General features: G+C 38.6%; 45 protein-coding genes and 1 pseudogene (1 of these 46 running past the window's edge). 24 read left to right on the plus strand and 22 right to left on the minus strand.

Annotation, left to right across the window (positions count from 1 at the left end; all coding sequences use genetic code 11):
- Positions 1-189: 189 nt before the first annotated feature.
- Positions 190-660 carry a GNAT family N-acetyltransferase gene (locus tag HMJ38_RS19995; protein WP_194976217.1) on the plus strand — a complete coding sequence of 157 codons (471 nt, stop codon included), beginning with the start codon at positions 190-192 and terminating at the stop codon, positions 658-660.
- A 155-nt stretch (positions 661-815) separates the two neighbouring features.
- Here HMJ38_RS19995 and HMJ38_RS20000 read toward each other — a convergent pair whose 3' ends face one another.
- Both HMJ38_RS20000 and HMJ38_RS20005 read right to left on the minus strand, forming a co-directional pair.
- Positions 816-2,480: a potassium channel family protein gene (locus HMJ38_RS20000; RefSeq protein WP_228780167.1), complete on the minus strand. Its 1,665-nt coding sequence runs from the start codon at positions 2,478-2,480 to the stop codon at positions 816-818.
- A 230-nt stretch (positions 2,481-2,710) separates the two neighbouring features.
- Positions 2,711-3,823, minus strand: coding sequence for a Gfo/Idh/MocA family protein (locus tag HMJ38_RS20005; RefSeq protein WP_194976219.1), 1,113 nt, complete (start codon positions 3,821-3,823; stop codon positions 2,711-2,713).
- Positions 3,824-4,102: 279 nt separating this feature from the next.
- Between HMJ38_RS20005 and HMJ38_RS20010 the strand changes: the two genes are divergently transcribed.
- The 6 genes from HMJ38_RS20010 (at position 4,103) to HMJ38_RS20035 (ending at position 15,343) form a co-directional block, all read left to right on the plus strand.
- Positions 4,103-4,294, plus strand: coding sequence for a hypothetical protein (locus HMJ38_RS20010; RefSeq protein WP_194976220.1), 192 nt, complete (start codon positions 4,103-4,105; stop codon positions 4,292-4,294).
- A 93-nt stretch (positions 4,295-4,387) separates the two neighbouring features.
- Positions 4,388-5,713 (plus strand): DEAD/DEAH box helicase, encoded by a 1,326-nt coding sequence (locus HMJ38_RS20015; RefSeq protein WP_194976221.1) that lies wholly within the window; start codon positions 4,388-4,390, stop codon positions 5,711-5,713.
- Between the two features lie 461 nt (positions 5,714-6,174).
- Entirely contained in the window at positions 6,175-9,393 is a 3,219-nt protein-coding gene (locus tag HMJ38_RS20020; protein WP_194976222.1) for a SusC/RagA family TonB-linked outer membrane protein, read from the plus strand.
- Between the two features lie 28 nt (positions 9,394-9,421).
- Complete coding sequence (locus HMJ38_RS20025; RefSeq protein WP_194976223.1) at positions 9,422-10,978, plus strand: SusD/RagB family nutrient-binding outer membrane lipoprotein; 1,557 nt, start codon at positions 9,422-9,424, stop codon at positions 10,976-10,978.
- 73 nt (positions 10,979-11,051) lie between these two features.
- Positions 11,052-13,601 (plus strand): phosphocholine-specific phospholipase C, encoded by a 2,550-nt coding sequence (locus HMJ38_RS20030; RefSeq protein WP_194976224.1) that lies wholly within the window; start codon positions 11,052-11,054, stop codon positions 13,599-13,601.
- Between the two features lie 89 nt (positions 13,602-13,690).
- Positions 13,691-15,343 (plus strand): metallophosphoesterase family protein, encoded by a 1,653-nt coding sequence (locus HMJ38_RS20035; RefSeq protein WP_194976225.1) that lies wholly within the window; start codon positions 13,691-13,693, stop codon positions 15,341-15,343.
- A 124-nt stretch (positions 15,344-15,467) separates the two neighbouring features.
- On the opposite strand, the gene HMJ38_RS20040 is transcribed toward HMJ38_RS20035, so the two are convergent.
- Positions 15,468-16,040, minus strand: coding sequence for a phosphonate degradation HD-domain oxygenase (locus tag HMJ38_RS20040; RefSeq protein ID WP_194976226.1), 573 nt, complete (start codon positions 16,038-16,040; stop codon positions 15,468-15,470).
- 315 nt (positions 16,041-16,355) lie between these two features.
- Here HMJ38_RS20040 and HMJ38_RS20045 point away from each other — a divergent pair, with 315 nt between their 5' ends.
- The 6 genes from HMJ38_RS20045 (at position 16,356) to HMJ38_RS20070 (ending at position 21,247) form a co-directional block, all read left to right on the plus strand.
- Positions 16,356-17,054, plus strand: coding sequence for an HAD-IA family hydrolase (locus tag HMJ38_RS20045; RefSeq protein ID WP_194976227.1), 699 nt, complete (start codon positions 16,356-16,358; stop codon positions 17,052-17,054).
- Between the two features lie 353 nt (positions 17,055-17,407).
- Entirely contained in the window at positions 17,408-18,730 is a 1,323-nt protein-coding gene (locus HMJ38_RS20050; protein WP_194976228.1) for a DUF5690 family protein, read from the plus strand.
- A 14-nt stretch (positions 18,731-18,744) separates the two neighbouring features.
- The gene (locus HMJ38_RS20055; protein WP_194976229.1) at positions 18,745-19,869 is read left to right on the plus strand and encodes a TIGR03364 family FAD-dependent oxidoreductase; all 1,125 of its coding nucleotides are present in this window, start codon (positions 18,745-18,747) and stop codon (positions 19,867-19,869) included.
- Positions 19,870-19,907: 38 nt separating this feature from the next.
- Positions 19,908-20,486 carry a helix-turn-helix domain-containing protein gene (locus HMJ38_RS20060; RefSeq protein WP_194976230.1) on the plus strand — a complete coding sequence of 193 codons (579 nt, stop codon included), beginning with the start codon at positions 19,908-19,910 and terminating at the stop codon, positions 20,484-20,486.
- A 130-nt stretch (positions 20,487-20,616) separates the two neighbouring features.
- On the plus strand, positions 20,617-20,922 hold the full coding sequence (locus tag HMJ38_RS20065; RefSeq protein WP_194976231.1) for a nucleotidyltransferase family protein: 306 nt from the start codon (positions 20,617-20,619) through the stop codon (positions 20,920-20,922).
- Entirely contained in the window at positions 20,912-21,247 is a 336-nt protein-coding gene (locus tag HMJ38_RS20070; RefSeq protein ID WP_194976232.1) for a HepT-like ribonuclease domain-containing protein, read from the plus strand. The genes HMJ38_RS20065 and HMJ38_RS20070 overlap by 11 nt, the downstream gene beginning before the upstream one ends.
- Positions 21,248-21,272: 25 nt before the next feature.
- On the opposite strand, the gene HMJ38_RS20075 is transcribed toward HMJ38_RS20070, so the two are convergent.
- From HMJ38_RS20075 to HMJ38_RS20140, 14 genes are all read right to left on the minus strand, one after another.
- Positions 21,273-23,096 carry a purple acid phosphatase family protein gene (locus tag HMJ38_RS20075; RefSeq protein WP_194976233.1) on the minus strand — a complete coding sequence of 608 codons (1,824 nt, stop codon included), beginning with the start codon at positions 23,094-23,096 and terminating at the stop codon, positions 21,273-21,275.
- Positions 23,097-23,334: 238 nt separating this feature from the next.
- The gene (locus tag HMJ38_RS20080) at positions 23,335-24,489 is read right to left on the minus strand and encodes a baeRF3 domain-containing protein (protein WP_194976234.1); all 1,155 of its coding nucleotides are present in this window, start codon (positions 24,487-24,489) and stop codon (positions 23,335-23,337) included.
- A gap of 383 nt (positions 24,490-24,872) precedes the next feature.
- On the minus strand, positions 24,873-25,583 hold the full coding sequence (locus tag HMJ38_RS20085; RefSeq protein ID WP_194976235.1) for an SIMPL domain-containing protein: 711 nt from the start codon (positions 25,581-25,583) through the stop codon (positions 24,873-24,875).
- A gap of 51 nt (positions 25,584-25,634) precedes the next feature.
- Positions 25,635-25,934 (minus strand): type II toxin-antitoxin system RelE/ParE family toxin, encoded by a 300-nt coding sequence (locus tag HMJ38_RS20090; protein ID WP_084123185.1) that lies wholly within the window; start codon positions 25,932-25,934, stop codon positions 25,635-25,637.
- On the minus strand, positions 25,919-26,146 hold the full coding sequence (locus HMJ38_RS20095; protein WP_084123186.1) for a hypothetical protein: 228 nt from the start codon (positions 26,144-26,146) through the stop codon (positions 25,919-25,921). The genes HMJ38_RS20090 and HMJ38_RS20095 overlap by 16 nt, the downstream gene beginning before the upstream one ends.
- A 290-nt stretch (positions 26,147-26,436) precedes the next feature.
- Entirely contained in the window at positions 26,437-27,285 is an 849-nt protein-coding gene (locus HMJ38_RS20100) for a prephenate dehydrogenase (RefSeq protein ID WP_194976236.1), read from the minus strand.
- A gap of 30 nt (positions 27,286-27,315) precedes the next feature.
- Positions 27,316-28,458 carry a pyridoxal phosphate-dependent aminotransferase gene (locus HMJ38_RS20105; protein ID WP_194976237.1) on the minus strand — a complete coding sequence of 381 codons (1,143 nt, stop codon included), beginning with the start codon at positions 28,456-28,458 and terminating at the stop codon, positions 27,316-27,318.
- Positions 28,458-29,273: a prephenate dehydratase gene (locus HMJ38_RS20110; protein WP_194976238.1), complete on the minus strand. Its 816-nt coding sequence runs from the start codon at positions 29,271-29,273 to the stop codon at positions 28,458-28,460. Before HMJ38_RS20110 ends, HMJ38_RS20105 begins: the two co-directional genes overlap by 1 nt.
- Before the next feature lie 99 nt (positions 29,274-29,372).
- A complete protein-coding gene (locus HMJ38_RS20115) occupies positions 29,373-29,612 on the minus strand; it encodes a hypothetical protein (protein WP_194976239.1) in 240 nt (79 codons plus the stop codon).
- A gap of 465 nt (positions 29,613-30,077) precedes the next feature.
- Positions 30,078-31,313: a 3-phosphoshikimate 1-carboxyvinyltransferase gene (locus HMJ38_RS20120; RefSeq protein ID WP_194976240.1), complete on the minus strand. Its 1,236-nt coding sequence runs from the start codon at positions 31,311-31,313 to the stop codon at positions 30,078-30,080.
- A 61-nt stretch (positions 31,314-31,374) separates the two neighbouring features.
- Positions 31,375-32,409 carry a 3-dehydroquinate synthase gene (gene aroB / locus HMJ38_RS20125; RefSeq protein WP_194976241.1) on the minus strand — a complete coding sequence of 345 codons (1,035 nt, stop codon included), beginning with the start codon at positions 32,407-32,409 and terminating at the stop codon, positions 31,375-31,377.
- A gap of 333 nt (positions 32,410-32,742) precedes the next feature.
- Positions 32,743-33,840, minus strand: coding sequence for a chorismate mutase (locus HMJ38_RS20130; protein ID WP_194976242.1), 1,098 nt, complete (start codon positions 33,838-33,840; stop codon positions 32,743-32,745).
- Between the two features lie 416 nt (positions 33,841-34,256).
- Complete coding sequence (locus tag HMJ38_RS20135; RefSeq protein ID WP_228780168.1) at positions 34,257-35,354, minus strand: bifunctional 3-deoxy-7-phosphoheptulonate synthase/chorismate mutase type II; 1,098 nt, start codon at positions 35,352-35,354, stop codon at positions 34,257-34,259.
- 49 nt (positions 35,355-35,403) lie between these two features.
- Positions 35,404-36,534, minus strand: a complete 1,131-nt coding sequence (locus HMJ38_RS20140; protein WP_194976243.1) for a TonB-dependent receptor — start codon at positions 36,532-36,534, stop codon at positions 35,404-35,406.
- Positions 36,535-36,736: 202 nt separating this feature from the next.
- Between HMJ38_RS20140 and HMJ38_RS20145 the strand changes: the two genes are divergently transcribed.
- The 3 genes from HMJ38_RS20145 (at position 36,737) to HMJ38_RS20155 (ending at position 41,572) form a co-directional block, all read left to right on the plus strand.
- Positions 36,737-37,915: a proline dehydrogenase family protein gene (locus tag HMJ38_RS20145; RefSeq protein ID WP_194976244.1), complete on the plus strand. Its 1,179-nt coding sequence runs from the start codon at positions 36,737-36,739 to the stop codon at positions 37,913-37,915.
- A 299-nt stretch (positions 37,916-38,214) separates the two neighbouring features.
- A complete protein-coding gene (gene lysS, locus HMJ38_RS20150) occupies positions 38,215-39,933 on the plus strand; it encodes a lysine--tRNA ligase (protein WP_194976245.1) in 1,719 nt (572 codons plus the stop codon).
- Between the two features lie 424 nt (positions 39,934-40,357).
- Positions 40,358-41,572: an arginine deiminase gene (locus tag HMJ38_RS20155; RefSeq protein ID WP_194976246.1), complete on the plus strand. Its 1,215-nt coding sequence runs from the start codon at positions 40,358-40,360 to the stop codon at positions 41,570-41,572.
- A gap of 58 nt (positions 41,573-41,630) precedes the next feature.
- Here the strand turns inward: HMJ38_RS20155 and HMJ38_RS20160 are convergent, their stop codons facing one another.
- Positions 41,631-43,274, minus strand: coding sequence for an Ig-like domain-containing protein (locus HMJ38_RS20160; RefSeq protein WP_194976247.1), 1,644 nt, complete (start codon positions 43,272-43,274; stop codon positions 41,631-41,633).
- A gap of 343 nt (positions 43,275-43,617) precedes the next feature.
- Here HMJ38_RS20160 and HMJ38_RS20165 point away from each other — a divergent pair, with 343 nt between their 5' ends.
- Positions 43,618-44,391: a LytR/AlgR family response regulator transcription factor gene (locus HMJ38_RS20165; RefSeq protein ID WP_194976248.1), complete on the plus strand. Its 774-nt coding sequence runs from the start codon at positions 43,618-43,620 to the stop codon at positions 44,389-44,391.
- Positions 44,392-44,400: 9 nt separating this feature from the next.
- Here the strand turns inward: HMJ38_RS20165 and HMJ38_RS20170 are convergent, their stop codons facing one another.
- Positions 44,401-45,714 carry a carotene biosynthesis protein gene (locus tag HMJ38_RS20170; RefSeq protein ID WP_228780169.1) on the minus strand — a complete coding sequence of 438 codons (1,314 nt, stop codon included), beginning with the start codon at positions 45,712-45,714 and terminating at the stop codon, positions 44,401-44,403.
- Positions 45,715-46,202: 488 nt separating this feature from the next.
- Between HMJ38_RS20170 and HMJ38_RS20175 the strand changes: the two genes are divergently transcribed.
- Positions 46,203-47,597: an undecaprenyl-phosphate glucose phosphotransferase gene (locus HMJ38_RS20175; RefSeq protein WP_194976249.1), complete on the plus strand. Its 1,395-nt coding sequence runs from the start codon at positions 46,203-46,205 to the stop codon at positions 47,595-47,597.
- A gap of 168 nt (positions 47,598-47,765) precedes the next feature.
- Here the strand turns inward: HMJ38_RS20175 and HMJ38_RS20180 are convergent, their stop codons facing one another.
- From HMJ38_RS20180 to HMJ38_RS25385, 3 genes and pseudogenes are all read right to left on the minus strand, one after another.
- Positions 47,766-47,957 carry a hypothetical protein gene (locus tag HMJ38_RS20180; RefSeq protein WP_194976250.1) on the minus strand — a complete coding sequence of 64 codons (192 nt, stop codon included), beginning with the start codon at positions 47,955-47,957 and terminating at the stop codon, positions 47,766-47,768.
- 52 nt (positions 47,958-48,009) lie between these two features.
- Positions 48,010-48,279, minus strand: a complete 270-nt coding sequence (locus tag HMJ38_RS20185) for a DUF4372 domain-containing protein (protein ID WP_194976251.1) — start codon at positions 48,277-48,279, stop codon at positions 48,010-48,012.
- A gap of 41 nt (positions 48,280-48,320) precedes the next feature.
- A pseudogene (locus HMJ38_RS25385) lies at positions 48,321-48,928 on the minus strand (IS1595 family transposase); the annotation flags it as partial.
- Between the two features lie 616 nt (positions 48,929-49,544).
- Here HMJ38_RS25385 and HMJ38_RS20200 point away from each other — a divergent pair.
- The 6 genes from HMJ38_RS20200 to HMJ38_RS20225 form a co-directional block, all read left to right on the plus strand.
- A complete protein-coding gene (locus tag HMJ38_RS20200) occupies positions 49,545-50,570 on the plus strand; it encodes a DUF354 domain-containing protein (RefSeq protein ID WP_194976254.1) in 1,026 nt (341 codons plus the stop codon).
- A gap of 71 nt (positions 50,571-50,641) precedes the next feature.
- Positions 50,642-51,691: a Gfo/Idh/MocA family protein gene (locus tag HMJ38_RS20205; RefSeq protein ID WP_194976255.1), complete on the plus strand. Its 1,050-nt coding sequence runs from the start codon at positions 50,642-50,644 to the stop codon at positions 51,689-51,691.
- A 98-nt stretch (positions 51,692-51,789) separates the two neighbouring features.
- Positions 51,790-52,668 (plus strand): hypothetical protein, encoded by an 879-nt coding sequence (locus HMJ38_RS20210; protein WP_194976256.1) that lies wholly within the window; start codon positions 51,790-51,792, stop codon positions 52,666-52,668.
- 1,375 nt (positions 52,669-54,043) lie between these two features.
- Positions 54,044-55,153, plus strand: coding sequence for a glycosyltransferase (locus tag HMJ38_RS20215; protein ID WP_194976257.1), 1,110 nt, complete (start codon positions 54,044-54,046; stop codon positions 55,151-55,153).
- Positions 55,154-55,205: 52 nt separating this feature from the next.
- A complete protein-coding gene (locus HMJ38_RS20220) occupies positions 55,206-56,387 on the plus strand; it encodes an NAD(P)-dependent oxidoreductase (protein ID WP_194976258.1) in 1,182 nt (393 codons plus the stop codon).
- Between the two features lie 583 nt (positions 56,388-56,970).
- Positions 56,971-57,671 carry the 5' portion of a GNAT family N-acetyltransferase gene (locus HMJ38_RS20225; RefSeq protein ID WP_194976259.1) on the plus strand. The gene runs 355 nt beyond the window's last position, so 701 of the gene's 1,056 nt are visible here — the first part of the coding sequence; it begins with the start codon at positions 56,971-56,973; its stop codon lies beyond the right edge, outside the window.

Raw genomic sequence — 57,671 nt, forward strand, 5'->3', positions numbered from 1 at the left:
ATGACATCAAGGCGGGCTGCAGACCTCTCCTGACGTCGAGGTGACAAGGCAAAGTTTTATTATAGATTTAATGCTATCTGTAGTTCTAAACACTCGATTTCAAAATCTGTCATTGGTAGGCACGAGGAATCTCCAGAGGTCCAATTTGTTTTCAATTTTATCATTTCCTGAACCTAATGAACTTAAATAATGGTTGGAATAACTATCAGACAGCTAAATAAGGGGGAAACACCACCTTATGCCTTATTGGAATTGGCAGATCCTTCGCGCAAGATGATTGACGCTTACCTTCCGCATTCGGAAACTTACCTTGCTGAATTCGGTGAAAAAATAATCGGGGTTTTTGTATTGTCCCCCCTTGATCAAAAAGAAACCATTGAGATCAAGAATATAGCTGTACTTGCCGAATTTCAAGGAAAAGGATTGGGGAAAATGATGTTGAGGTATGCAGAAGAAATCTCCAAAAAATTGGGCTTTGCAAAACTTCGCATTGCCACTGCCAACACAAGCATCGCTCAATTACAGCTGTATCTTAGTCAGGGATTTTTGCTTGTTGACATAATCTCTGATTTTTTCATTAAAAATTACGATGATCCGATTTTTGAGAATGGCGTTCAATGTAGGGATTTGATGGTTTTGGAAAAGGAGATTCAAAGTTAAAATTTCAGTTATTTGCCCTCTGGCGAGTTGACTGTTTTTTGTGGGATGATCATTGAGCAATGCCGCCTTATCGGATGGCAGTTTCGCAATTTTAACAGCAATCCATTTAATTGAGTTGAAAAAAATGGAGTTTTTAAAAAATATCCGGGGAATAATCAAAGATCTTTGGTACCATAAAGTTGAAAAAATTGGTTTTCAGCATCAACGGTACCTATTAATATAATTTCTGCACCTTCCGGCAGGATCATATTGGGTTCAGGGTTGATATGCATTTCTTCATCATCCTCTATTCCAATGATGGTACAGCCGGTTTCTTTCCTGATCGAAGATTCTTTAATGGTTTTTCCACTTAACTGATGTGGAACTTTGACTTTGATCAGATCAAGGCCTTCTGCCACCATCAGAATGTCACTTCTTTGGAGTAAATTCAAAATAGTATTGGCACCCATAGAGGCGTATGACATTACAAAATCAGCACCGGCCCTGTGCATGGTACCTAAATTCCTTTCCAAAGTAGACCTGCTGATGATTTGGATATCAGGTCGTAGTTTTCTGCAGTATATGGTAAGGTATACATTGACATCATCGTCATGGGTCGTGATAATCACCGAAGGAGATTCCATAATCCCCGCCTGATTAAGTATTTCCAAATCAGCAGCATCCCCAACAATGGCATTTTTGACTCCTTTAACCCTAAGTGGCTCTTTTTCCACTATTTTATATTGAAGGTTTCTGGCAGCCAATGCCCTTCCTGTTGACCTTCCCACCCTTCCTCCTCCCAAAATCAATACGGGTGAAGTAAATTCACACTTTACCCCATAATTTTTGTTGTACATTTCTATTTGTTTCCCAGTACCTGCCAAAACCAATACAGTGCTTGAGGATATTTTAGTCTCGGGTCTCGCATCTTCAAATTTCCCCCTCTCCCAGATTCCAACTACACTTACCCCTACTTTTTGCCTTAGCGATGTTTCTTTGAGTGTCATTCCGACCATGGACGACCCTGTCACCAAGGCTTCAGCAATCTGCAAATCCCCAAAACGGCCAATCACATGTGCACATGCATCACCGGCATTGGCCCTTCTTGATAGAATGAGTCCCATGATTTCTCCTAATTGAAGTACATTATTGCTGCCTGCAAGTTTCAAAATATCAACTGCCGCTTCAGTATTTGCTGTAGAAATGATGGTGACATCTTTACTGATGCCTCTCACCGTAAAAGCAACATTGGTATTTAGTACATCTGATTCGGTGGTGGCAACCAGGGCTGCGTTTTCAACCCTTGCGTTTATATAGGTTTGCGGATCCACCAAATCCCCCAACATGACCTTCACTCCCTGTTCCCTTAGCCTCAATCCTTCAGTGAGATCCGCTACCAAGACTACGTAATCATATTTGAACCGATCTAATTTTTTGATCAATGCTTCTGTGACTGGACCATATTTGGTCAAAATAACGTGTCCCTTTAATCCAACGGGCATTTCCCTTGGCACTCTTGCTTGTTCTTGGGCTTTCATCCAAGGAGAGTAAAAGAAATTGATGAAAGTAAATGGAAACAAAACCAACAAAAACAACATCCCTGAAAGCAATACAACGATGGAAAAAAATCTGCCCAAATCACTGGAGAAAGTAATATCCCCAAATCCAAGTGTTGACATTACTGTTAAAGTCCAGTAAAAGCCTGTCAACCATGAAAATTCCTGACCTTCCCTTAACATCAAAATATGAAAAATCACTGTAAAGACGGTAATCATTGCCAGCAGGATCAACAAAAAATTAGACAATAGCCTGAGATTTCTACGATCAGGTTTATTTTGCAAAAAAAATGTCATTTGGGAAGTAAGAAATTTCATACTGTGGTATTTTCTTTATTTTTGAGTAATTGTTAATTCAAATAAATTTACCAAAAATCACGATGATAATGGGATTTTGTCCATGTTAATCAAGTTTGATTTGCAACAATCTTTCAGAACCACCTAAAAAGAATTTGTAGCATTTTTTTACAGATACCTTTTATTTTTTGATGAAAAAAGAAAAGAAAGGGTTATCGTTATTTTAAATAAACTGATTGTCCCTTACTTGCAGATTGTCTTGCAGCATCTAGAATTTCGGCGACAATCATGTTATTGCTTAATGAATAAAGACTATATTCATTTACAGTGATTTTCCCACGTATCACATCAGCAAAATATGAGAAAGGGTCAACATAGACTCCCAATTCTTCTGGCCTAACTTCCAAAAGTTTCTCTTCATTTGAACTCCAGCTTTTTGTCCGCATTTTTGATTTATTTTCACTGATCACATATCCTGAAACCCCATACACCTCCATGTCCTTCCTGTCAAATGGCCAATTCCAAGAGGCCTGAATGATGGCTTGTGCATCCCCATAATCTAAAATGATGGTAGCCTCATCATCCACATTGGGATATAACTCAGGTTTGAAAGTATTGGTAATGGCCGTAACTGAGACAGGCTTTCTTCCCTTCAGCAAATAGGTCATGATATTGGCCCCATAGCAACCAAAATCAACCAAGGCCCCTCCACCATTCTGAACAGGGTCTGTCAACCAATCCAAAAATTCCTTACCAACACCTATTTCCTTTGGCCCTCTATGCCCATGGTGAAAGACAGCTTTAAGAACTTTCCCAAATTCGGCTTCATCCTGTAATAATTGATAGGTCTTTTCAGTACTGGCATACCATGATGTCTCAAAATTGGTTAAGAGATAAATGCCATGTTGGTCAGCCAATGCTTTCATTTTAACGGCATGCTCATAATAAGCTGACAGGGGTTTTTCTACCATCACATGGATTCCGCGGGGAGCAGCTTTTTCCACCACCATCAAATGGTCATAAATAGAACCAAATGCCAATACCGCTTCAGGTTTCACTTGATCCAACATCAGGTCAGCATCACTAAAAAACAAATCTTTTTCCAAGCCATACCTTTCGATAAATGTTGCTGCCAATTTTTGATCCGGCTCATAGATACCCACCAAGTCCACATCAGATTTATCCTTCCTGTTGAATATCCAAGGAGAGTGCCCATGGGAAATACCCATCATGGCCATGCGGACAGGTTCTTGAGTGGCTTGTTGCGCAATGACTGCTTGATGTTGATAATTGATCAACAAAAAAATAAGAAGGATAAGGGGATATTTCATGATATGGGATTTAGGGATGTTGTTTTGGAAGATTATTTTTTTAGTTTAAGAATATCCGTTTTCTGTAAATTATATCAGTTTTTATTAAAATTAGGATTAATACCATCTTAATCATAGGCAAAAGCCCGATAAAACTGTTATCCATAAGTTTTCACTATTTTTAAAATATGAATCCAATCCTCCTCATCCTCCTACTATTCCTTACAAGCTTACATTCTATTGCGCAGGAAGACAAATTAAAGGTTCTTTTGATTACCTGTCAGCAAAAATGAACATGTATTGGCAAAAACCGACCATCCCCAAAGTATGAATCCTTTGGTATGGTGTCAGCAGATCACTCCCCATACCCGATTTGACTATATCCAGCCCGGTCATGGCCCTCAGGTGTTTTCAGACAATAATTACAGAAAATTGGTTTTTCAAAATCTGATATGGGCTAGTTCTACAAAGCAGGAAATTACAAATAAATGACACTTTAAAAATATGTAAACCATCTACCCAAATTATTTTTGGGCTCCTAGAAATGGTTCATCTCACTACTTCAAAAAAACCTACCTTTGCAGCATGTCAGAAAACATCAATCAGAAATACGCCGGATTTTTAAATCTTTTAGGAATCGAATCATTTAACGAAATGCAGCTGGATTTTATACAGCAGGCCAAGGAGACCGATAACTTGATGTTGTTGGCACCTACCGGTTCAGGAAAAACTTTGGCTTATCTCCTTCCCCTGATTGATAGTTTGGATGAAAACCTTCGAGAAGTACAGGCATTGATTGTGGTGCCCTCTAGAGAGTTAGCGATTCAGATTGAGCAGGTTTTCAAATCCTTGAAAACCAACTTTAGGGTCAGCACCTGCTATGGTGGCCACTCTGTGAAGATTGAACAGAACTCCTTATCCGAAGGTCCGGCAGTGGTAATCGGTACACCGGGCAGACTATCTGACCATGTTCAAAGAGAATCCATTAATATGGAAAATATCCGTCTGATCGTATTGGATGAATTTGACAAATCCCTACAAATGGGCTTTCATGAACAATTAAGAGGGATATTCAGGGCATTAACCGGAACGGAAAGGCATTTGTTGACTTCCGCAACCAAACTGGACAGGATGCCGGATTTTATCCCTTTCAGTAGACCACAACAGGTCAATTACCTCAAAGATGAGGTGGATTCCAAACTGGAACTCAAATTGATCCATACTTCAAGCAAAGTTAAAGTGGAGACTTTGATGCGACTTGTTGCAGGATTCCAGCATGAAGCCTGCCTTGTTTTTTGCAATCACCGGGATGCGGTGGACAGAATCAGTCTGTTGCTGACCGATTATGATTTTGAACATGGGGTATTACACGGAGGGATGGAACAAATTGATCGTGAAAAAAACCTGATCAAATTCCGAAGTGGCGTATACAATCTTTTAATCGCCACGGACTTGGCTTCAAGGGGCCTGGATATTCCTGAAATCAAACACGTAGTCCACTACCAATTGCCTCCAAGAATAGACGCATTCACCCACCGTAACGGCCGGACTGCAAGGATGCATGCAGAAGGTCAGGGCTATCTGATACTGGCCAATGACGAGGAACTTCCTGACTACATTGATAAATCAGTGGAGGAAATAGAAGTTTCTGAGACCTTGCCCCAACCCACTCCTACCCACCTTGCTTGCCTTTACATCAGTGCTGGCAAAAAAGATAAAATCAGTAAAGGTGACATTGTAGGTCTATTGACCAAAAAAGGCGGACTTGGAGGTTCTGATATTGGATTGATCACCATTTTGGATTTTGCTTCCTATGTAGCCGTAAAAAGAGACCTCGTCAAAAAAACCATCTCCAAGATCAATAATGAGAAGTTGAAGAAAGTAAAAGTGAGGGTCGCGGAAGCGAGTTAGGAGGATGAAACCTTTGAGGTCTTCCCTACCACGACGACAGGACCTCAAAGGTTGATCCCAAAACCTTTGGGGTCTTCCCTACCACAACGACAGGACCTCGAAGGTTTTCCCCTCTTTATCCAAACCCTTCCTATGAAGCAAAACCTTCGAGGTCTAAAAAAGACCTCAAAGGTTGGAAAGTCTCACATCTTGTGTCTCACATCTCATGTCTAAAAAAAAGTTTACTATTTATATACTTTTTTATTTAACAGAATCCTAACATTGAATAAATATACCCATAATTTTTTCGATCAATATTAAGTCTAAAAACTATCTTATAGGTTAATTTAAGCGCATTTTTTACTTCTTAACAAAAAATTAATTCACTTTTACTTAACCTTTTCTTAACCCCATCTGAAAGTCAAAAGTTTAGCTTTGTTAAAACTTTTAAACAAAAAGCCATTACACATTTCTACAAACTAATGAAAACCTTAACAACACAAAAAGTAGGATGGTTGCTCACCTTATTTCTAGGTTTGACACTATCTGCCTTCGCCCAAGAAAGAAAGGTTGAAGGAAAAGTATCTGATCCTAGCGGTCAACCGCTACCAGGCACAAGCGTTCTGATCAAAGGTACCTCTAAGGGTACCGTTGCAGATTTGGATGGTGTATTTAACATTGTAGCCAATGCATCCGACACCCTTTCTTTCTCCTTTATTGGATTTGAGAAATTGGATAGAGTGGTTGGCAATGCCAACATCATCAATGTAACCCTTCAAGAAGGCTTTGAAATGAGTGAGGTTGTCGTCACGGCACTTGGCATGGAAAGAGATGCCAAAGCCTTAGGGTACTCAGTCCAAACTGTCGATGGAGACAGATTTTCTGAAGCTCGGGAAACAAACGTATTGAATTCCCTCAGTGGCCGGGTTGCAGGTGTTCAGATCACAAACGGTTCAAGTACTTTGGGTGGATCGACCCGGGTAACAATACGTGGGGAGTCCTCCTTGAACATCAATGCCAACCAACCATTATTTGTAGTGGATGGTATTCCGATAAGCAACAATGTAGTAGGGTCCTCAGGTAGAGGTGGCCTTGAGGTGGATTATGGAAATTCCGCCGGAGAGATCAATCCTGATGATATTGCTTCAATGACAGTATTGAAAGGGCCTGCTGCTGCTGCGCTTTATGGTTCAAGAGCCGCAAATGGGGCTATTCTGATAACAACTAAATCAGGAAAAGGGAAAAAGGGATTAGGAGTTACCATCAATTCAAATACTACGTTTGACACTCCTTTGGTGATGCCCAAGTGGCAAGACCGGTACGGACAAGGAAATAATGGTCAATTTGCTTTTGTCAATGGTGCAGGAGCAGGTATTGCAGATGGGGTTGACGAAAGTTGGGGTCCTGATATGAACACTGGATTATCCATTCCTCAGTTTGATTCACCAAGAAATGTTCCAGGCTTCCGAGGCGGTGATTTGAATGCACCATCAGAAAGTACGATCAATTCCACTCCATGGGTTCCCCAACCAAACAATATCAATGACTTTTTTAGAACAGGGGTTACATTAGCCAACAATGTCTCTATCGCAGGAGATACTGAAAAGGCAAACGTAAGATTTTCTTGGACCAACCTGGATCAGAAAGGCATAGTCCCCAATACAGACCTAAAAAGGAATACCCTAGCATTGAACTCCGGAATCCAAATCATTCCAAATAAGTTGACCCTCAACACTACGGTCAACTACCAGAATACCAATTCAGGTAATCGGCCAAATATCAGTTATGGTACTGAAAATCTGATGTATTTATGGATATGGTATGGTAGGCAAATCAATACCAGGAACCTAAGAGATTATTGGATGCCAGGATTAGAAGGAGTTCAACAATTCAATTACAACTATAACTATCACGACAATCCTTATTTTACTGTCTTTGAGAATACCAACGGTCAACAAAAGAACAGGATTTTTGGAAATCTCATGTTGAATTATAAAATCACAGATAAACTTAGCCTTATGCTAAGAACCGGTGTGGACAATTACAATGAGATAAGGGACAGAAAAAGGGCTTTTTCTACACAAAGATTCCCAAGAGGAAATTACAGAGAAGACAATGTGTCTTTCAATGAAAGGAACTCTGACTTTTTGCTGACCTATTCTGAAACCACCAAGGCAACTTGGACATACAATATCGCTTTGGGAGGAAACTTGATGTCTCAAGAAAACAGATTCCTTCAATTGGTAGCACCTGAATTGTTGATCCCTGATATCTATAATTTTACCAATACAGCGGTTGCTTTGCAAACTGAGCAATTTAACTCCCGCAAAAAAATCAATTCACTATACGGATTTGGACAGATTGGATATAAGAATATTCTGTTTTTGGATATTACTGGAAGAAATGACTGGTCTTCTACCCTTCCTGTAAACAACAACTCTTACTTCTATCCTTCAGCGACCGTAAGCGGTATTATTTCTGATATGATAGAAATGCCAAGAAGCATCTCTTTGGTCAAAGTAAGGGCAGCTTATGCGGAAGTGGGGAATGATACCTCGCCATTCAGTCTGACGAATGTTTTCAACAATCAGATTGCTTGGGGATCAGATCAGGCAAAGACAGAATCATCAGTCCTTTCAAATGCAGAATTGAGACCTGAAAGAACTGCTTCAACTGAATTTGGACTTGATATCAGATTTTTTCAAGGCCGACTAGGATTTGATTTTACGTACTATAACAATATAACCAGAGATCAGATTATCCCGATCACTTTGGACATTGCCACAGGCTACAATAGCCGTATCATCAATGCAGGGAAAATCCAGAATCAGGGAATTGAAATTGTAGCTATGGCTAATCCAATTAGAAAAAACAATAGCTTCAGATGGGATGTAGTAGCTAACTTCACAAGAAACAGAGGTAAGGTAATAGAACTGACAGAGGGATTGGACACCTATACCTTAACAGAACGAAACGGCGCTTTTGTACAAGCCCGGATCGGTGAAAGAATGGGGAATATGTATGGAGTAGGCTTTGCAAGGGTTGATGATCCAAATAGCCCTTTCTTCGGAGAAATAATCCATAACAGTACCGGGACACCCCTTAGAGATTCTGAATTGGTCCTACAGGGAAATTACAATCCTGACTGGATGTTGGGTATTCAAAACAGCTTTAGTTATAAAAACTTCTCTTTTGGGTTTCTTTTTGACATCCGATATGGCGGGATAGTTGTCTCTAGGACAAAAACCATCGGTAGTACATCGGGTCAGTTGGAAGAAACCCTTTTTGGTAGGGAAAATGGATATGACCTTTCGGTAGAAGGAAATGGCATCGTTAGCCCGGGAGTAATCGCAAATGGAGATGGAACATTCAGACCAAATGATATCAAAATCACTTCCAGAAACTGGCATAACCGATATTATGAAAGAAACAATGTGGAAGCGGCCAAATATGATGCCTCTTACATCAAACTTCGGGAAGTAATCTTTGGCTACAATCTACCGAAAAAGTGGTTTGGCAACCTTCCCATTGAAGATGTTAGATTGTCAGTGGTAGGGAGAAATCTAGCCCTTTGGACAGAAAATCCGCATTTCGATCCTGAAACTTTGTCAATGTCTGGAGGTACACTTCAACCAGGAATAGAAAACATGGCTTTCCCATCAACCAGAAACTTCGGTTTTAATCTGAATGCTAAGTTTTAATTCACCAATCATCTGAAAATTGAAAATCATGCAACTTAATATTAAAAAATTACTAACTGCAATGCTCTTCCTTCAACTAGGTTGGATAGCATCCTGCACTGGAGATTTTGAAGAAATCAATTCAAATCCAAATTCTCCTGAAGTCGTTCCTTCGTCATTGTTACTACCTACTGTCATCAGGACCACCGCTGGACAAGTAGCAGGTCAGGCTTGGGGGATTGGAAACGTCGTGATGCAATACACTGCAAAAATCCAGTTTACCAACGAAGACCGTTACAACTGGGGTCCATTTGGCAATCCTTATGGTAGCTTCTACAATTCTATGAGAGACCTGAACAATATCATTCAGATATCTGAACCTCTTGGACAAAATAATTATGTTGGTATAGCAAAAGTGCTTAGGGCTTTTCAGTTTTCCTTTATGACTGATGCTTATGGAGAGCTTCCATATTTTGAAGCCACATTAGCCAAAGAAGGGGTCAATTACCCTGTGTTCGACAGTCAGGAGGCAATCTATGAAGGAATCCTGAGTGAAATACGAGAGGCCAATGAACTTTTGGGAACAAGCAATGAAGCCATAAGAGGTGATATCCTATTTGGTGGTGATGTCAACAAATGGAAAAAATTTGCGAACTCCTTAAGAATAAGGGCACTGATGCGCATTTCACTCAGAAAAGACCCTTCAGTTGAAATGCAACAAATTCTATCTAATCCAGCCCAATTTCCAATTTTCACCGGAAACGATGACCATGCTATGCTACAGCATCTCCCAGATGTACCTAATCAACATAACCTCTACACTACTCGGTCGGGTTCCTTTGATGAATACAGGTTAAGTAAAAACATGGAATTAACACTTAAAGACCTCAATGACCCACGTTTATTTGCTTTTGCCCAGCCAACAAATGATTCAGGTGCAGGGATTATTGGAGATATTGAGGATTATCAAGGTGTTCCCAATGGACTTTCTGATGAAGAAGCCTTGCAATATTCTCCATCAGGAGACCCTGCTAGAGGGGGGTCCAATTATATTTCCAGAGTTGGTTTTCTTTGGTCATGTAATCAATGTACCCCTTTGGCAAACCCTGTAGGGTACCAAACTATACTGATGAATTATTCTGAATTACAGTTTATCTTAGCTGAGGCTAGAGAAAGAGGATTCATCACCACAGGAAGCGCTGAAGAATATTACTTGAATGGTGTGAATGCTTCATTTGACTATTATGAAAGCCGATATAGATTGGTCAACCTGCCACAGATCGCCGATAAATTACAGGTTGGCAATGATTATTTTAACCAAACAAAAGTATCCTACACCGGAACACAGCAGGAAAAACTTGGGAAAATCGGTACTCAAAAATGGTTGTCTCTGTTTTTCTCAGGATTAGAGAACTGGTACGATTGGAGAAGAACCGGATACCCTGAAATTGTACCTGGACCTGCAGCATTTGAACCAAATGTACCAAGAAGATTTATGTACCCTTCTTCAGTACAGGCTTTAAATGAAGACAATTACCGCGCTGCCATCACAAGACAAGGTGAAGATCGGATTTCCACCAGGGTTTGGTGGGATGTTGTTAGATAATTAAGAATCTTGAAACTTAAATTCCCTGCCTGTACCAAAATGTGGTATGGGCAGGTTTATTGTAATAATAAATATGAAAACCAATCGAAGGGAATTTCTAAAACAGGCAACACTTTTTTCAGGAGGGATGGCACTTTGGGGAGGAATTCCTCAGGCCATTCAAAAAGCAATGGCTATCAGTCCTGATGCAGGCACCACTTTTTTGGATGCAGAGCATGTCGTTTTTTTGATGCAGGAAAACCGGTCTTTCGACCATGCTTTGGGTTCACTTCAAGGTGTCCGAGGATTCAATGACCCAAGGGCAATCAGGTTACAGGACGGATTACCGGTTTGGCTGCAAAAAGATAAAGAAGGCAATACCTACAAGCCTTTTCATTTGGATATCCAAAATACCAAAGCAACTTGGATGAAGGATATACCTCACTCATGGGAAAATCAGGTAGATGCCCGTAATGAAGGAAAATACGATGGATGGATTGAAGCCAAGCGTCCCGGCACCAAAGAATTCAGTCATGTCCCTTTGACCATGGGTTACTATACCCGGGAAGATATTCCATTTTATTATGCCTTGGCTGATGCATTTACGGTCTGTGACCAGCATTTTTGTTCCGCACTGACCGGTACGACTACCAACCGCATGTATTTTTGGACAGGAAAAAGCAGGGATCCCAAAACGGGCCATTCGGTTGTAAGGAATTCTGAAGCGACTTATAGCAAAGAAGTAGACTGGAAAACATATCCTGAAAGATTGGAAGAAAACGGCGTTTCTTGGAAGGTTTACCAAAATGAAATCAGCCTATCTTCAGGTTTGGAAGGAGAAGATGAGAGCTTGTTGGCAAACTTCACGGACAATAACCTTGAATGGTTCAAGCAATATCATGTAAGATTTGCCAAAAGTCATTATCCATTTTTGAAAAAAGCTGAAAAAGAATTGGTGCAAACCATCGCAGACTTGGAATCGGCAATAAAATCCACTCCTGTGGAAGGACAAGAAAAGAGTTTGACTGAAAACAAAGCAAAGCTGGCCTATGTCCGTGATGCCTTGGTCAAATACCACCCAGAAAATTTTGACAAATTACCTGAAGCAGAAAAAAATCTTCACCAAAAGGCTTTTACCATCAATGATAATGACCCGCATTTTCATGATACAGAGTGGATGGAATATGAAAAGGATGGTGAGCAATTCAAAACCAAAATTCCAAAAGGAGACATCCTACATGAATTCAGAAAGGATGTGAAAGATGGTAAATTACCAACAGTAAGTTGGCTGGTTGCCCCTCAGAAATTTTCAGATCATCCATCAGCCCCTTGGTACGGTGCTTGGTATCTTTCCGAGGTAATGAATATCCTGACCGAAAATCCCGAAGTCTGGAAGAAAACCATTTTCATCCTCAACTACGATGAAAATGACGGTTATTTTGACCATATCCCGCCTTTCGTTGCCCCTCATCCCACCAATGAAGACTCAGGAAAATACACTTCTGGAATCAGCACCAATGATGAATATGTTACCATGGAAGAAGAACTCTCCAAGCCTGGAATGAAACCTCAAAATGCGAGACAAAGCCCAATTGGACTTGGTTACAGGGTTCCTTTGATCATTGCCTCTCCTTGGACAAGAGGAGGGTGGGTAAACTCTGAGGTTTGTGACCTGACCTCTTCTTTGATGTTTTTGGAGAAATTCCTCAAACACAAAACCGGAAAGGACATCAAAGAAGAAAACATCAATTCCTGGAGAAGAACGGTTTGTGGGAATTTGACCTCAGCCTTCAAGCCCTACAATGGCGAAAAAATCAGTCTACCACAATCTGTTCAGCAAAAAGAATTTATGTCCATGATACACCAAGCCAGTTTTAAAGACATGCCCAATAATTTCACGCCCTTAAATCCCGAAGAAATCAAAGCTTCTAAAAAAAATGGGGTAAGATCCCCTGTTTTGCCAAAACAGGAAGCTGGTATCAGAAACTCCTCTCCCCTACCTTATGAACTGTATCTCGATGGGTCATTGAATCCTTTTCAGCAAAGGTTCAGAATTGTTTTTCAAAATGGAAAGGATTTTTTTGGTGATAAGACAGCTGGCGTTCCATTTCAGGTTTACAGTCAAAACAGATTCTTGGAAAATGGCCAGTGGAAATCCATGAAATCTTGGGATTTCGCTTTGGAAGCAGGCACTGAATTGGACTACGAATGGCCACTTCAAAATTTTGAAAACAATCAATATCACCTTGAGGCTTACGGCCCAAATGGATTTTTCAGAAGTTTCAGAGGTGTAAAGGGAGAGTTAGTGTTGGAAGTTAATACAACCTACGATATCTCTGATCCCAAAAAACCACAGCTTCTCATTCATTTGGAGAATAAAGACAATTCAAAAACTGTCCATTGTCTACTTGAAGATCAGGCTTATGGAAAGGAAATGAAAGCATTTAGCCTAAAGGCTCTGGAGAAAAAAACCATCCACATCGATACAGAAAAAAGCTTCGGGTGGTATGATTTTTCTCTCAAGACTAAGAATGACAACAATTTTGAAAGAAGGTTTGCCGGAAGAATTGAAACCGGATTGGCCTCTAAAACAGACCCGCAAATGGGTAATTTAACCCTTGACAACGACTCCTTTAATGTATGAAAAAAATTCATACCCTGATTCCATTCAAATAGACCACTAATTTAATCATCTCCAATGTTTTTTTATCCTACTCAAGTCATATCTATCTCATGAAAAACTTTCATTTTCTTTTTGTAATTCTTATTCTGATATCGTGTAAACGGCAAGAGTTTGCACCAACCTACTCCAATGCTGCTTTTTCCCATTTAGACTCCTTAGAAAATTTTTCTGTTTTTCAGATCATACCGGCCGATGATAAATTGATATTGGAAGAAGGGTGGGAGTTGCATGGCTGGGATACAATTCCTGGAAAAATATTTCCAAATAATTATGTCAGTGAAAAGACCAAACTGCCTCATAGAATTTCCCAACCAAATAGCAATATCTGGTACTCGAACAACTTGGACCTATCGGAGGGCTATCTTTGGATCAATGCCGATGATGGCGCCCAACTTTGGGTAAATGGAGAAAGGGTTTTGCAAAATGCTGAAATGTTTTTCCCGATTAAGGCATCACCAGAAACTTCACACAAAATCCAGATCAGGGTCATCAATAATGCTGCTTCAGGAGGATTGAGGCAAGTATTTTTTGTAAAAAGGGAAATTTGGGAAAAGCTTTTGCAGGATAAGGAAAATAACTTTGAAACAGCTATACAAAAAGCCAAAGAAAAACTTTGGTTGGATAATGACTATCCGGATAATTGGAATGACTATCCCATTTGGTATAGCTCTCCGGTACTCATTCCTATCAACAAAGATAGTTTGATGCTGAGGTGGACGGGAGAAAAAAATGCTGATGCAAAATTACATTTCGGTCATGACCCTAATATGGTAGTGAACACAAAAGACGTGGTGGAAAAAAATGGAGTATATAGTGTAGTTGTTTCAGCCAAAAAATGTAATTATTTCCATTTTGAAATGAACAAAACCATTTCTCCTCTTTTTCAAGCCAGTATTTCTCCCGGACCAACAGCTGTTTCTTTCGCAGTATGGGCAGATAGTCAGGGAGGTTGGAAAACGTTTTCTGAAATCGCCGAACAAATGAATCGGAAAAACCCTCAATTCACCGTAGGAATTGGAGATTTGGTTGGGAATGGAGGTGAACCATGGCAATATGTGAAATTACTGAACCAACTACATGAGGTATCTGTCCCCCACTATCTTTTCCCCGGCAATCATGATTACGACCATAGTTACAATGACTGGATCCCAACCCATTTCAACCAAAATCTGAAATACCAAAACCAGCAAAATTACCAATTTTGGCAGGAAGGTCCATGTGCATTTATAGCCTTGGACCCCAATGAAAACTTTCCTGTGAGCGTGGATTTAAATTCTAAACAACATAATTGGTTCCAAGAAACGATCAATTCTGAGGCTTGGAAAAATACACCTTGGAAAATTGTATTTGTCCATCAACCACCTTTCAGCCAAGGTTGGAAAGGCTATAAAGGAGAGAAAAGTATATTGGATCTGTTGAAGCCATATTGGGAATCAGGGTTGATTGATTTGGTAGCTTCCGGTCATACCCATGATTTTGAGCGATTGCTTCTGGATAATAAAATTAATCAAACCGCTTTTGTAATTGTGGGAGGAGCAGGAGGGAACTTAGAACCGGATGATGAACAGGAACTATCCCCGAAAATGAACAAGTTGATCAGGGCACATCATTTCGGTTGGATTGTGGCGGATCAGGATCAATTGGCATTTGAGGCGATAAATATTGAGGGTAAGGTGATTGATAGGTTCGTATTGAAAAAGTAAAAAATTGATTGAATATTAAAGAAGATGTGAGTGGAGACACTCACAACAGCAGAAGCTGATTTTAATGATGCACATAGATAAATAAATCAGTGAAAATCAGCTCAATCAGCGTTATCTGCGTTCCTCAACAAATCACCTTTAATGCCATCTTTTTATACCTGTCGAGATCAGGCAAGGGGACTTTTTCTTCTTTGGCCAATTCATCCCATGTGCGCATTTTCAGGGAAAGTTCAAACAATTCATCATTTTCAAAAACTTCTGCCTCTTCAGCAGTCATTACACCTCCCTGATATGCAAAGGTTTTTCTACTCGCTTCTGACAACTTCTCAAAGTATTCGGGGTATTTATAGGTCAGGTACCTTTTGGCCTGAACATGGTTTTCGACCAGCTTGTCAACTTTTTCAGGGAACCCCAATCTCCTTAAAAAGTCTGCTCCCAACTTTTCGTGGCTCATCACTCCATAGCCTCCCATATTTTCAAGATCCTGATCCATTGCAAAAAGATGTCCGATATCATGAAAGAAAGCTGCCAGTATAACTTCTTCATCAAAGCCCTCCTTTTCTGCCAACTGAGCAGATTGACACATGTGTTCTATCTGGGAAACAGGTTCTCCAATATAATCAGCCTGTCCGAATTTTTCATAGAGGCCAAATACTTCACCAACCCTTTCACCTTTTGATTTTTCAAACACATTCATATCAAATTGTTTATAAATACTAAATTAAATCAGAGCTTTTGATTAATGAAGCAATTTCTGTTAACAAATAGTTAACTGTCACTTATTTTTAAGATAAAAACCAAAAGGTGTACAAAAAATTAAAAAAATACATTTACCGTAGAAGTCCCATTGAAATAGTAATAGAATTAACAGAAGGATAATGATGTTTTTCATTGTTGAAAATATACAAAAGTTTATTTTTGCTAAACATGAACTGAAGTTCTATTCAATAATCAGATTAACCCATTCATTTTATCCCATTCCATCATTTTCAATCTACGCCCATTCAGAAATATGAAAAAACCGATAAAACTGGCAGTCTTTGACATGGCAGGTACCACTATCAAAGATAACAGTAACGTTGCTGCTGCATTTCAGGAAGCATTTCTTCATCATGGTTTTGAAAAGGTTACTTTGGAAGAAGCCCAGGAAAAAATGGGCTATCCAAAACCTCTTGCAATCAGAGATATTTTATCCAAAAATGTGGCAGAAGAAAGTGAAATAACTGATGTATTGGTAGCTGACATCCACGATGATTTTGTCAAAAACATGATTGAATATTACCGGAATACTCCCGGTATTTCCGCCATGGATGATGCGGAGGAAGTCTTTGCCGAACTCCAAAAGATGGGAATAAAAATAGGATTGGATACTGGGTTTAGCAGGGACATTACAGATGTGATTTTGGAAAGGATTGGATGGAAAAACACTCCTTTAATAGGCATTACTGTATGTAGCGATGAGGTTGAAAGAGGCAGGCCATATCCTGATATGATACAGGCAATGATGAAAAAATTCGGAATAACCGATCCCAAAGAAGTAATCAAAATTGGTGATACAGAAGTAGATGTGAATCAGGGACATAATTCCGGATGTCTTATGAGTATTGCCGTGACCACGGGTGCATTTACAGAAACCGAATTACGAAAGCATCATCCTACACATGTGGTGCATTCTTTAAGGGAAGTGGTGGGTTTGGTTAAGGAGATGTGAGACGTGAGATACAAGACGTGAGACATAAGACATAAGACGTAAGATATAAGAATCAAAGCTTGCCCCGAGTATCGGGGAGCCAAAAAGCGAGAAACGAGAGGCGAGATTAGGTTAACCTTTGAGGTCTTTTTCCAGACCTCGAAGGTTTTAATACTAGAAAAAAGTCCCAAAGTTCTCATGGAAGCGTACTCCTAAACTTCAAGACCTTCGATACGCCGCGGCGCATCAAAGGTCGGGACTTACAACCTTTGAGGTCTTTTTCCAGACCTCGAAGGTTTTGACCAAGGAGGTGGGATACACGACTTTTCTGCTGGCAAAGCCGAGAATTATTAATAAAAATTATAATACTTTCCATGCTCTACATTCCCTCCATCAGCAAGCGACTGGCCAAAAGCAGTAATTTTACGATGAGTTTGTTTGCTGCAAGTATGGCATTCTTGACTTACAGCAGCATGTATGCATTTAGGAAGCCATTTGCCGCGGCAACCTTTGAAGGGGAAGTGCTGTTCGGGATGGATTTGAAGGTATGGTTGATTTTGGCCCAGACTTTTGGCTATATGGCAAGCAAGTTTTACGGTATCAAAATGATCTCGGAACTGCGCCCTGAAAAAAGAGCCATTCTGATTTTATCTCTAATTGGTATATCATGGCTTGGCTTGCTTGGATTTGCTATTTTACCGGCACCTTTCAATGTATTTTGTTTCTTGATCAATGGATTCCCGTTGGGTTTGATCTGGGGATTGGTTTTTCATTACCTGGAAGGAAGAAAGTTCACAGAAATGATGGGCAGTATCCTGGCCGTCAGTTTCGTCTTTTCTTCAGGTTTGGTCAAAACCATTGGCAAGTACCTCTTGGATGAATGGCATGTCAGTGAAAATTGGATGCCTTTTTGGACGGGTGGTCTTTTTGTACCCCTACTATTGATCGCAGTGATTCTTTTGAACCAAACCCCTGCCCCCTCAGAACAGGACATTTCCTTGCGGTCGGCCAGAAAGCCCATGTCCAAAGCCGAGAGAAAAGCATTTTTCAATGCCTTCAAGCCCGGGATTATCATTTTGGTTTTGGTCTATGTTGTATTGACTGCTTTAAGAGACCTGAGGGATAATTTTGCTGTGGAAATCTGGGAAGCATTGGATATAGTAGTAAGCCCTGCACTTCTCACCCAAACTGAAATTCCCATTACCTTGCTCTTATTGTTTTTGATGGCTTCCTTGGTTTTGGTCAAAAACAACAAAATGGCCCTTTTCATCAACCATTGGATCATTATAGCTGGTCTTGGTTTGGCGGTAGTCTCGACCATTTTACTGAAAATTGGAATCATCTCCCCTTTTTATTGGGTAGTAGGAACGGGTACCGGGATTTATATGGGTTATATTCCTTTTAACTGCTTGCTTTTTGAAAGATTGATCGCTGCATTTCGTTCCGCTGGTAATGTTGGGTTTTTGATGTATCTGGCAGATAGTTTTGGATATTTGGGTTCGGTGGGGATTGTGACCGTCAAGCAATTTGGCATTTTGGAAAATATGAGCTGGTACAATTTCTACTCACAGGTAATCCTCATATTTTTGAGTCTGAGTGTAGTGCTGATACTTTATACGCTCTTTTATTTTAAAAGAAAATTAAAACAGCCAGTCACTTTAACTCGCGAAGAAGTCATCCTGAAAACAAGCTTTTAAACCAATTTCAAAAAATGAATCAATCAGCAATTGTAATAGGTGCGGGAATAGTTGGACTTGCCATCACAAGAGCCTTGTCCAATAAAGGCTGGAAGGTGAAAGTCATTGAAAAAAACCCAAGACCTGTGGGTGCATCTATCCGGAATTTTGGAATGGTTTGGCCTGTTGGTCAGCCCCAGGGAGAGACTTTTGACAGGGCAATCCGGTCAAGGGAGATTTGGTTGGAAATGAGCAAAAAGGCCGGGTTTTGGACAGAGGAAACAGGTTCCCTTCATCTGGCTTACACTGAGCTCGAAAATGAGGTGATCGCTGAATATGTCCATGCCATGCAGCATCTCAAATCTGCCCATCACCTGAACCCCGAACAAACAAAAGCTAAAAGTCCTGCTGCCATTATCCAAGGTTTGAAAGGAGCACTTTGGACAGAGGAAGAAATGATTGTGGATCCAAGGGAAGCCATTTGGAAAACAGCTGATTATTTGGGGTCTCAAGAGAATATCACATTCGAGTGGAATAAAACTGTTTCCCTTATAGACAGAAACAAAGTCTTTTCAGGTAATGAATGTTGGGAAGCTGATTTGATTTTTGTCTGCAGTGGAGCTGATTTTGAAACCTTATATCCGGAAGTTTATTCAGAAACTCCAATCAACAAATGTAAACTTCAGATGATGCGTTTGGTCAAGCAACCCGAAAATTGGCGTATCGGTCCTCCACTTTGTGCAGGCCTGAGTTTTATCCACTACAAAGGTTTTCATGTCTCTCCTTCTTTGTCGAAATTGAAAACCGTTTACGAAGAACAATATCCTGACTTGTTGGAATTGGGCATCCATGTCATGGTATCCCAAAATGGCTCGGGGCAATTGACCATTGGCGACAGCCATGAGTATGGCCTGCATTTGGATCCTTTTGACCGACAGGATATCAATGATAAGATTATTGGATTCTTGAAGACTTTTGCTGCTTTTAAAGACTGGACCATGGAATCATCCTGGCACGGGATTTATCCAAAAATGACCAATGGCGCAACAGAATTTATCCATCAGATTGATTCCCAAACTTGGATTGTCAATGGTTTGGGAGGTGCAGGAATGACGCTGTCTTTTGGATTGGGGGAAGAGGTGGTAGAAAGAATTCTTTAAATCTTTAGACAAAAAAAAATTTACGCTTATTTTTCAGGATGGAAAATGAAATATTGGTTCAGATCAGCCAAAAAATCAAAAGTATCAGAAAAGATAAAAACCTGACCATACAGGAAATCGCAGACCGGGCGGGGGTGACGAAAGGCTTGATATCTCAGATAGAAAATTCAAGGACCATTCCTTCTCTTCTGGTATTGATGCAGATTATAAAAGGTTTGGAAGTGGATTTGAATTTTTTTTTCAATGACCTGAGTCTGGACGGCAGGGAAGCACCCATATTGGTCTTAAGGAAAGAGGAGTATCAGAAATTTGAGAAAGAATCTGCCTCAGGCTATCAGTATGAACGTATTTTTACCCGAAAAATCAAAACCGGGGCGGTGGATTTTGTATTGCTTGAAATACAGCCCGGATCTGAAAGGGATTTTGTAACAACCGATGCATTTGAATTCAAATATATCCTTCAAGGTTCAGTCAAATATATTTTCAGAGATACTATCGTAGAATTGCATGAAGGGGATTCCATGCTTTTCAATGGCAGGCTGGAACATAACCCGGTAAATGAAGGTATCGTGCCTGTAAAAATGTTGGTGGTCTATTTTTTTGAGAATTTGGAGTAGTGGTAAAATATTTAAGTAGATATTCCTTGATAACTTGCGCACGCGAAATTTTTCAAAATCAACCAAAAGGGTTTATTTCAAATTAAGCCCTGAGCAATTTTAGTATATTTGAATTGTAAATATCAATCCAATGGTAGATTTGATTAAAAATAACAAAGAACAATTAATTAAGCTTTGCCAAAAATATGACATTCAAACCATGCATGTTTTTGGGTCGGCTTCTACAGATCAATTTAATGAGTCAAGTGATGTGGATATTTTAATTTCTTTTCTGGAAATTCCAATTGAGAAATATACAGATAATTATTTTGGGCTCCATGAAGATTTAGAGCAGTTATTTGGCAGAAAAGTGGATTTGATTACTGAAAGATCCTTAAGTAACCCATATTTTATCAAAGGAGTAGAGAATACCAAACAGTTACTTTATGCAGCATGATGTCAGAAAATATCTCTTGGATATTTCCACCTCTATTGATTCAATTAACGACTTTATTGGAAACGACAAAAACTTCAATGATTATGAATCAAATAAGTTGGTTCGTCGGGCGGTAGAAAGGGAACTAGAGATTATTGGTGAAGCAACCAATCGTATTTTAAAAATTGATTCAGATATTGATATTTCCGATGCACGTAGGATTGTCAACTTGAGAAACTGGGTGATTCATTCTTATGATAATGTAGACAATATTCTAATTTGGGGAATTATTTCTAAAGACCTCCCCCTCCTTAAAAATCAGGTTGATAGATTACTTGAGAGATGACTTTGATGAAGGTTATTCCTCAATACTATTCATCTTTTTCAACTTGGCAAAAATCAATCAAACTCCCATTTAAATCATAAGTCCTTAATTCAAGCTTTTCACCAACAACCTGAACGGTGCAGTAATGGAATCCCCTGAAATTCTTGGCTGCAAACCAGGTTCTTGTCGGGGCATTGTCCTCTAGGTTCCCACCTGTACCACCTGCTTGGATATAGGTCACCCCATTTTCCACATCAACCTTTCCCCCTTTGATCGGATGAGATCGCATATAAGTATGTAAATGTCCATAAAAAACCATATCCACTTGCTGGCTTTCGATCAAATCAACTAAACCCTTCAATTGTTTATCACCTTGATTGCCTGGACCTGCCCAAGTATCCCCATAATCATCTTCATCGGAAGTATAGGGCGCATGGTGCAATACCACAAATTTCCATTTGGAACTGCTAATATTCAATTCTTCCTCTAACCAGTTGTATTGTTCCCCACCGACTTGTAATTCCTTTTTCAGATTACTGTTGAGCATCCAAAATGACGCTTCCCCATAATCAAATCTATAATATCCCTTTTCACCTGTATGAGGATGGTATTGGCTGTACCAAAAAAGATCAGCATCGCCATTTCCTGGCACTGTAGCTATTGGTATTCGGGATGTCAATGGCCCGATTCCCTGAAAATACTCCATCGTCCATTCAAACTTGTGGTCTTTTTTGCCTCCGTCCGTCAAATCCCCAAGATGGATCAAAAAATCAGGACGTTCATCCCACAGCATCTCCCCTACCTTGTGATTGATGTGAGGTCGGCTTTCGGTATCGCTGATAATCCCGAACATAAATGGTTCGTTTTTAGCCTTTACAGTCTGAAAAGTAAGAACCGGTGTAATAATCTTTTCACCTTGATTGGATTCAAGTTCCACCTGATAATAGTACGTTGTTCCCGGCTTTAATCCGGTCAATTCAATCGAATGAATGGTAGTTTCATTTGATGGGATTATTCTCTTTTCCTCTAATGGAATTTTTTCTCCAAAATAAATGGTGGCTTTGGAGGATTCTTCGGCTTCCCAAACTATTTGAACAGCATCTTCCTGAATATGGCTTAAGTAGGGTCCTGCCATCAAGTGAAAATCCTCTGGAAACAGTTTTCCCAAATCGATCTGACTTTCGATTTTATCAAACCTTTCTTTGATCATCGCAGCATCCAATGCACCCTGATAAATGGCAATCTGCTTCAAAAAATCCTGTAATTGCATGTAAGGTTCATTTTCCAAAAAAGACCTCAAATAAAAGTTACTGGGATTTTTAAAAATATTATAGTCCAATTCCATGGCCTTCTTTCCTTGAACAAAAACAGTGGATTTTATACCATCAAAGTTAATGATGATATGTGTCCAGTATTTTTTGAAATAGTCTGCGGGTTGGCTTGTTGAAATCCAATTCTCACCCTGTTTGCCATTAAGTTGGATTTTGTTATCGTAGATTTCAAAAATTACCTGTGGTGAAGAATCATCTGTCCAAATGGCTTCCATTCCAATTGGCTGATTCACATGGTCAAGCATTAAAAATTCAATCGCAAAAGGGCTGGTGAAAAAATCCTTTGAAGCATCAAATGGCTTATATACCCCAGAAACAGGCTGATTAATTCCAGTAGAAGGGGCCTTAAGAATTTGTTGGTCAACCCTCAAATCCTCCAACTTTTTGAATTTTCCTGTTCGCGTTTTGGCATTTCTTGGGAGATCTGTTTGGTTCCAAAACCAAAATTCCACCACAGGTTTCTGAGGAGGATCGACTGTCAAATGAGGTGTGAAGACCTGTGTAATCAGGGTAAACCAAAATATAACAATTGCCATCATTAATAGATTTTATGTTTAGCAATACTAAAATAAAATCTGAATTTAATGATGAATAAAATGTTAAGTAAGTATCAAGAAAAAGACCGGGCCTAGGGTTCAAATCCATTTAGATTTGAACCCTAGGCCCGGTCTTTATAAATTTTAGATAATGTTAGGTACGATTTCAAACTGTTTTTTCCTAAGTAAAATTATTCCTGCTTTAGCTTTCGTAACTAACTTTTTAAAGTCGGAGGAATGATCAATACCGATAAATAGCAGCCAATCCGGTTTCCGTAGGAATTTTCTCTGCTGGCATTACGACAACTTTACCTCCCATTTTAAGAACCAATTCACCCATGTCATCCAAAAGATCATCCACTCTTGGGTTATCTATATCTTTTTTCTGGGTGTTTCCGGTCTCAAGGTTAGTTATCCTTGCCGCAATCACTTTATCAGATTCCAATAACAAGGTATCAATTCTTCCTTCTACTGCTGCAATGGCCAATTCTTTATAATCATCACTGCCCTTTCCGTCAGCTCTCGCCTGTTCAAATTTCTCCACCCATATATCCAATGTCTTTTGGTATTCAGGTTCCATAACCTCCCAAGCCAATTCTATCAATTTCTCCTCCGAAACTGATTTAGGGTTAACTTTAATGCCATGGGACAGAAGCGAGGGATTTTCATTTAACTTCTGAAAAAGATTATGGTGTTCTGGGAGGGCAGCCAAAATGAGGGGCAATCCCGAAGGCTTGGAGTAATTCTCATGAATTGACTTTTCGATTTCTCTAAAAAAGCGCTCTGCGTCAATATCTGTTTCTTCCTTTTTACCACCATGGCCATGGTGCATTGAAGAACTTTCTCCGCTGCTTCCACCATAGGAGGCTACAGTAGTATGTTTGTCTGTCAGTTCATGGCCAAGTGCTTCTTCTATGGTTTTTGGAACATCCTTTATCAGATCAACTTCAGTAAGATAATGTCTGTTACCTTCATATAAGGAAATTTCATGCAAACTCAATCCCAAAACGTGAAAACGATCCACGGATTGCAGGTATTTTCGAAGTGGTTTAGTGTGAAAACTGTCTGCAACTATTGCGAGAGGTTCCACAGCTACTTGTAATTTTACGATTTCCATGACGCTGGCTGAACTGAATACAGCCAATCCTTCAAGGGTCAGGTTCCAAATTTTGGGATCGTCAATCAGTTCTTCCAATGGTGCCAAAAAATCCTTGGTTTCATCATTGGTGAATTTTTGGAGTAAAGAAGTCTGGATTTCTTTCAAAAGATTTTTGTACCTGATGGGATCCTGCTGGTTTTCAGGATGGCTCCTGTGCGTTGGCATGTAAAGGGAAATACAGGGTTCTTCATTTTTTGACAAAAGTTGCTGAACCAATTTTTCGGTAAGTAATTTCATGGGATTTGGCATTTATTTCAATAAATGGTGATAAACAAAAAATAAAGTTGAATTCCACAAACCTAATCAGATCGCAAACAGTAACTGTTACATTAATATTCAAAGTTATTATATAATTCCTAAGCTGCTCAAATGAGCATTACTAATTAAGTACTGGAAATTATTTTTGAATGATGTAACCATACAAGTCTAAAAAACCCGCATTCGAACATGAATGCGGGTTTTTTTATCTGAATTAACCTGATTTTTATATGTAATGATCCCAAACTAAACTACAGCTGGTCAAAAAAAGATTCATCCCAACTTCGGACATCCAACTTCCCTAATTTCAATCAATCATACCGATAAAAAAAGAGGTTACTGGCTTCATCGCGTAAATCACATTACCTCTTAAACGTAAATGACACCAATACCTTATCAGTCAACTTTTGTTCCTCAGGGCTGAAAGTGGGCTCCTGACGGGATTCAGCCGTATCCATAGCCATCATGGTTTTTGCCTGTCGCATCACAGGATAAAGGTTGTTGCCTCCAGAAGTATAGTTCACTCTATGAACCTGAATATTCTGGATTCCCAATGATTTGGCAATAATATCGGCTTTTGATCTTGCATCCGCAATGGCCAACTCAAGTAATTTCTGTTCCGAAGATTTGTGAACATTATCCGAGATATTGAATTGGATATTGAAACCCATGTCCGCTGTTTGGTGCAGGCTTTCGGTGATTTTGACCAGGTCTTTGTCAATGTTTCTTACCCTGACTTTTATAGTTTGGGAAGCTACATAACCACTGTCGCGGGAAGTTCCTTTAGTGTAAACCCTATTCACACTGACATAGTAATTGTCAACTGTAAAGTCGTAATCCTTTACCTTGGTTTTTTTCAGGGCATCTTCGATGGATTTTGTTTTCTTGTTCAAAGCATTGGTTACATCTGCGACCTTCATGGCCTTTTCCATCAAATTAAGATGAATAATGGCTTCATCGGGCATAATGCTGATTTCACTGGTACCTTCCACATCAATCAATGGAATATTTTCCTGAGCGAAGACTATAACAGCAGATAGTAAAAACAGGGCTGTGATTAGTAGCTTTTTCATAATATTGGTTTTTTATTATTTAACGGTAGATTCAAAATTTGGGCCAGTTTTTTATGAAAATGGATTACCCTCAGGGTCTTGTCTCATATCCCAAAAATTCAATATGACTAATTGACCTTTATAAATTCCGTAAATTATTTTAAAGTATTTCAAAAAATTCAAGCTTCTCACCCCAGGGATTTCAGACTCCTTTCCAATCAAAGGATTCTCTAGGATAAATAGAATCCTTTGATCTAATTCTTCCTTGATTTTGATAGGGTACGAGTAACTTTGGGTCCTATTTTTCCAATAATCCAGAACATTAAAAAATTGGTCTTCAGCTTCATCTGTCCAGATTACTCTTTCATCCATTTTTCAAACCTGTTATCAATTTCTTTCTGTGTCTTTACTTTGCCTGTTACAAACTGGTCTTTAGCCTTCAATATAGATGACATTTGCTTGTCCGAAAAAACAGCATTGTCTTCTTGAATTTCTTTTTCAAGGAATTCAAAAATTCTACCTAATAGACTATCATCATCAGTCTGCTCGATCAGTGTAATTATTTTTTCTTTTAAAGTTTCCACTATTAATTCTTAAGCCAATTTGTTGTTTGAATATACGGAATTCTGGCACTAGACAAAAATATAACAATCGTTTATTTTCAATCATATAACTAAGTTGTCTAATATAAATGGCTAACCCATTTAAATAGGATTGATGTTCTATAGATTTTGGTCAAAACTTAAACCAGTTTTTTCAGGATTCAGTTTTCAGAAGGAATTAAAGGGAGTTAGAATACCCTGCGAACTGAGAACTACTGCAAACTGAGACTGCCCACTGCAACTGAAAACTACCTACTGCCCACTGAGACCGCCTACTGCCCCAAATCCAAAATATCCCTGATTTTATTCACTTTGCCCATTTCATTGGCCAATCCCTCATAGTCATCCGCAATGATTTTATCTCTAAACTTGGAAAGACTTGCAATGTAAAGACTCATGGCATCGAGGATGTTCTTTTTGTTTTCCTCCATTATCGGTGCCCACATAGCAGGTGAGCTTTTGGCCAAACGTACTGTGGACGCAAAGCCTGAACCTGCCATATCGAAGATATTTTTTTCATCTTCCATTTTATCCAACACGGTCTTGCCCAACATAAATGAAGAAATATGGGACAAATGGGATACGAAAGCCAAGTGCCTGTCATGTTCCTCAGGATCCATAAAACGTAACTTCATATTGAGTGTCTCCAAAATCTCGTAGGCCATTCCTTTGAGATGAATATTGGTTTTTTCCATCTCACAGATGATAAATACTTTTTTGTCCAACAGATTTTCCTGAGCCGCTTTTGGACCTGAATACTCCGTACCTGCAATGGGGTGACCTGCCAAATACTGCTCTCTTTTGGGATGATCCGCTACAGATTTACAAAGGGCCTCTTTGGTTGATCCAAAATCCATTACCAAGGTATTTGGACCTATTTCATCCAAAGTTTTAACTAAAAGTTCAGATAAGGTATTTGCGGGTGTAGCCAATACAATCACATCTGTATCCATATCGGGTTTTTCTTTGGCTTCCTCAATGATTCCCAAGGCTATGGCGTCTTCCTGGTTTTGTGAATTTGAATCGTATCCTGTGAATTTTATTTCAGGTTTTGCTTTTTTAAGAGCCAAAGCAAATGAACCTCCCAAAAGACCAAGCCCGATGATGTGTATTTTTTTCATGTTTACAAAAGTAATAGTATGGTTAGATGATTAAATTCTATTGATAGCTTCTTGGATAGCTTTTTCATGGACACAGAGTGAAAATCTTACATATCCCTCCCCTTCTTTTCCAAACACATGGCCGGGAGTAGCAAAAATATGGTGGGTATAAAGTAGGCTGTCCACAAATTGATCTGAACTTTGTCCTTCGGGCAGTTTGGCCCAGACAAACATCCCTGCTGTGTCTTTCTCACAACTCATTCCTAATTTTGCCACCAATTGCCAAACGAGTTTTCTTCGCTCCGAATATGTTTGATTCAAGTGCCGATACCAATCTTCTCCCAAACCCAATGCTGCAATAGCCCCTTCCTGTATCCCCAAAAACATGCCGGAATCCATATTGCTTTTCACTTTGGTGATTGCCTGAATCCATTCAGCTTTTCCAGCAAGCATCCCTACACGCCAACCTGCCATATTGGAAGTTTTGCTCAGGGAGTTGAGCTCTAAGGCAATATCTTTGGATCCTTCAATCTGGAAGATGCTTTTGGGATTGTCTTCCAAAATGAAACTGTATGGGTTGTCGTGTGCGATGATGATATTGTGTTTTTTACCAAAGTCTATCAGCTTTTGGAATATTCCTATGTCTGCCTTGGCTCCTGTAGGCATGTGGGGATAATTTACCCACATGATTTTGACCTTGCTTAGATCCCGCGTTTCCAATTCTTTAAAATCAGGATACCAATTATTTTCAGCCTTCAATGAATAATAAATCGGAGAAGCTCCCAACAATTTTGTCACAGAGGTATATGTCGGATATCCGGGGTCAGGGATCAATACTGCATCCCTTTCATCCAGAAAAGTCATGGAGACATGCATAATTCCTTCCTTGGAACCCATGAGTGGAAGTATCTCCTCTTGGGGCAATAATGAAACTTGATAGAATTTGGAATAAAATTCCGCAAAGGCCTTCCTAATAGCAGGAATACCTTGATAATTTTGGTAGCCATGGGTTTTGGAAAGAGAAGCCGTTTTGTATAATGCCTCCACTACTGTTGGATGCGGGGGTAAATCGGGACTGCCGATTCCCATATTGATGATGGGCTTTCCTTCGGAAATCAGTTGATTGACTTCTTTGAGTTTCTTTGAAAAATAGTATTCCTCCACCTGAGCAACTCTTTTTGAAAAAGGCATCATTATTTCCTGTTTAGGTATTCCCCAAAGATTTTGACTTCCCCAAAATTATTGTTTATTTCTTGGATGGCCCTTTGAAAAGCAACATAATCTTCAAATTGTGTATCCATGAAAAATGCATATTCCCAAGGTTTTTCAATGACAGGTATAGATTGGATTTTGCTGAGGTCCAAACCATATTCGCTCATCATGGTAAGCAATTTGGCCAGAATACCTTTGGCATTTTTCACAGTAACTTTGATAGAAGCTTTGTTTGGTATAAAATCCAAATCCACATCATCTTTTTGAAGAATGATAAATCGGGTAAAATTATTTTTGACCGTTTGAATGTCTTCGGCCAATATTTCCAAGTCATAAGTTTTTGCGGCTGTTTTACTTGCAATGGCACCAATTCCCAATAGCTTTTCTTCTGAGATTCTTTTAGCGACTGAGGCTGTATCCACATCATCTATCAATTGGATGGCAGGAAGATTCCCGAAAAACTTTTTGCATTGCAACAGGGCCATGGGATGGGACCTGACTTCCAAAAGGTCATCAATCTCTTGACCTGGCAAGGCCATCAGATTATGTGAAATGGGCAGGTAGTACTCATCTTTGATGCGGAGATTGTACCGGTCTATCAATTCATAATTTGGTAGGATAGCACCTGCAATGGAATTTTCTATAGCCAAAACCCCAAAACCTGCCTCACCTTTACTGACACTTTTGGCAACTTCCTCAAATATCCGAAATCCCAAAATTCCTGCATCCGCCCCAAAAACATTGAGTGCTACCTGATGATGAAATGAACCGGGAATTCCTTGAATAGCTATCTGCATAGGGTCAAATATTTTAAGGTAGAATTAGATTAACATCCTGAATTCTCTCAAAATGCTTTCTTCTGAAATAATCAAAAAGTACAGAAGTATCCAAGCAAATTATTCTGTCCTCCATTGGTTGATTAAGTCTCTTGCTTCCGATATTTTCTCCAACTCTTCTTTAGAAAGCGTCGGGCCCTGTAAAAGCAGTTCCCTTAAAATTTCACTTTTCCTTTTTCTCTGATCCATTTCCAAAGTTTTTTGATCGAGAAGGACTTTGACCTCTACCAATTCATCAGGTTGAAGACTATTGATGATCTCCTTTAATTGATCTATATTTTTTTCTAATGACACACCCATATCTAAATATACGGAAATTTACATTTTTGATTCTAATTTTGTGTTTAACAACCTTCTTCTATTTCTTAACTATTGGTTCTAAAATCTCGCATCCCCAATACTCGGGGCAATCCTTTACCTTCATCCCTCATCCTTTATCCTTCATCCTTTCCCCTCTTATTTCTTGGCTCTCATCTTTCCTGCTTCATACCCCCCCCCCTCGTCCTTCTCGAGATTGCCACGTCGCACGAAGGACTATTTAAAATATCTAAGTTTGTCAAGTGCTCCCTACCAAAATCGGCAGGCAGGCTCGCAATGACGCGTGTCTCAACCTTCATCCCTCATCCTTTCTCCTTCATCCTATCCCCTCTTGGTTCCTGATTCCCCGATACTCGGGGCAGGCTTTGATTCTAATCTCTCGCTTCTCGCTTCTCAACCCTTCCCTTCAGGAAAAACCTTCGAGGTCAAAAAAAGACCTCAAAGGTTTCAACGTCTTGGTTCTTGTGTCTTGCGTCTTGCATCTATCAAAGCAACATGCTTCCAAAAACTCGGATAAGATTTATTGACCACTTCGGGGTCTTCTATAAATACATTGGTCTTGGTCATCAGCGGCATAAAGGCCATGGCCATTCTATGGTCGTCATAGGTATGGATCCGGACTTCATGGGGCATTTGAACCGATGGAATCAAAGTGAACGCTTCATTTTCACCCTCCACTAATTCGGCATTGAAGCTTGCCAATTCCTGCTGCAAAGCATAAATCCGGTCAGTTTCTTTGATCCTAAGGCTTTCAAGTCCGGTAAAGACTGACTTTTGGCCAATAATGGCACATGTCACCGCCACAGTCTGGGCCAAGTCCGGGCAATGAGTAAAATCCCAAGAAGCCAAGCCTTTGACTTTTTGTTTGGTCAACTTTACACCACCCGATTTAAACTCACTTTTTACACCTAACTTATCCATAATTTCAACTATGGCTGAATCTCCTTGTAGACTATTTTCTTTCAATCCCTCCAAAAACAACTCGCCTTTATCCGCACAGGCCAAAAGACTGAACCAATAGCTCGCTCCTGACCAATCACTCTCTACAGAAAAAGCAGTAGGTTGATAGGACTGATTCGGAATTTTAATCCTGGTATCTTCCCAAGTATAGTTAATCCCAAATTGCTTCATCAACTGCAGGGTCATCTCTATATAAGTCCTTGATCCGACTTTTCCTTCCAATGTAATCTCCAATCCTTTTGGAAGCAAAGGTGCTATCATCAGCATGGCTGAAATATACTGACTGCTGACATCACCCCGGATGCTCACTTGATCATTCAATTGTTCCGCCATACCATGAATTGCCAAAGGAGGAAATCCTTCCTTGTTCATGTAGTGAATCTCCGCACCAATATGCCTTAAAGCATCAACTAATATCCCAATAGGTCTTTCGCACATTCTTGGGGTACCGGTCATGACCTTGTGCTGATTGGTCACTGCAGCGTAGGCTGTCAAAAACCGCATGGTGGTTCCGGCATCGAGTACATCAAAAATAGCCGGATTCTGCTTCAATAACCTGATCATGGTCTGTGTATCTCTTGCCTCAGCCAAATTGGTAATGGTATTTTCACCTTCAGTCAGGGCGTCTATGATCAAGACCCTGTTGCTTTCACTTTTGGAGGAAGGCAAGGAGATTTTGGTGGGTTGAAAAGATGTGATTTGTTGTAAATATTGGGCAGTCATTCGGTTTGAGGTTAATTTGAATTGGATGTGGCATTTTCTCTGGAATTCAGGCCGCTTCTGACTATAGGCCTGTATAATAATGAATAGATTCAAAAATCTCCTCCACAGTCACATTGAAGTTATACTCACATTTTCCGATTTGGGTCAATAAGGAAAAATTGAGGGTTTTCCCTTCATTTTTTTTGTCTTGGCTACAGAGGGCGACTATGGCTGGAATATCTTGGACAGGGAAATCAAATTTTCCAAAGACATCCATCAACATTTTATTTATGATCTCCAATTCAGAATTTGAAAGACCTGATTTTTTGACTGATAGATAGGACTCACAGATCATCCCGATAGCAATGGCTTCACCATGCAACAGGTGTCTGTCAGAATCTAAATAATAAGACTCAAAAGCATGCCCAATCGTATGTCCAAAATTGAGTATTTTCCTTAATCCGGATTCTTTGGGGTCCTTTTGGACCACTTCCTTTTTGATACTCACTGATTTTTCAATGATTTCTCTCCAGTTCTGATTTTCCCAACCTTCTGTTTTAAGACAACCAAAATAATTGGCATTCTGGATCAATCCATGTTTGATTACTTCTGCATAACCCGACCTCAATTCTTCTTGGGGAAGTGTCTTTAAAAACACTTTAGAAATCATCACCGCTTCCGGTTCAGCAAAGACCCCAATATGGTTTTTGAAACCATTGAAATCCACTCCCAACTTACCACCTACACTGGCATCCACCTGGGAAAGCAAGGTGGTGGGGATATTGATAAATCGTACACCCCTTTTGTATGTCGCCGCACAAAAACCGCCCATGTCCCCTGTGACACCTCCACCAAGGTTGATGATCAATGCTTTACGGTCAAAGGCTTCATCTGTCATCCATTGCCAGATAGCAGAACATGTCTCCAGGTTTTTGTGGGTTTCTCCTGCCGGAAAGGAATACTGACAGAACCTTTCAGGTAAATGATCCTTAATGACCGGAAGACAATGAATTTCAGTATTGGTATCTGTGATGATCCCTAACTTGGAAAAACTTTGATTTGCCAGGTAGCTCTTGAGATCCTCGGCTATGGAATTAGAAAATATGATTGATTCCAAAATAATTTATTTTTAATGGTTACCCGCTTCTTTGCCAGTAACCCAATATTCTACAAAATACGTGACGGAAGACCGAAGTCGGAAGACCGATGTACCGGTCATTTCAGTCTCTTGGTGAGAATTATATTGAATTACCATTTTACTGGCATCATTGCGTAGATATTTTGTTTTTCTAACAATTTAAAATACAAAGCAAAAGTACGAAAATACCCAGTCTGATATCGCTATCCTCCCTAGTAATCCCGTACTTTTCTTCAACGACACTTTACAAATCTCGGAAAGCTACAATGTTCTTTTTACTTGGTACTTGGTACATCGTACTTGGTACTCTCCTCACTTCTTCACCGCCGCTGCTTCTCTCAATTGCTTTTCCTGTCTTTTCACGGACTCTTCGTGAATACAGTATAGCAATTCCTTCATGAATTTTTCGCTGAGATTTTTCTCCACACCTTTTTGGGTTCTGGACTCCATCACATATTTCCATCTGTCTGATTGGAATACAGTCAGGTGATGCTCTCTTTTATATGAACCAACTTGATCTATCAATGAGAATCTTTCCTGCAGAATATCCAACAACTGATCGTCCAAATGGTCAATAGCGTTTCTCAAATCATTCAATCTTTCACTTGGATTTTCTGCCCCAATCGTATCTTTAAAGTCAATTTGGGACAAGATATTTTTCAGCGCTGCCGGAGTCACTTGCTGTTTTGCATCAGACCAAGCATTGTCGGGGTCATGATGGGTTTCAATCATTAAACCATCCAGACCAAAGTTAATTGCCCGCTGCGCTGTCTCAAGAATCCCTTCCCTGTTACCCACAATATGGCTAGGATCATTGATGACTTCCATCCCTTTCCACTCTCTCTTCAAGTGGATGGGCATTGACCAATTGGGCTTATTACGGAATCTTTTGTCATAAGAATCTGAAAAACCCCTGTGTATAGCGGCCAACTTATTGATGCCCACGGCATGTAATCTTTCCAACGCACCAATCCAAAGTTGAAGATCCGGATTCATGGGGTTTTTGACCATTACAGGTATATCTACTCCTCTTAACGCCTCAGCGATTTCCTGAACTGCAAATGGGTTAACGGTAGTTCTTGCACCGATCCATAAGACATCTACATTGTGCTTGAGTGCCATTTCTGCATGGGCAGCATTTCCGACTTCGGTGGTGATAGGGATATTAAGATGATGTCTAACAATTTCCATCCATTTTAGACCATCTTCTCCAATGCCTTCAAACATACCGGGCCTTGTCCTAGGTTTCCAAATACCTGCACGAAACATATCAGGAATCATATTTTCTTTTTTCATTTCGATGCAGACTTTTTCGATTTGTTCAGGGCTCTCCGCGCTGCAAGGACCGGCAATGATGATGTGGCCTTTAAGTCCTAATCCCCAGTCTTTGGTTTGTAAGTGATCTTTCATATTCAAATTGGTTTAAAATAAAAAACCCGACTCTTTCGAATCGGGCTCTTATATGGTTTGTATTTTTTATTCTTTTACCAGACAATAGGCAGCTCCGATTCGACCTTGAAGACGAAAGTAAAAATAAAAGAAGGTAAAATATGCGAAGGCTGCGATTAACATGTTTCAAATGTAAAGGCCACTTTTTTAAAAACAAATTAATTTTTGAATATTTTTCTGAATTTTATTCAAAGATTACACGATTGGTTATGAAATCAGAAACTATACATTAGAAATAAACTGAATACCAAATATAATTTTGAAAATATTATGATCGGCTTTGGGGCTTTGTAGGAAATCGGTGATTGAACTTGCAGGATTATGGCACTGGATGTTTAAGTTTAAAAAATGATAGTCTGCATAATTTGATTTAAAAATCAACCCTTAATATTGGGATAGTCAATTCTTTCCTTGACTTCAGTTTGTTTTTTAATGGATTCTGTATGGATCAGCTGAAACAGGTCTTTGGCAAAATCGGGATTGAGTCTGAGTGCCTGTGCCCATTCCGGTCTGGTTTCAAATACTTTCTTCCATCTTTCCCTTTGGAAGACCGTTACATTATTTAATTTTTTATATTCACCCGCCTTCTCCACCAAACTCATTCTTCTGCTCAAGATTTCCAGAAGCTCCCTATCCACATCATCAATCTGCTCCCGTATGAGTTCCAACTGCGATTGAAAAATCGGATTGTCAACATCCACCTTTCTGGTTTTCAAGGCTCTTAATAATTGTCCTAAATCCGAGGGATGTAGTTGTTGGAAAGCGTCTGACCAAGCCTTTTCCGGATCGATATGAGATTCAATCATGAGACCATCAAAATTAAGATCCAAAGCCATTTGAGCAATCTGCGGAATCAAATCCCTCCTGCCACTGATATGGGAAGGGTCATTGAGTAAAGGGATTTCGGGTAAATAGGTTTTCAATCCCAAAGGAATTTGCCACATGGGGCTATTTCTGTAAGTCTTGTCATTGAAATTTGAAAAGCCTCTATGGATGGCTCCTAGCTTTTTTATTCCAGCTTGATGAAATCTTTCCAATGCACCGATCCATAATGCAAGATCCGCATTGACCGGGTTTTTCACCAATACCGGCATATCAACCCCTTTGAGACTGTTAGCAATTTCTTGTACCGTAAAGGGATTTACTGTCGATCTAGCTCCTATCCAAAAAATATCTATTCCAAATTTAAGCGCCTCTTCCACATGTATGGGAGATGCAACTTCGATGGCGAATTTGACCTTATATTTATCTTTGACTTCTTTGATCCATGGTAATGCTTTGGCACCTACTCCCTCAAAACTATTGGGGCGCGTTCTGGGTTTCCAAACCCCTCCTCTAATAATTTTTATGCCTTCACTCACCAGGGCTGCCACGGTCAGATCCAATTGTTCAGGTGTTTCCACACTGCATGGACCTGCTATACAAATAGGCGCTCCTAAACCCAAATCCCAATTATCAAATGATGAAATATCCAAATCTTTCTGTTTACATCCTACTAACACGTATCAACGGGGACTTGTTGTACTATTTGAAAATAGAATAGCCTAAAGTCCATTCAAAGAAATCTGCCCTTCCCTTATGTGCTTTAATGGTCAATCCGGCGAAAAGATTGTTGTTGAACCTGTATCTCAGGCCAACTCTTTGGTAAAACCAATTCCATTCACCATTGAAATCATTTCTATGTAAATAAACCCCCACACCCATTGGGGCGTACAGGTTTTCGGTCAATAACCATTCCCAAGATCCAAAAACCGCAAATGAATTGGCATCCCAAAAAGCTGATTCTCTAGGCTCGACAACTCTTGACTCCCAATTTCCTGAATAAAAATGTTCCAACCCCAAGCCAAATCGATACTTATAGGAAAACTCCCTGAGGACATGAATACCTGTTCCAAGCTTAAAATGGTTTACATCACCTACAAAATATTCCTTTACACCCGGGGCGACATGGAAATGAATGGCGGTTCGACCCTTGTGCTCCGGGATTTCAATATCTGAAAAGTCCTTATCATGTTCCTTTGTCAATCTGTATTGTAGGCCAAGGGAAACGGGAAACAAGTTGATACCTGAATTTGGCAAACTGGATGCTCCATTTGAAAAATGTTTAAAACCGAAAGTTGATGAAATGGCAGTTCGGTCACTGATGTTGTAGGCTGCCCTAAAACCAAGATGTGCGTATACATTCCGGTAAGATCCAATAAAGACATTGATCGGATTATCAGCAGGATTAAAGGGATTGAAATTATAAGATAATCCGTAGGATGCAAAATAGCTGAATTTGACAGCTCGGTTATTTGGATAGCTAAATGGCATGTTCAAAAAGAAATACACCGCATTGGGTTCTCCAACATTGGCATTATGAAATGTCGCAGCATAAATTCCTACACCAAAGGTAGGAAACCTATAAACCTTTGAGTACAAAGACTCCGAACCCTTCCTAAAACCCAATCTAGCATCTACTCCAAAATAAGAAGAACTGTTTCTGATTTGTTCACCGAAGTCAGTACCATTTCCCAACATGGGTCCTCCCTCTGCACTTACATCAAGATATTTTATAAACTTAGGCGAATTCTTCTTGAGTTCGCTATAATTCTGGGCATGAATACCGTAAGCAGAAAACAATAGGGCGATAACAAAGTAGATTGATTTGTTCATTTTCAAAATTGATTTGAATGAGGCTTATAAAATTATATCAGTAGAAAATATCCTATTTAAACAAAATAAAACAAGTAATTAGGCTATCCCGTACCAAAAATATCACGGAAATTGATGTAAACAAATACCCTTTTTCTTTTACCAAACAAATACTATCCCCATGGAGTTTTTTTGATATATTTGCGCCACAATTAGAGCTCCCATGCCAGTCAAACCCAATATTTCTTTCGAAAACCTGGAAGTTGCCTTTGCTTCCAAATCAAATAGAGATTTAAAGAAAATGTATCTCATCTTCGCTACCATCAACAACAATGTGGCGGTAAGTGTGGGAACTAAAATGGCAAATTGGGCTTTTGCTTTAAAATTGCCCATCAAAGGCATCATGAAGAAAACGATGTTTGGGCATTTTTGCGGAGGAGAAGATATTGAGGATTGTCAGCAAGCTGTGGATGTCCTTGCCAAATATAAAATTCATACTATCCTGGATTATTCAGTTGAAGGTAAAGGTGATGAGGCAAGTTATGATGCCACTAAAAATGAAATTCTGAGGACGATCGAAAGATCGGCGGGAGATGACAATATTCCTTTTGCTGTTTTTAAGGTAACAGGATTAGGTGATTACCGCATCATGACCAAAATCCAAGAAGGGAAAAAACTCAATGAAAAGGAATCCGTTTCCTTTGAAAAATTAAGAAACAGGGTAGATGCTTTATGCCATGCCGCCTTCAAGGCCAACACAAAAATACTTGTGGACGCAGAGGAATCATGGTTTCAGGATGTTATTGATCAAATGGTCTATGAAGCCATGGAAAAATACAACCAAAATACATGCATTGTATACAATACTTATCAGATGTACAGACATGACATGTTGGAAAGGTTGAAGAAAGCCCATCAGATTGCAAGCAAAAAAGGATATTTGCACGGTGCTAAGTTGGTAAGAGGTGCTTATATGGAAAAAGAAAGAGACAGAGCGGAAGAGAAAAAATATAAAAGTCCCATCCAACCAACCAAAGAAGCATCTGACAGGGACTATAATGATGCCTTGAGGTATTGTGTGGAACATATTGAAAATATGGGATTGGTCTCCGGTTCCCATAATGAACATAGCAATATCCTGCTCACCGAATTGATATCAAAATATGGTATCAAACCCAATGATGACAGGGTGTACTTTGCCCAGTTATATGGGATGAGTGATAATATTTCCTACAATCTGGCCAATGCAGGTTACAATGTAGTAAAATATGTTCCGTACGGGCCTGTAGAAAAAGTTATGCCTTACCTTTCGAGAAGGGCTGAAGAAAATACTTCCGTTGCAGGTCAAAGCAGCCGGGAGTTTGATTTGGTGAAGCGGGAGATTGCAAGGAGGAGGAAGTAAGTTGGGTTTTTGCTTTGTAGCAAATATAATCGTTTTCATTTGTCTGGAAGTTGGAAGTCCGAAGTAGGAAATCCGATGACCGATATAAAATTCCTGTTTTAAACAAAAACCCCTGTTTTGATGTGGTCAAACTAAAATCAGGAATGTTGGGTAAACATATAGTTTCAAATTAAATATTATTAAAGAGAAAAGGAGTCCTTTGCGTAAGTAAAGATTTAGGAAAATCAAATATTTTTCCATCTTGTGTCTTGCGTCTTGTGTCTTATCCCGATAGCTATCGGGACTAAAATCTAAAAAAAATGCAGTTATTAAGCGAACAGGAAATAGAAAGAAGAAAAGATAGGGAAGAGTTGATGAAATTGGGAATTGACCCCTACCCTGCCGAATCATTTCCGATCAATGTCACCGCGGCGGACATCCATAAAAATTACGAAAACAGAAAAACTGATTATAAAGACATCTCCATTGCAGGCAGGTTGATGACCAAAAGAATTATGGGGTCTGCTTCTTTTGCAGAAATCCAGGATTCTACAGGAAGACTTCAGATTTACCTGAGAAGAGATGATCTTTGTCCCGGTGAAGACAAAACTTTTTATAACACCATATTCAAAAAACTTTTGGGTATCGGTGACTTTATCGGAGTGAAAGGATATATTTTCACTACTCAAACCGGAGAAATTTCGCTTCATGTCACAGATTTGAAAATCCTTTCTAAATCTATTAAACCACTTCCTGTGGTCAAAAGAGATGAGGAAGGCAATGTATATGATGGTTTTACCGATCCTGAATTAAGATATAGACAACGTTATGTTGATTTGACAGTGAATCCTGAGGTGAAAAATGTGTTTGTCACCCGGTCCAAAATCATCAGCAATATGCGCCGCTATTTTGATGACCACGGATGGTTGGAAGTAGAGACTCCCATCCTGCAACAGGTACATGGGGGTGCTGCTGCGCGTCCATTCAACACCCATCACAATACCCTGGATATGGGGCTATTCCTGAGGATAGCTAATGAACTTTACCTCAAAAGATTGATAGTCGGTGGTTTTGAAGGGGTTTATGAGTTTGGGAAAATGTTCCGGAATGAAGGCATGGACCGAACCCACAATCCTGAATTTACATCCATGGAAATCTATGTGGCCTACAAAGACTATATATGGATGATGGAAATGGTAGAGGAATTGATTGAGAAGGTTACAGAATCCATCCATGGTACCACCATTTTAACAGTTGGAGACAAACAGATTGACTTTGCAGGGCCTTATAGAAGGTTGACCATGTTTGATTCTATCAAAGAATATGCAGGCGTGGACGTCAGTGAGATGGATGAGGATGCATTGAAAAAAGTATGCGCTGACTTTGGCATTACGGTTGACAATACCATGGGCAAAGGAAAGCTTATAGATGAGATTTTCGGAGAGAAAGTAGAGGCAAATCTGATTCAGCCTACTTATATCACCGACTACCCCGTTGAAATGACCCCTTTGGCCAAGAAACACAGAAGCAAAGCAGGCTTGGTAGAACGTTTTGAACTTTTTGTCAACGGCAAAGAAATCGCCAATGCCTATTCAGAATTGAACGACCCAATCGTCCAAAGAGAAAGATTTGAAGAACAATTGAAATTGGCAGCAAGAGGAGATGATGAAGCCATGGCCATGGATGATGATTTCCTGCGTTCGTTGGAATATGGCATGCCCCCTACCTCAGGTTTGGGTATTGGAATAGATAGGTTGACCATGTTGTTGACCAACAAAACCACTATACAGGAAGTGTTGTTTTTCCCACAGATGAGGCCTGAGAAAAAAGTGCAGATTGCCTCTGATGAGGATTTTATGGCATTGGGTATTCCCGCAGGATTAATCCCTGCCATCCGTGACCTAAACATCCATACCCTTGAACAATTAAAAGAACAGGATGCCAACAAGCTCTTCAATGATGTCTGTGGGCGAAGGAAAAAGTTGAAACTTGATGCTGCAAATCCAAGTAAGGAGGATGTGGAGAGGTGGTTGGTTTAAGGTAGAATTTAGAGGGATAAAGGAGAAAGGATGAAGGTACAGGGTAGACCTGCCTGCCGGTAGGCAGTTTTTAGATTTTAGAAAAGCTACTTCTTGTCACTTCGACGGCAGGTCTTGTCCGCCGTGGCGGAAGAAGTCTTTTTACCTTATTCGGGGCAGGTAGATTTCTCCCTACGTTCGAAATGACAAAGCTAAAGTCTTTGACACAATTAAATCAAAAATTACAATCAAAAACACCAAAAGGCTTATCCTTGTCACTTCGACAACAGGTCTTGTCCGCCGTGGCGGAAGAAGTCTTTTACCTTAATCGTGGCAGGTAGATTTCTCTCTCCCATTTTAACAACAATCCATTTTTAAGTTATTTTTTTACCCATATTTTTAATTAATTGAATATATTTAGATTTATTCGGCAAAAAAACAAACCATGAACCTAAGACTCAACTCTGAATTTGGGACATTGAAGGCTGTGTTGATGCATAGGCCAGGAAAAGAGATTGACAGACTGACCCCTTATAATAAGGACTTGTTGCTATTTGAGGATGTACCTTATTTGGAAGCCATGCAAAAGGAACATGATGTATTTACAGACTTGATCAAACAGACTACAGGGGCCCAAGTATATAGGTTACACGAATTGCTGATTCAAGTCTTGTCAAATCGGGAGGTTTTGGAGAAATTGATGCATGACGCTTTATCCAAATCCGGATTGACACATTTCAAAGAATATATTTTTGACAGATTATCCACAGCAGAGTGTGCCACAGCCCTGACCGCAGGTGTCAAAGTCCACGAACTCAAAAGAAAAATTCCAAATCTGCCCTCAGGAGAATTGATGGATTATGCTTTTGTGATTCCGCCAAGTCCAAACCTTTATTTTCAAAGGGACCCCATGGCCATCACACCGGGGGGAATTATTTTCTCCAGTATGAAAATGGAAGGAAGACAAAGAGAAGCGAATCTTTTGAGATCTATATTTGAAAACCATCCTGATTTCAAAGACCATGTCCATCAGATATACCCTGTGAATGGACATGAATCCCCACCGAGTATTGAAGGTGGAGATGTAATCGTGCTATCAAAAAAAGCAGTAGCTATCGGCAATTCGGAACGCACAGATGAAAAAGCCATCTACCATATTGCCAAATCCTTACTCGCTGAAGGAACAGTCGAAAGGGTTTATGAGGTTCATCTACCTAAAAAAAGACAGTATATGCATTTGGATACGGTATTCACCATCTTGGACGAAAACTTGGTACTCACCTACCCTGATGCCCTTAATTCCGTACTACAGACTTCCCTTTATACATTAAAAGAAATCAATGACGATAAAGTGCATATCAAAAGACAAGTGCTCAATGAGTCTTTACTTACAGTGCTGGAAAAAGAAATCTTACATCTGGAAATTCTTTCCACTGCCGATGGTAAGCCGGATTATTCTATGCGTGAACAATGGTTTGACGGTGCCAATGTCTTTGCCATAGGACCAAGGAGGGTGATTTCTTACAATAGAAATATCCATACGAATCGGGCTTTAAGAAATATGGGGGTGGAAGTTTTGGAAATCCCTTCTTCTGAGTTATCCAGAGGCTTGGGTGGCCCTAGGTGTATGACAATGCCCCTGAGTAGGGCTAAGATATAGTAAAAAAAATAGGGGGAAAATTTCCCCCTATTTGATTGACTCCAGAATTTTTTAATTTTTAAAAGCCCGTTCCTTTCTCAGGATTCAGGTCATCAGATTTTCTCTCGATTATTCCTTGTTGACTTATTCTGGCACTTAACAGCTCAGTGATCGGATTGGTATCAATCTGTGCTACACCAGCCAAAACTCTTGTATTGGAGCGATCATAAAATAACGGGAAATCATCCGGTCCCAATTCTATCACTGATGCACAAGCAATAGTGAAATTGGTAAGGTCTCTTGTAATTGGATGAGGTCTCAATGATGCCAATGGTAAGTTATTGTATCCACAGTCCACCGCTTGCCCTATATTTCTCATAAAGGCTCCCATATTGATCAAAAATTGATTTTCAGTATTTATACCAGCGTTTGTGTAAAAACCATCCCATTCGCCGACAAAGATTATTCTGCCACCTTCAAGCGCAAATGATTTCAGGGTATTTATTTCATTCACTGTATAGGGAACTATAGGTAACCATAAGAAAAGCACTTTTACATTTTCAGGTATGTTGGTCAGAGTGCCACCTGTCGAACTTATATCCTGAATTGTGAAACCTTCGCTTTGTATCAGATTTCTCAATGGATTCCATCTATTTCCTGTCTCACAGGCAGGTGGCCTATCCACCACTGTAAATCTGGAATTTCTTCCGCAATCAAACATTATGACATCTCCTGAATTTCTGATCCCTGGAGCAGAGAAATTAATCAAATTTTTGACAAACAACTGATTATTGGGATTGCTTATGGCATTATTGTCAAAAATGTTGAAATCATTGAAAACTACAACATCTCTTCCTGGTCTGGGCCCAATGGCTTCTTGTACAAAAAGATCAGCTTCCCCAGTAACATCAAAAGAGGTGGCGAAAATTTTTGAAAATCCAAATTCCAAACCCTTAGCCATCCCATCTTGGTTAATACTTGCCACCGTGGAATTCCCCACATCCCATTTGACCTTTAAATCCAATACTTCACCAAAAAAATTGTAAACAATCGCCTCAAATTGCTGTTCTCCATCTTTTAGTATCGTAGCTTCAAGAGGTAAAATTTCAATTTTAGCCGGGCAGATTTTATCTTCGATTCTAAAATCAATTCTAAAGGTTTGATTTTGTACAACTGGGACAAGACCGGATTCCAGTTGCTTCGCTGGAGACGGTACTATCCCAACATCTACAAACCCAAGGATTTTTTCTCCAACCCTCACCCTTATTCTATAGATTTTACCAAGAATAACCTTGGATTCTGAAGTATTCCATGTAGCAGAATAGAACTCTTCAGATTCGTTGACAATAATTTTTTTATCAGAGGAGTTCTCCCTGCTAAAGGTAAGAAGGATGTTTTCAAAAGACAGGTCGTCACTGATTTCTACTACCGGTTTTAGGCTCTGATGGAATTTTCCATGATATTTGGGGGATTGCCCTACCGTTGGAGCTAGAAAATAAAACTCATCTATTCCATCATTGGCTGCATCGGATATACCAATCTTCCCATAATTAATTGACAATGATTGTGACAAAAGATTAAGATCATTGCTGAAATCTTCATCCTTGACAATCCCCTCTGTGCAGGACCCTAGGACTATGATCATACTGACCAAGATCCAGAACCGTTGTTTAAAATTGCCCTTTGAATATTTAGCAATTAAAGTTTCATTAAAGTTTTTCATGGTTAAAAGTGTTTAGGTTAAATTTTAATAAAATCAATATTCCGAAAGCCAAAGCGGAAATAAATAAAGGTACTTGGCCATAAACCGTTTGGAATTTATAAAAAGTTAAATATTTGATTTAGCTTCATCAATCATGAATGTACAGTCAACCCTTTTGGCTGTACCAATAGACCACTTAAATGTACGGATCAAGTTATCCAAAAATTTAAAATACAGTTTTTTTGTGTTGAATTATTTTTTTTTAGATATAAAAATGAAATTAAATTTGATTTTTTCTTAAAAAAGTTGGAAATTCAAATATTCTCGGTAGTTAACCTCTTTGTAATTTTTAAAATCCGATTAGATGGCACCAATTAATGTAGCAATTGTCGATGATGAGCAAAATACAATTGATTCATTTTACCGACTTACACGAAGCAAATGCCCTGATGTTGATGTATTGTTTGATTGTTCCAATCCGGACACTTTCCTCAACAATTATCAAAATCACTTGAACAATGTTGATATTCTGTTTCTGAATATTGCCATGAAACCAATAAGTGGTCTCGAACTCTTGCATAAACTTCAGAAAAACAACAAGTGCCTGGGATTTGAATTTGTATTTCTTACCACTTATGATGGGTTTACCACTGAATCTTTAAAATATCGTGCACTTGACTATTTATTAAAACCGTTAGTTGAAGATAAATTCTTAGAAACCTTGCATAAATGGAAATCTTCAAAAAATAAAGAAATTGATTTTTTAATAAAAAACTATTTTGAAGGACCTTTGAAAAAGGACAAGCGGATTGCCATTCCAACTTTTGAGGGTTATGAAATATTGGTAGTTGAAGATATTATAAGAGTTGAAGCAGAACGCAATTATAGCAAAATCAAATATTTAAATAATAATAAGGAATATCTGGTTTCTAGGAACTTAAAAGAGTTGGTAATGCTTCAAGAAAACCATGGCTTTTTACGGATTCACAATTCGCATATAATCAATCCATTTTTTATCAAAAAAATCCTTAAGACTGACGGGGGAATAGTAGAAATGTCTGATGGTACACGGATAAGAATCACAAAAAACAAAGAAATCATTCTTGAACTTTTATTTAAACAGATCCCAAAAATCTGATTCTTTACCTTAATACTTCCTCCTTTTCAGAATTTTAGGGATCATTTTTAACCCTATATAAAAAAACAAAAGACCATATTCTATGATAATGAAAACCCATGGTTCTTGGACTTCCATATTCCTGTAGGCAGCGTAAGAAAGGAAAACCAAAAATGTCCACATTAAAAATACCCTGTTTTTAGTGAGCACACTGACACCAAATGCAGGAATCAGATACCAAGGATGAACCACAGGCTGCAGCAATAAAAAAATGAGATAAATCCAGACTATTCCTTCTGCCAAGTCTTCAGCCTTCTCAATATTCCAAAAATACACAAAACCAATAATGCTCAAAAAGGTAGCCATGTTTAGGGCTGGACCCAAATAAGCGATGGGATTATAGCCCAAAAAAAACGAAAAGAAATCCCTCAACAAATAGTAAACCGAAGCATTAAATTCAAAATTATGCTGATACAAACTTAAACTTTTCCAAAAACCCGCCAATCCATTGTCAAAACTTAATGGAATCAATAAAAGCACAATTAAAATGCCTGATAAAATAAAAAAAGAAATCAGCTTATTTTTAGTCCAAGCTTTTAACCATAAAGGCCCTAATATCAAAGGGGTGAGTTTTAAACCCACTGCCCAAGACCATCCCAAAGAAGCAGTTACATTTCTTTTTTTGTTAAACGCGTAAACCGACAACAGCAAGCCTGTCAGAACAATCCCTTCAAAATGGAGATTCCCTGAGATTTCCACAATCACCAAAGGGTTGAAAGCATATAGCCATAAGGCCCTATTGGGAAGTCGCCATTCCTGAATGATTTTCCAAATCAGGTAAATATTCAACAAATCAAATAAGATTAAGACAAGTCTAATTGACATGATATTCATAAGCAGATGCTCCCCCGTCATCGCAGCAATCCAGAAAACAGTTTGATGCAAGGGAGGGTAAACCGAAAAATAATTGGGTGAATTCATTTCCGTCAATAGCGTGTTCCAAAAAGCATTCGAAACAATCCCCGTCTCCTCAAATGCGGTCAATGGTAAATACAAATAAGGATTTACCCCATTCTCTAACAATTGACCATCAAAAACATATCTGTAGAAGTCATCCGATAATTCGGGAACAGCGACAATGAATACCAATCTTAAAATAATTGCGGCCGAAATTCCTGACCAAATTCCCGTTTGGTTATTTGTGAACTCCCTTGCCATTAAAATATAAAGGCCAAAAGCAAAAGCAAAACAGGTCAGTTGAACAGCAAAATCCTCTCTTGGTATCAAATACCCGAAAACTAATAATATCAGCACATAGAGAATTCCAAAAACAGACGTTTTCAAATTGGAATGATGATTGTTCAGTTGCAATAGATAAAAACTTATCAATAAAAACAATACAATGAGCGCTTTGAGAACTTAAAGGAGGCACATCATTATACAAATCTGAATAATATTTACATAAATCAGTGTTTTTCAGTAGTTTAATTTCAGAAATTTTGAAAAAATTTTAAGTATGAAAATTATAATAAAAATTTATATAAAATCTGTTTAGGTATTTTTAATGCATTTTTTTGCTTTTCAAATAATTTTTAATGCATTTTGTTTTTGTTTTTAATTTTTATCTGTATATTTGAAGCTCTGAAAGTTTAATATTAACCATAAGGCAAAGAAATAGTAAAGACGAATTAACAGGAATGAAAAACAAATTTTTGTATATTTGTCATCCTTATTTAAGCCTAAGATAACTTTCAACATTTATAGTTTACCAGTTTCACAAATAATTGAACCTCGTACAAAAAAATTTTATTACAATTAATTTTTAAAAGGCTATGACAAATCTTCACAAAACAAATGTCCCAATTTTAGTTTTTTGGGACGTGTTGAATTTATCTCTTGCGTTTTTTATATCCTTATACTTCTACAGGATTAATGACTCCCTATTTCAAAAAATGGAAGTTGTTTTCCTATTGAGTCTGATCTCACTTTGGTTGATCATTGGATATTCTAACAAACTTTATGGAGAATGGGCAGGCAGCAGTTTCTATAAATCAAGAATGACCAAATATTTCAAGACTTATTTCATTCTTGCAGGTATTATAGGCATTCTCTATTTGATCTTTTCCTTTCCGAAAGATGTCAGAAATCTTTTGATGGCCATATTGGTCGGTATTCCATCTTTGGGTGTTATTACCAATTCCCTTGTCATCAGGTTTTACACTCCCATCAGGGACCGAAGGGTTAAAATGAGTACTACATTGATTGCAGGTTCAGGTGATTTGGCAAAAAAAGTAGCGGCATCCTTAGAGTCAAATTCTTACGCTAAATTAGCTATTCAGGGTTTTATTGACTGCAGCAATGATGGTCAAGTAGGTTTGAAAAAAGAAAGAGTTGTCACTAACCTTGAATCCCTAAAGGATTATTTGAAAGATAATTTCGCGGATGAAATCATCATTGCACTGCCATATAATCAATTGGACCGCATAAAATCCATTGTTGAAGTAGCAGATTTTCATGGGACAAGAATCAGATTCATCCCTGACTACCAAGGTGTATTTGGTGAAAATGTTAAAAGTTACCAATTTGGTGATTTGCAGGTGGTAAATGTCCGCCAACTACCTTTGGACAATTGGTTCCCGAATTTCATCAAAAATGTTTTTGATGTGGTCTTTGCCTCACTAGCGTTGATTGTTTTATCCCCCTTTTTCTTCGTGATCGGTGCATTGATCAAATTGGACACTCCAGGACCCGTTTTCTACACACCTGTACGAATTGGCAAAGGAGGAAAACCTTTTAAAGTCTATAAATTCAGGAGCATGGAGAGTTGTGACAATATCATAGGAGGAACGCAATCCACAGTAAAAAATGACCCAAGGATTACTAAAGTGGGCAAATTCCTTAGAAAATATAGTATTGATGAGATGCCACAGTTTATCAACGTCCTGACAGGAGAAATGAGTGTGGTAGGCCCTAGACCTCATAGATTGTTCCTGAATCAAGTGATGCAGGAAAGCGAAGACAAATACATGGTCAGACATTACTACAAGCCCGGCATTACCGGTTGGGCCCAGGTTAATGGATGGAGAGGACCATTGGAAACTGAAAACCAGAAAAAGCAAAGGACTTCACACGACCTTTGGTATCTGAGACATTGGACATTTTGGTTGGATATCAAGATTGTCTGGTTGACGATTTTTGGAAAGAAGACGCATAAGACTGCTTTTTGATTTTAAGCTTTAAAATTAAAATTCCTTCAAGTGCCTATCGAAAAAATCGATAGGTACGTTTTTATTTAATTCGTGGAACAGAAACCTTCAGACACCCGATCATTTACTTTGATAGCATTAAAAATATCAGCGAAAATCAGATAAATTTGTGGACACCTTCGGCCAGGTTCATTTTGGCAAACACCTTGGCCCCTCTTTTTTTTTTCCATCCAAAGGGTTACGGCCGGCTCCCTTCAGGATTTCTTTGAAAAGTGTGATAGTATTGGAGTCAAAGACTTCAACCATCCTCGGATCCACCTCTCCGCCTATATCAAGCCAGTTGCCCTGAAGGCTGGTTCTGTAATAAGTATAAAGTCTCATGTCAAGCAGTGCAAACACCTTATTGTCACATTTTCGGTTAGCGTCGGATAGTTTAGATCCTGGCTGGTAACTGTTTATAGCCGAATGGGATCAGCTTTTTGGCAATCAAAGAAATATTCTCGCAGACCTCCCTAAGACTGCCATTCCGGGTAAGGACGGCATAAAACATACATATGAAATGGTCTGCGGATTTAAATTTCTTGTAATACCTGTCAGAATTTTCCTGTTCCACGACTTCGTTGAAAACCTCTTTCGGGATCATTGATAAAAGCTGGTCAATGATGGGGTGTCCAGGCAAAAAATTCTTATTATATTGCTTCATATTTTTTTTTCTTGGTCGAAGCAACAATATGAAAAAGATGGGACCATATGATACCTCTGAAGGTCTCTTTTCAGATTGCTTACCCATCTCAGGTTGAACTTCCCGAAGAAATTTAGATGATATGCGTATCAATACAGTCAGCAATATTGACTAAAGTAATACTTTCATCTGTGTGAAGGACAGCATCTTTATCAACCAGTTTCTTGACTAGTTTTTCCGAGGTTTTGGCTTTTAGGCTTTTTATCTTCACCATTTTGAAGTATCGACAGCTTTTGTCTTTTTCACTGGTATTGTAATCTTCCAGAACAGTGGATTTAGACATTACCGTAACAGAAACCTGTTTCTGGTTACCTCTTCCTCTTTTAAGGTCTTTTTGGTCGGAGGTACTTGTTGTTTTACCGATGAAGGCTTCATTTTATCCCACCATATCTTCGCTTTGGTACAAGCTATCGCTTTCTCCCATTACCTCCCTGACTTTGTGTTAAAGCCTGAAAACAGTCATATAACGGCTGTGTCCCATCTGTCTCTGGAGTTTAAGGGCACTCAATCCTTTCTTGGTTGCACTGATAAGAGTCAAGGCCAACAGCCATGTCTTCAGGAGGAGTTTACTGTTTTCCATCACTGTCCCGTTTTTAAGACCTGTTCTGAAACATCATTTCTTGCATTGGAACACGTCTTTGGCTTTGAACAAAACAGTATACAAGGCTCCTTTGTCCGTACTATTTGGATTTCAAGAGCGAAAGTAGGAATAAGGATTATGGACCTGCTACATTTGAATAGATATTAAATTAAGCCCATTTCTTATATTTGGGACAATGAGAATGAGTAAAAGAGAGAGAAAAACATTTGACGAGGCCTTCAAAAGAATGGCAGTTGAATTGAACCAGGGGAGAGCACCGACGACATAATTGGATAGGTAAGTGTGTACGTGAAAAACGTAACCTTGTAAGTTACTGATAATCAAAAAAAAAAAAATGGGAAGGGATGGGGAGTAAGATTTGGTTTTTAAAAAACCAAAAAGTATCTTTGATAAATAATATCACCCAAAATAGTGATTCGACGTGCTCTTTTAACCAACAACAATAAGTTAAGGTTGATATTTTGTAAAATTGATAAGGTTATTTTGTTGTTTTTTGATCTACAGAATTCCTCGCGGGAGAGATTATTAACTGTCCTTCATAAATATCAATTTTTGCGATCATCAATGGGCTTTTAACTTTATGAGTAACCTGCATAAGGAATATTAAAAAAAAATTCTTTTAAGTATGCGTATTTTATTTGATTTAAACCATCCTGCACATTTTCATTATTGTAAAAATTTTATAAAGAAAGCACAAGAGGTTGGTCATTCTGTTTGTATTACATCTAGAGATAGATATCCACTATTAGAACTTCTTAACCAAGAAAAATTTGAATACATCAACAGGGGCAAGGGGGCTAAAACATTTTTATCAAAGATTTTATACCTATTCGTTGGCAATTATCGGGTATTGAAAGTTGCACTTGAGTTTAAGCCTGATTGTTTCGTGGCATTTAATTCTTCTTATGCTATTCATGTAGGATGGCTTCTAAGAAAACCTGCTTATTTATTTGATGATACTGATCATGCAAAATTGGACCACGCTGTTACGTTTCCATTTGCAACAAAAATATTCACGCCTGCATGTTATAGACGAGAGATAGGGAAAAAACAAATACGGTTTAACAGTTTTCTTGAAATTGCATATCTTCATCCCAACTACTTCTCACCAAAGAAAACTGTATTAGACGATTTAAAAATTAGTCTCGGAGAAAAATTTGTGATATTTAGGTTTGTTTCATGGCAAGCATCTCACGATGTTGGTCATAAAGGTATTAGCCTAGAAAATAAGATTAAAGCTGTTAAAGAATTTACAAAATACAGCAGGGTTGTTATTACATCTGAGGAAGAATTACCAGCGGAATTAAAACAATACCAAGCAATTATAGAGCCCTATAAAATGCATGATGCAATTTATTATGCATCTTTACTAATTGGGGAAAGTGCTACAATGGCTAGTGAAGCCGCTATGTTAGGAACTCCCTCAATTTTTATAGACAATGATGGAAGAGGTTATACAGATGAATTAGAAGAAAAATATGGCCTTGTCTATAATTTCACTGAGTCTATCGAAGATCAATTAAAAGCCATTAAAAAGGGAATTGAAATTCTCCATGAGGATAAGAACATTTATACTGAACGTAGAAATAAGCTTATTGGTGAGAAAGAGGATACGACTCAGTTCATGCTCAGGGAAATACTAGGTAAGTAATACAATGCTGTTTTTGCTTTCAAATTATTATAACCATTTTAATATCAAATAACAATTAAATTAATGACTAAATGAAAGAAATGGATAACAACAAATTAAAAATTGGAATCATTGGCCTAGGCCGAATGGGGCTAATGCATACGGCAATTTTTAATTCATTGCCTGATAGCAAAGTTGTTGCTGTTGTTGATCCGGCTATGTTTCCTGCTAAGCCGCTAAGCATGCTTAACCCTAACATTAAAGTTTACAAGAGCATTGAGAAGATGTTCAGTAAGGAGGAAATCGATGGTGTTGTCATCGCCAGTCCAGTTGGATACCACGTCGAAAATGCAATGGAATGCGTGAGCAAAAATATTCCATTCTTAATGGAGAAGCCGCTTTCCATCAACGCAAAGCAATCTGAGTCTTTGGTTAATGAATTGGAAAAGAAATCAATCCCCAATATGATTGGCTACATGGCTCGGAATATTGATAGCTTCCGTGAGGGCAAAAAGATTATTCAATCGGGAGCACTGGGAAGAATAATCAATATTAAGGGCACTGTATACGTCTCGCAATTATTTAAGCAAGGCAAAGGTTGGAGATACGATCCAAAAGTCTCAGGTGGCGGGGTTCTTGAAAGTCAAGCGTCACATTTATTGGACATGTTACATTGGTATTTTGGTCCGGTGAAAAGAGTAAATGCAGATATTCTTTCAGTATATTCGAAAGGAATTGAGGATTTTGCGCATGTCATCTTAGAATTTGAAAATGGTCTAAAGGGTTGGATCGATTCTTCCTGGAGCGTTCGGTTCAAGCGAAAGATGGAATTAAGGGTTGAAATTCTTGCAGAAAATGGGGTTCTAGTAATAACGGATGATACGTTAGATCTTTTCCTAGATACTGCTCATGGCGAATACAAGGAGGGCAAGACGTTTTTTTCGGCCAATGATCTTTTCACGGGAGTTCACATTGATATAGGTGGTGCAAAATTTACATATCAGGCTGAGGAGTTCATTAAAGCGATTCAACAAAAGCGCCAAGCTTCACCATCCATTAAAGATGGATATCATGTTCAGAAGATAGTAGATGCTTGTTATCAATCCGCATCTGAAAACGGCACGCCGCAAGATGTATTTTAACTATTTGCATAGGTTTTATTAGTATAATTCATTTATACTGTCGAAAAAGAAAAATTGATTTTAAAAGATTGAATTAGTAAACTGGAATAAACACTTAAATGAAACAGTTAGATAAAATATTGCTCGGCCATAATCCCTTATTTGGCGTTGATCACCTCTCTCAGGAGCGTGGAAATGCCAAAGACCAGAAATTTGAAAATCGAAGTGCCTTGGCCGAAGTACTCAGGTACGCTCACAGTAAAGGAGTTAAGGCAATGATGATGTCAACTCATCCCCGGGCTAAGGTTGTGTTAGATATTATTGCCAACGATCCGGTATTAAAAGATGATTTTACCATTTATCCTTTATTACCCTACATTGTAAAGTATGTAAGGCAGTCAAATGAAAAGGGCATGTTTAATGTTCTTACCGAACTGTTGAGTCAAGCTGGCGCTGGTGCGAGTTTGTCAATGTTGATGACAGGTATGACAGGTCTAGCCTCCGGCAATTTGTACAAAATGGCTAAAATACTTATTGATATAGAGATGTTGCCCTTCAAAGGACATAAACTGGGGGCAGTCTTTATGCATGACGCTTTAGTTGATCTTGCCTTAGGGTTGGGATGTGATGAAGGTTTTGATATTTTTAGGGAGCATATTGAGAAGAAGTATAATGTTCCTGGTGGTTTGATCACTAAAAATGTACCTATGTTACGTGAACGACTTGACAGCAGAGGATGGAACGATTATCTGATTATGGCGGCCTTTAATCCAACTGGATTCTACATGAATCCATCTTTAGAGAGTACCATAAAGGAAGTTCAGCGTCCCGGAATGAACTTTATTCCGATGAGTGTAATGGCAGCAGGTGCTATCCGTCCTGAACAGGCATTTGAATTTATTGGTAAGTTCCCGGAAATCAAATCGGTCGTAGTTGGAATGTCCCGAAAAGATCACATCGACCAAACTGTCGAATTGATAAATAAATATATACCATAGAATATTAATTATTCATGCGAGTCAAGTTTAAAAATATGAGGTAGATAAAGGCAACGGCAATTTTACAAAAACATGAAAGGGCAAGGCTCAAAAAATTCACCCATTAGTGGATCGCTTCCATCATCCTAGTGCTCAACTTGGTCAAATTTGCCGGGGATGTACTTTAGTGCCTGAGTTTTTCAGCATGGAAAGAGGTCAATCGCCTCCTTTTGACAATTAATTATATGCTCCTGGAAAATGTTAAAACAAAAAAACCGGTTCAGAATACAATCTGAACCGGTTCTAGGAACTTGATATCATTGACTTTTTCAGCAGACCCTAAATAACAAGTTTATTGAGCTTAAAACACCATTCAATTGTTATAATTTAAACACCTTATAATTGCTGTTTTTTACTGACCCAGGATTTATAGATTGTAGTTCGGATGATCGTTCCACAACAAAGAATGAAAGGGTAATATCCGCATTAGACGGATTAAAATATTACTTGAAGTATAACTTTGCTGACGAAATCCTTATTGCTTTACCCTACAATGAACCGGATAAAATAAAGTAAATTGTAGAAATAGCTGATTACCATGGAACAAGGATAAGATTTGTCCCGGATTACCAAAGCCGGGGATCACAGGTTGGGTCCAAGTCAATGGCTGGAGAGGTCCTCTTGAAACTGACAATCAGAAAAAAACAAAGAACCTCAGATGACCTGTGGTAACTGAGACATTGGTCCTTTTGGTTGGATATCAAAATTGTATGGCTGACGGTTTTTGGCAAGAAAACACATAAGACTGCTTTTTGAACTATTGAATTATAGATTCTAATAATTTCAAACGCCTCTCGATTACAACAGTAGGTATTTTTTTGAGGCTAGGAATAGTTGTTTATATGGTTGGGTATTTGTTTGGGGGTAGGATTTTGCCCCACTCCGGCCCTCCCCAGGTGGGGAGGGAGATATCCGGAATAGGTGGATGGAGGTCACTCCCATTGTTGAAATTACCGGAGTTTGAAAACTCCTGGATTCAAGGTCATGAAGCTACAAGGGTTCGGACAACGGGGAGATTTCAGGACAGAGGTATCTCTATTAGAACAGAGGGTTTAATCCTGATAATCTTGGCCTACCAAAGGTAGGTAAATTCGAGATTTCAATTCCCGAACAGCAGTGGCCCAAAGGAGAGCTCCGAGGGAGGACACGCAACTAGACTAAATAATAATATTGATTTTTATAAATTAAAAATACACAAATCCAATATTCTTATAACTTTTAGAAATCAACATATAACCTCTTAATTTTTTTAATCAAGAAATTTAGAATGTCGATTATTTATTCAAATAAATACTACGAGAATAAATTTTACTCGCTTCAATTTTAAATCTAAATAATGGATAAAAGTACAAAAGTATTTCTCGATCCTTCTTGTAGAGTATGGTATGCCACTTTTTATATTCATGGACTTATCCGTGAGTTTGGTAAGCAGAACGTGTCCTTTTCAAACCAATATTTTAAAGAATTAAGGAGAGATGAAGAAGCCCAATTTCATTATTTGGCCGTGGTGATCGTTACTCTAAATAATATTCATACTAGAATTATCATTGATTATCATGATAAACCCCTTGTCATGAAATTGGCATACCAATGGTCAGATATTTATGCCAAAATCAACATTAATGATGAATTGACAGACCATCGGTTTTTCAATAAAATGGTTAACATTCCTCCTGGCTTTGGAATTAAATTATGGGATAGGTGGGAAGCAATATACTATAGCTTTACTAATTTCATAAGATGTAGGTTTTCAACCCATATTTTATGGAAACGCTTTTTTAGGGATTATTACGCTCAGAATAAACGAGAAAAGCTTAAAAACTATCTTTTAACCAAACCTGAAAGGGATTTTTTATCTGAAAAAAAACCTTACGTCTTTATGATTGGACGACTGTGGATTCACCAACACTGTATAGATCACACCAATCTAATGAGGAAAAAATTTATCGAGACCTGTCAACAGGGTGATTGCGACTTTGAGGGAGGTTTTTTGGCAAGAAAAGAGCATCCCCAGTATGAAAAGTTTAGAAACCTCTGTTTTTTAAAACCCTATTCTGCTTGGGATTATTTAAAAAAAACAAAAGAGTCGGCAATAGTTTTCAACACCCCGACTGTCCATAATTGCCATGGGTGGAAATTAGGCGAGTTCTTAGCCATGGGCAAAGCCATTATCTCGACTCCATTATCTAATAGGTTGCCGGGAGATCTTGTCCATGGAAAAAATATACACTTTATATCTTCAATTAATGAATTAGAATCTGCTATTCACCTCTTGTTGAACAATTCTGATTACAGAAAAAAGTTGGAAAAAGGTGCGAAAGCATATTATGAGAAGTTTGTCGACCCTCAGCAGGTTATTCAAAGAATTTTAAAAGGCCCCTTAGGTTTGAATCAGACATGTCAAGATCCGATTGACGCATTTGAAATAAAAACGGACTGTAAATAATTAAATAAGAATAAAAACATACTGATTTATTGGTTTTTAAATATATTCTAACATGCGAGGAATTGTCAAAATTAGAGTTGGATTGGTAGGCACCGGAGCTATTGCCAAAGGCCTTATAAAACTTATTAATAAAAATTTAGAAATGGATATTTCTGGCGTGTTGACGCGTAGGAGCGGCGTCATTGAAGGTCTTGAAGTCCCAAATGAAATTGTATATCAAATTCCTGAAATTCTATTTTTAAAATCTGATGTCATTGTAGTCAGCACCGGGGATCCGGTTTATAATACTGAAATAATAAATATGGCATTTCAATATAATCTTCCTGTGGTGACTATGGATGCTGATACCATGGTAACTACTGGTACCTGGCTTTCTAAACAGGGCCTGATAACAGAATCGAACGGTGACCAACCGGGTTGTCTTGCTTCTCTCAGGCAAGAGATCTTGGACATGGGTTTTTCTCCCATCGTTTATGGAAATATCAAGGGTTTTTTAAATCTTAATCCCACAGAGGATGAGATGAACTATTGGGCCTTGAAACAAGGCTTTTCTGTGGATTCGGTAACATCCTTTACCGATGGAACAAAAGTGCAAATTGAACAGGCATTGGTCGCCAACGCTTTTGGTGCATCAATCGCTAAACAAGGTTTAATTGGTATTCAAACAGAAGATTTTGAAGCTTCCGGTTATAAACTAGCAGAAGCTGCAGAAAATATGGGATTCCCAATCAGCGATTACATACTGTCAAAGTCAGCACCTCCCGGCGTCTTTATAATCAGTAAGCATGATGAAAATCTTAGGAATGAGCTTAGGACTTATAAGATGGGTGATGGGCCCTACTATCATCATTACAAGCCTATTCATCTTTGCTTTTTTGAAGTTCCGGGAACAATCAAAAGACTTCTGAACCATCATGAAATACTAATAGACAATAGTGATTATCCAAGTACTAGTGTAGCCGCTATTACCAAAAGGCCATTGTTGAAAGGCGATTTTATCAAAAAAGGAACGGGGAGTTTTGATACAAGAGGATCAGCCGTGCGGATTATTGATGAATCAGACCATGTGCCGATTGGATTACTGCAAAATGCCCGAATAAGGGAAAATATGGAAGTGGGACAGATTATCAGATTTTCTGATGTCGATATTCCTCCATCTATGGCCACAAAGGCTTGGTTTGGCACCAAAGAATGTTTAGAAGTAATTTTAGATAATGTGACTAAACTTAAATAGTTGAGATTATCCCCAACAATGAATATTATTATTGTCATATTTTAGGGAGCTGTTGGAAGTAATAGGGCAAAATCGCTGTAGAGTATTTCAACAAATTCATCAAGTAGACTATGAAGAATGGTATTGTCAAAACAAAGCCTGTCAATATTTCAGATATTGTTGACACATATTTTTAACAGAAGGAGAAATGAGTGTGGTAGGCCCAAGACCACAACGTTTAGGGAGATTGAAGTGGGGAATTCACTGGAGTTGAGAAAAAGGAGAATCGGTAGTTTTAAGGGGTTTTTTGAGGATTGTAAATCCTGATTATCGGGCCTACCAAAGGCAGGTAAATTCGGGATTGCAAATCCCGAACAGGGAGGACAGCGAGGCGAGTGAGGACCCACCTTGGCAGGAAACGAATTTACTAAAGTTCATAATAATATAGGTGGCTATTATTAATACTTAGAACAATAAGAAAATAGCATAACAGAATGAAATATTTTTTTTAAATTTAATGTATCATATTGAATGAAAAATTTGCGCATTATTTTTGCTCTTATGCCGCTTAACATGGACCACACATTAAACTCATAATTACCATATGGATGAAAAAGTGATTTTTAAAGTTAGAAAATTTACTGATCAGGATACTCTTAAGGTAATTGAATTACTTTCTAATATTTGGGATCTTCCAACAAAAGTAGAGATAGAATCCAAGTTTTTCTGGCAATATAAGTCAAACCCTTTTCAATCCGAAGAAAATATTTATTTGGCTTTTGACAATGAAAAGTTGATTGGAATTAGAGCTTTTGTACCATTGGATGCTAATTTTTTTGGGAAAATATTTGAAATTTTATGCCCAAGCGATGCCATAGTGCATCCTGAATATAGAAAGAAGGGGGTTTTTTCTTTATTAAACAATTCATTTATTGCTGATTTAAACAGTCGTTTTGTTTCTACAGGATGTGTTTTAAACTTGTCATCAAATGAGGCGAGTCTAAAAGGAAATTTAAATAAGGGATGGGTAAAAACAAATTGTAAAAGAACCTATGTTTACAGGTTTTCAATGTTTAATTCAATTTATAGGTTACTTAATAAATCCTATAAAAATGAAAATAAAATAAAGAAAATTAAAAATCGATTATTTTCTGTATCAAAGAAAATAAATATCAATTCAATTTTAGACCTAAGAAAAAACATTGTTTGGGATAATTATATTTCAGTTAACAGAAATTTTAATTACTATGAATGGCGATATATCAAAAATCCATCAGATTTTTATTTTGGCTATATATATGAAAA

Origin of the sequence: Aquiflexum lacus (assembly GCF_015476655.1) — a bacterium.
GTDB classification, from domain to species: domain Bacteria; phylum Bacteroidota; class Bacteroidia; order Cytophagales; family Cyclobacteriaceae; genus Aquiflexum; species Aquiflexum lacus.

What these genes read in the sequence shown, in the direction of transcription:
- HMJ38_RS19995 (WP_194976217.1), top strand. Translation starts at nt 190, where the DNA reads ATGGTTGGAATAACTATCAGACAGCTAAATAAGGGGGAAACACCACCT.
- HMJ38_RS20005 (WP_194976219.1), bottom strand. Translation starts at nt 3,823, where the DNA reads ATGAAATATCCCCTTATCCTTCTTATTTTTTTGTTGATCAATTATCAA.
- HMJ38_RS20015 (WP_194976221.1), top strand. Translation starts at nt 4,388, where the DNA reads ATGTCAGAAAACATCAATCAGAAATACGCCGGATTTTTAAATCTTTTA.
- HMJ38_RS20020 (WP_194976222.1), top strand. Translation starts at nt 6,175, where the DNA reads ATGAAAACCTTAACAACACAAAAAGTAGGATGGTTGCTCACCTTATTT.
- HMJ38_RS20025 (WP_194976223.1), top strand. Translation starts at nt 9,422, where the DNA reads ATGCAACTTAATATTAAAAAATTACTAACTGCAATGCTCTTCCTTCAA.
- HMJ38_RS20030 (WP_194976224.1), top strand. Translation starts at nt 11,052, where the DNA reads ATGAAAACCAATCGAAGGGAATTTCTAAAACAGGCAACACTTTTTTCA.
- HMJ38_RS20035 (WP_194976225.1), top strand. Translation starts at nt 13,691, where the DNA reads ATGAAAAACTTTCATTTTCTTTTTGTAATTCTTATTCTGATATCGTGT.
- HMJ38_RS20040 (WP_194976226.1), bottom strand. Translation starts at nt 16,040, where the DNA reads ATGAATGTGTTTGAAAAATCAAAAGGTGAAAGGGTTGGTGAAGTATTT.
- HMJ38_RS20045 (WP_194976227.1), top strand. Translation starts at nt 16,356, where the DNA reads ATGAAAAAACCGATAAAACTGGCAGTCTTTGACATGGCAGGTACCACT.
- HMJ38_RS20050 (WP_194976228.1), top strand. Translation starts at nt 17,408, where the DNA reads ATGCTCTACATTCCCTCCATCAGCAAGCGACTGGCCAAAAGCAGTAAT.
- HMJ38_RS20055 (WP_194976229.1), top strand. Translation starts at nt 18,745, where the DNA reads ATGAATCAATCAGCAATTGTAATAGGTGCGGGAATAGTTGGACTTGCC.
- HMJ38_RS20060 (WP_194976230.1), top strand. Translation starts at nt 19,908, where the DNA reads ATGGAAAATGAAATATTGGTTCAGATCAGCCAAAAAATCAAAAGTATC.
- HMJ38_RS20065 (WP_194976231.1), top strand. Translation starts at nt 20,617, where the DNA reads ATGGTAGATTTGATTAAAAATAACAAAGAACAATTAATTAAGCTTTGC.
- HMJ38_RS20070 (WP_194976232.1), top strand. Translation starts at nt 20,912, where the DNA reads ATGCAGCATGATGTCAGAAAATATCTCTTGGATATTTCCACCTCTATT.
- HMJ38_RS20075 (WP_194976233.1), bottom strand. Translation starts at nt 23,096, where the DNA reads ATGATGGCAATTGTTATATTTTGGTTTACCCTGATTACACAGGTCTTC.
- HMJ38_RS20080 (WP_194976234.1), bottom strand. Translation starts at nt 24,489, where the DNA reads ATGAAATTACTTACCGAAAAATTGGTTCAGCAACTTTTGTCAAAAAAT.
- HMJ38_RS20085 (WP_194976235.1), bottom strand. Translation starts at nt 25,583, where the DNA reads ATGAAAAAGCTACTAATCACAGCCCTGTTTTTACTATCTGCTGTTATA.
- HMJ38_RS20090 (WP_084123185.1), bottom strand. Translation starts at nt 25,934, where the DNA reads ATGGATGAAAGAGTAATCTGGACAGATGAAGCTGAAGACCAATTTTTT.
- HMJ38_RS20100 (WP_194976236.1), bottom strand. Translation starts at nt 27,285, where the DNA reads ATGAAAAAAATACACATCATCGGGCTTGGTCTTTTGGGAGGTTCATTT.
- HMJ38_RS20105 (WP_194976237.1), bottom strand. Translation starts at nt 28,458, where the DNA reads ATGATGCCTTTTTCAAAAAGAGTTGCTCAGGTGGAGGAATACTATTTT.
- HMJ38_RS20110 (WP_194976238.1), bottom strand. Translation starts at nt 29,273, where the DNA reads ATGCAGATAGCTATTCAAGGAATTCCCGGTTCATTTCATCATCAGGTA.
- HMJ38_RS20115 (WP_194976239.1), bottom strand. Translation starts at nt 29,612, where the DNA reads ATGGGTGTGTCATTAGAAAAAAATATAGATCAATTAAAGGAGATCATC.
- HMJ38_RS20120 (WP_194976240.1), bottom strand. Translation starts at nt 31,313, where the DNA reads ATGACTGCCCAATATTTACAACAAATCACATCTTTTCAACCCACCAAA.
- HMJ38_RS20130 (WP_194976242.1), bottom strand. Translation starts at nt 33,840, where the DNA reads ATGAAAGATCACTTACAAACCAAAGACTGGGGATTAGGACTTAAAGGC.
- HMJ38_RS20140 (WP_194976243.1), bottom strand. Translation starts at nt 36,534, where the DNA reads ATGAACAAATCAATCTACTTTGTTATCGCCCTATTGTTTTCTGCTTAC.
- HMJ38_RS20145 (WP_194976244.1), top strand. Translation starts at nt 36,737, where the DNA reads ATGCCAGTCAAACCCAATATTTCTTTCGAAAACCTGGAAGTTGCCTTT.
- lysS (WP_194976245.1), top strand. Translation starts at nt 38,215, where the DNA reads ATGCAGTTATTAAGCGAACAGGAAATAGAAAGAAGAAAAGATAGGGAA.
- HMJ38_RS20155 (WP_194976246.1), top strand. Translation starts at nt 40,358, where the DNA reads ATGAACCTAAGACTCAACTCTGAATTTGGGACATTGAAGGCTGTGTTG.
- HMJ38_RS20160 (WP_194976247.1), bottom strand. Translation starts at nt 43,274, where the DNA reads ATGAAAAACTTTAATGAAACTTTAATTGCTAAATATTCAAAGGGCAAT.
- HMJ38_RS20165 (WP_194976248.1), top strand. Translation starts at nt 43,618, where the DNA reads ATGGCACCAATTAATGTAGCAATTGTCGATGATGAGCAAAATACAATT.
- HMJ38_RS20175 (WP_194976249.1), top strand. Translation starts at nt 46,203, where the DNA reads ATGACAAATCTTCACAAAACAAATGTCCCAATTTTAGTTTTTTGGGAC.
- HMJ38_RS20180 (WP_194976250.1), bottom strand. Translation starts at nt 47,957, where the DNA reads ATGAGACTTTATACTTATTACAGAACCAGCCTTCAGGGCAACTGGCTT.
- HMJ38_RS20185 (WP_194976251.1), bottom strand. Translation starts at nt 48,279, where the DNA reads ATGAAGCAATATAATAAGAATTTTTTGCCTGGACACCCCATCATTGAC.
- HMJ38_RS20200 (WP_194976254.1), top strand. Translation starts at nt 49,545, where the DNA reads ATGCGTATTTTATTTGATTTAAACCATCCTGCACATTTTCATTATTGT.
- HMJ38_RS20205 (WP_194976255.1), top strand. Translation starts at nt 50,642, where the DNA reads ATGAAAGAAATGGATAACAACAAATTAAAAATTGGAATCATTGGCCTA.
- HMJ38_RS20210 (WP_194976256.1), top strand. Translation starts at nt 51,790, where the DNA reads ATGAAACAGTTAGATAAAATATTGCTCGGCCATAATCCCTTATTTGGC.
- HMJ38_RS20215 (WP_194976257.1), top strand. Translation starts at nt 54,044, where the DNA reads ATGGATAAAAGTACAAAAGTATTTCTCGATCCTTCTTGTAGAGTATGG.
- HMJ38_RS20220 (WP_194976258.1), top strand. Translation starts at nt 55,206, where the DNA reads ATGCGAGGAATTGTCAAAATTAGAGTTGGATTGGTAGGCACCGGAGCT.